53 protein-coding genes (1 of these 53 only partly in view) are annotated in these 55,830 nt (G+C 74.4%); 22 read left to right on the top strand and 31 right to left on the bottom strand.

The genetic code is table 11. From position 1 onward, the window contains the following. The coding region (locus ACIRSU_RS05565) for an acyl-CoA dehydrogenase family protein (RefSeq protein WP_403789413.1) at window positions 1–698 on the bottom strand (698 nt) is incomplete at its 3' end. Between the two features lie 98 nt (window positions 699–796). On the opposite strand from ACIRSU_RS05565, the gene ACIRSU_RS05570 reads away from it, so the two are divergent. Continuing rightward, window positions 797–1,585 carry a hypothetical protein gene (locus tag ACIRSU_RS05570; RefSeq protein WP_403789414.1) on the top strand — a complete coding sequence of 263 codons (789 nt, stop codon included), beginning with the start codon at window positions 797–799 and terminating at the stop codon, window positions 1,583–1,585. Window positions 1,586–1,642: 57 nt separating this feature from the next. Here ACIRSU_RS05570 and ACIRSU_RS05575 read toward each other — a convergent pair whose 3' ends face one another. Beyond that, window positions 1,643–2,134, bottom strand: coding sequence for a hypothetical protein (locus tag ACIRSU_RS05575; RefSeq protein ID WP_403789415.1), 492 nt, complete (start codon window positions 2,132–2,134; stop codon window positions 1,643–1,645). Window positions 2,135–2,979: 845 nt separating this feature from the next. Here ACIRSU_RS05575 and ACIRSU_RS05580 point away from each other — a divergent pair. From ACIRSU_RS05580 to ACIRSU_RS05610, 7 genes are all read left to right on the top strand, one after another. Continuing rightward, on the top strand, window positions 2,980–4,539 hold the full coding sequence (locus ACIRSU_RS05580; protein ID WP_403789416.1) for a vanadium-dependent haloperoxidase: 1,560 nt from the start codon (window positions 2,980–2,982) through the stop codon (window positions 4,537–4,539). Window positions 4,540–4,550: 11 nt separating this feature from the next. Then, complete coding sequence (locus ACIRSU_RS05585; RefSeq protein ID WP_403789417.1) at window positions 4,551–5,129, top strand: HPP family protein; 579 nt, start codon at window positions 4,551–4,553, stop codon at window positions 5,127–5,129. Window positions 5,130–5,134: 5 nt separating this feature from the next. Further along, window positions 5,135–6,064, top strand: coding sequence for a sulfurtransferase (locus ACIRSU_RS05590; RefSeq protein ID WP_403789418.1), 930 nt, complete (start codon window positions 5,135–5,137; stop codon window positions 6,062–6,064). Beyond that, on the top strand, window positions 6,057–6,482 hold the full coding sequence (locus ACIRSU_RS05595; protein WP_403789419.1) for a cupin domain-containing protein: 426 nt from the start codon (window positions 6,057–6,059) through the stop codon (window positions 6,480–6,482). The genes ACIRSU_RS05590 and ACIRSU_RS05595 overlap by 8 nt, the downstream gene beginning before the upstream one ends. 295 nt (window positions 6,483–6,777) lie before the next feature. Beyond that, window positions 6,778–7,251, top strand: coding sequence for a cobalamin B12-binding domain-containing protein (locus ACIRSU_RS05600; protein ID WP_403789420.1), 474 nt, complete (start codon window positions 6,778–6,780; stop codon window positions 7,249–7,251). Further along, window positions 7,248–10,493, top strand: coding sequence for an FAD/NAD(P)-binding protein (locus tag ACIRSU_RS05605; RefSeq protein WP_403789421.1), 3,246 nt, complete (start codon window positions 7,248–7,250; stop codon window positions 10,491–10,493). Before ACIRSU_RS05600 ends, ACIRSU_RS05605 begins: the two co-directional genes overlap by 4 nt. Continuing rightward, window positions 10,490–12,265, top strand: coding sequence for an acyl-CoA synthetase (locus ACIRSU_RS05610; protein ID WP_403789422.1), 1,776 nt, complete (start codon window positions 10,490–10,492; stop codon window positions 12,263–12,265). Before ACIRSU_RS05605 ends, ACIRSU_RS05610 begins: the two co-directional genes overlap by 4 nt. 100 nt (window positions 12,266–12,365) lie before the next feature. On the opposite strand, the gene ACIRSU_RS05615 is transcribed toward ACIRSU_RS05610, so the two are convergent. Then, window positions 12,366–12,947 (bottom strand): TetR/AcrR family transcriptional regulator, encoded by a 582-nt coding sequence (locus tag ACIRSU_RS05615; protein WP_403789423.1) that lies wholly within the window; start codon window positions 12,945–12,947, stop codon window positions 12,366–12,368. A 130-nt stretch (window positions 12,948–13,077) separates the two neighbouring features. Between ACIRSU_RS05615 and ACIRSU_RS05620 the strand changes: the two genes are divergently transcribed. Continuing rightward, the gene (locus ACIRSU_RS05620) at window positions 13,078–13,626 is read left to right on the top strand and encodes a carboxymuconolactone decarboxylase family protein (RefSeq protein WP_403789424.1); all 549 of its coding nucleotides are present in this window, start codon (window positions 13,078–13,080) and stop codon (window positions 13,624–13,626) included. Between the two features lie 148 nt (window positions 13,627–13,774). Further along, complete coding sequence (locus tag ACIRSU_RS05625; RefSeq protein WP_403789425.1) at window positions 13,775–14,863, top strand: LysR family transcriptional regulator; 1,089 nt, start codon at window positions 13,775–13,777, stop codon at window positions 14,861–14,863. A 108-nt stretch (window positions 14,864–14,971) separates the two neighbouring features. On the opposite strand, the gene ACIRSU_RS05630 is transcribed toward ACIRSU_RS05625, so the two are convergent. Then, entirely contained in the window at window positions 14,972–15,361 is a 390-nt protein-coding gene (locus ACIRSU_RS05630) for a hypothetical protein (RefSeq protein ID WP_403789426.1), read from the bottom strand. A 142-nt stretch (window positions 15,362–15,503) separates the two neighbouring features. On the opposite strand from ACIRSU_RS05630, the gene ACIRSU_RS05635 reads away from it, so the two are divergent. Further along, complete coding sequence (locus tag ACIRSU_RS05635; RefSeq protein ID WP_403789427.1) at window positions 15,504–15,944, top strand: BlaI/MecI/CopY family transcriptional regulator; 441 nt, start codon at window positions 15,504–15,506, stop codon at window positions 15,942–15,944. Window positions 15,945–15,949: 5 nt separating this feature from the next. After that, the gene (locus tag ACIRSU_RS05640; protein ID WP_403789428.1) at window positions 15,950–17,035 is read left to right on the top strand and encodes a M48 family metalloprotease; all 1,086 of its coding nucleotides are present in this window, start codon (window positions 15,950–15,952) and stop codon (window positions 17,033–17,035) included. A 9-nt stretch (window positions 17,036–17,044) separates the two neighbouring features. Here ACIRSU_RS05640 and ACIRSU_RS05645 read toward each other — a convergent pair whose 3' ends face one another. Beyond that, on the bottom strand, window positions 17,045–17,500 hold the full coding sequence (locus tag ACIRSU_RS05645; protein WP_403789429.1) for a tellurite resistance TerB family protein: 456 nt from the start codon (window positions 17,498–17,500) through the stop codon (window positions 17,045–17,047). A 105-nt stretch (window positions 17,501–17,605) separates the two neighbouring features. Here ACIRSU_RS05645 and ACIRSU_RS05650 point away from each other — a divergent pair, with 105 nt between their 5' ends. Both ACIRSU_RS05650 and ACIRSU_RS05655 read left to right on the top strand, forming a co-directional pair. After that, on the top strand, window positions 17,606–17,944 hold the full coding sequence (locus ACIRSU_RS05650; RefSeq protein ID WP_403789430.1) for an ArsR/SmtB family transcription factor: 339 nt from the start codon (window positions 17,606–17,608) through the stop codon (window positions 17,942–17,944). 165 nt (window positions 17,945–18,109) lie between these two features. Next, the gene (locus ACIRSU_RS05655; RefSeq protein WP_403789431.1) at window positions 18,110–19,570 is read left to right on the top strand and encodes an MFS transporter; all 1,461 of its coding nucleotides are present in this window, start codon (window positions 18,110–18,112) and stop codon (window positions 19,568–19,570) included. Here the strand turns inward: ACIRSU_RS05655 and ACIRSU_RS05660 are convergent. Beyond that, a complete protein-coding gene (locus ACIRSU_RS05660) occupies window positions 19,506–20,951 on the bottom strand; it encodes a glyceraldehyde-3-phosphate dehydrogenase (RefSeq protein WP_403790176.1) in 1,446 nt (481 codons plus the stop codon). The two genes, ACIRSU_RS05655 and ACIRSU_RS05660, sit on opposite strands and share 65 nt — an antisense overlap. Before the next feature lie 187 nt (window positions 20,952–21,138). On the opposite strand from ACIRSU_RS05660, the gene ACIRSU_RS05665 reads away from it, so the two are divergent. Next, window positions 21,139–21,819: an esterase/lipase family protein gene (locus ACIRSU_RS05665; protein ID WP_403789432.1), complete on the top strand. Its 681-nt coding sequence runs from the start codon at window positions 21,139–21,141 to the stop codon at window positions 21,817–21,819. 147 nt (window positions 21,820–21,966) lie between these two features. Here the strand turns inward: ACIRSU_RS05665 and lysA are convergent, their stop codons facing one another. Together lysA and ACIRSU_RS05675 are read right to left on the bottom strand one after the other, a co-directional pair. Then, complete coding sequence (lysA, locus tag ACIRSU_RS05670; RefSeq protein WP_403789433.1) at window positions 21,967–23,310, bottom strand: diaminopimelate decarboxylase; 1,344 nt, start codon at window positions 23,308–23,310, stop codon at window positions 21,967–21,969. 11 nt (window positions 23,311–23,321) lie between these two features. Beyond that, entirely contained in the window at window positions 23,322–23,657 is a 336-nt protein-coding gene (locus tag ACIRSU_RS05675) for an SAV_915 family protein (protein WP_403789434.1), read from the bottom strand. Between the two features lie 299 nt (window positions 23,658–23,956). On the opposite strand from ACIRSU_RS05675, the gene ACIRSU_RS05680 reads away from it, so the two are divergent. Beyond that, complete coding sequence (locus ACIRSU_RS05680; protein ID WP_403789435.1) at window positions 23,957–25,117, top strand: hypothetical protein; 1,161 nt, start codon at window positions 23,957–23,959, stop codon at window positions 25,115–25,117. A 241-nt stretch (window positions 25,118–25,358) separates the two neighbouring features. Here the strand turns inward: ACIRSU_RS05680 and ACIRSU_RS05685 are convergent, their stop codons facing one another. Further along, window positions 25,359–25,844, bottom strand: coding sequence for a carboxymuconolactone decarboxylase family protein (locus ACIRSU_RS05685; RefSeq protein ID WP_403789436.1), 486 nt, complete (start codon window positions 25,842–25,844; stop codon window positions 25,359–25,361). Window positions 25,845–26,117: 273 nt separating this feature from the next. Here ACIRSU_RS05685 and ACIRSU_RS05690 point away from each other — a divergent pair, with 273 nt between their 5' ends. From ACIRSU_RS05690 to ACIRSU_RS05700, 3 genes are all read left to right on the top strand, one after another. After that, the gene (locus tag ACIRSU_RS05690) at window positions 26,118–26,984 is read left to right on the top strand and encodes an RNA polymerase sigma-70 factor (protein ID WP_403790178.1); all 867 of its coding nucleotides are present in this window, start codon (window positions 26,118–26,120) and stop codon (window positions 26,982–26,984) included. 112 nt (window positions 26,985–27,096) lie between these two features. Beyond that, window positions 27,097–27,705, top strand: a complete 609-nt coding sequence (locus ACIRSU_RS05695; protein ID WP_403789437.1) for a phosphoribosylanthranilate isomerase — start codon at window positions 27,097–27,099, stop codon at window positions 27,703–27,705. A gap of 94 nt (window positions 27,706–27,799) precedes the next feature. After that, window positions 27,800–28,483 carry an alpha/beta fold hydrolase gene (locus tag ACIRSU_RS05700; protein ID WP_403789438.1) on the top strand — a complete coding sequence of 228 codons (684 nt, stop codon included), beginning with the start codon at window positions 27,800–27,802 and terminating at the stop codon, window positions 28,481–28,483. Here ACIRSU_RS05700 and ACIRSU_RS05705 read toward each other — a convergent pair. The 4 genes from ACIRSU_RS05705 to ACIRSU_RS05720 all read right to left on the bottom strand — a co-directional run bounded on the left by ACIRSU_RS05705 (window position 28,480) and on the right by ACIRSU_RS05720 (window position 32,588). After that, complete coding sequence (locus ACIRSU_RS05705) at window positions 28,480–29,016, bottom strand: helix-turn-helix transcriptional regulator (RefSeq protein WP_403789439.1); 537 nt, start codon at window positions 29,014–29,016, stop codon at window positions 28,480–28,482. The genes ACIRSU_RS05700 and ACIRSU_RS05705 overlap by 4 nt on opposite strands. Window positions 29,017–29,044: 28 nt before the next feature. Beyond that, complete coding sequence (locus ACIRSU_RS05710) at window positions 29,045–29,938, bottom strand: hypothetical protein (protein ID WP_403789440.1); 894 nt, start codon at window positions 29,936–29,938, stop codon at window positions 29,045–29,047. A gap of 10 nt (window positions 29,939–29,948) precedes the next feature. Continuing rightward, on the bottom strand, window positions 29,949–31,124 hold the full coding sequence (locus ACIRSU_RS05715; RefSeq protein WP_403789441.1) for a DUF2306 domain-containing protein: 1,176 nt from the start codon (window positions 31,122–31,124) through the stop codon (window positions 29,949–29,951). 108 nt (window positions 31,125–31,232) lie between these two features. After that, window positions 31,233–32,588, bottom strand: coding sequence for an esterase-like activity of phytase family protein (locus tag ACIRSU_RS05720; RefSeq protein WP_403789442.1), 1,356 nt, complete (start codon window positions 32,586–32,588; stop codon window positions 31,233–31,235). Between the two features lie 209 nt (window positions 32,589–32,797). On the opposite strand from ACIRSU_RS05720, the gene ACIRSU_RS05725 reads away from it, so the two are divergent. Next, entirely contained in the window at window positions 32,798–34,189 is a 1,392-nt protein-coding gene (locus ACIRSU_RS05725; protein WP_403789443.1) for a rhodanese-like domain-containing protein, read from the top strand. A 252-nt stretch (window positions 34,190–34,441) separates the two neighbouring features. After that, a complete protein-coding gene (locus ACIRSU_RS05730; protein WP_403789444.1) occupies window positions 34,442–36,757 on the top strand; it encodes a SpoIIE family protein phosphatase in 2,316 nt (771 codons plus the stop codon). Here the strand turns inward: ACIRSU_RS05730 and ACIRSU_RS05735 are convergent. Next, window positions 36,729–39,725, bottom strand: coding sequence for a HAMP domain-containing protein (locus ACIRSU_RS05735; RefSeq protein WP_403789445.1), 2,997 nt, complete (start codon window positions 39,723–39,725; stop codon window positions 36,729–36,731). The two genes, ACIRSU_RS05730 and ACIRSU_RS05735, sit on opposite strands and share 29 nt — an antisense overlap. Before the next feature lie 64 nt (window positions 39,726–39,789). Beyond that, entirely contained in the window at window positions 39,790–40,194 is a 405-nt protein-coding gene (locus ACIRSU_RS05740; RefSeq protein ID WP_403789446.1) for an ATP-binding protein, read from the bottom strand. Between the two features lie 142 nt (window positions 40,195–40,336). Between ACIRSU_RS05740 and ACIRSU_RS05745 the strand changes: the two genes are divergently transcribed. Then, complete coding sequence (locus tag ACIRSU_RS05745; RefSeq protein WP_403789447.1) at window positions 40,337–41,227, top strand: SigB/SigF/SigG family RNA polymerase sigma factor; 891 nt, start codon at window positions 40,337–40,339, stop codon at window positions 41,225–41,227. Here the strand turns inward: ACIRSU_RS05745 and ACIRSU_RS05750 are convergent. The 16 genes from ACIRSU_RS05750 to ACIRSU_RS05825 form a co-directional block, all read right to left on the bottom strand. Further along, window positions 41,163–41,651 carry an ATP-binding protein gene (locus tag ACIRSU_RS05750; RefSeq protein ID WP_403789448.1) on the bottom strand — a complete coding sequence of 163 codons (489 nt, stop codon included), beginning with the start codon at window positions 41,649–41,651 and terminating at the stop codon, window positions 41,163–41,165. The two genes, ACIRSU_RS05745 and ACIRSU_RS05750, sit on opposite strands and share 65 nt — an antisense overlap. Further along, entirely contained in the window at window positions 41,648–42,052 is a 405-nt protein-coding gene (locus ACIRSU_RS05755; protein ID WP_403789449.1) for an STAS domain-containing protein, read from the bottom strand. Before ACIRSU_RS05755 ends, ACIRSU_RS05750 begins: the two co-directional genes overlap by 4 nt. Window positions 42,053–42,231: 179 nt before the next feature. Further along, entirely contained in the window at window positions 42,232–43,266 is a 1,035-nt protein-coding gene (locus ACIRSU_RS05760) for a questin oxidase family protein (protein ID WP_403789450.1), read from the bottom strand. Window positions 43,267–43,399: 133 nt separating this feature from the next. Then, window positions 43,400–44,119 (bottom strand): discoidin domain-containing protein, encoded by a 720-nt coding sequence (locus ACIRSU_RS05765; protein WP_403789451.1) that lies wholly within the window; start codon window positions 44,117–44,119, stop codon window positions 43,400–43,402. A 449-nt stretch (window positions 44,120–44,568) separates the two neighbouring features. Beyond that, entirely contained in the window at window positions 44,569–45,132 is a 564-nt protein-coding gene (locus tag ACIRSU_RS05770; protein ID WP_403789452.1) for a phage tail protein, read from the bottom strand. 6 nt (window positions 45,133–45,138) lie between these two features. Next, entirely contained in the window at window positions 45,139–47,172 is a 2,034-nt protein-coding gene (locus tag ACIRSU_RS05775; RefSeq protein WP_403789453.1) for a putative baseplate assembly protein, read from the bottom strand. Next, window positions 47,169–47,573: a GPW/gp25 family protein gene (locus ACIRSU_RS05780; protein WP_403789454.1), complete on the bottom strand. Its 405-nt coding sequence runs from the start codon at window positions 47,571–47,573 to the stop codon at window positions 47,169–47,171. The genes ACIRSU_RS05775 and ACIRSU_RS05780 overlap by 4 nt, the downstream gene beginning before the upstream one ends. Window positions 47,574–47,593: 20 nt before the next feature. Then, complete coding sequence (locus tag ACIRSU_RS05785; RefSeq protein ID WP_403789455.1) at window positions 47,594–47,881, bottom strand: PAAR domain-containing protein; 288 nt, start codon at window positions 47,879–47,881, stop codon at window positions 47,594–47,596. A gap of 72 nt (window positions 47,882–47,953) precedes the next feature. Beyond that, window positions 47,954–49,816, bottom strand: a complete 1,863-nt coding sequence (locus ACIRSU_RS05790; RefSeq protein ID WP_403789456.1) for a VgrG-related protein — start codon at window positions 49,814–49,816, stop codon at window positions 47,954–47,956. Continuing rightward, complete coding sequence (locus ACIRSU_RS05795; RefSeq protein WP_403789457.1) at window positions 49,816–50,616, bottom strand: peptidase M23; 801 nt, start codon at window positions 50,614–50,616, stop codon at window positions 49,816–49,818. Before ACIRSU_RS05795 ends, ACIRSU_RS05790 begins: the two co-directional genes overlap by 1 nt. A gap of 5 nt (window positions 50,617–50,621) precedes the next feature. Next, the gene (locus ACIRSU_RS05800) at window positions 50,622–51,062 is read right to left on the bottom strand and encodes a phage tail protein (protein WP_389207363.1); all 441 of its coding nucleotides are present in this window, start codon (window positions 51,060–51,062) and stop codon (window positions 50,622–50,624) included. A gap of 10 nt (window positions 51,063–51,072) precedes the next feature. Next, a complete protein-coding gene (locus ACIRSU_RS05805) occupies window positions 51,073–52,587 on the bottom strand; it encodes a hypothetical protein (RefSeq protein WP_403789458.1) in 1,515 nt (504 codons plus the stop codon). 790 nt (window positions 52,588–53,377) lie between these two features. Continuing rightward, on the bottom strand, window positions 53,378–53,521 hold the full coding sequence (locus tag ACIRSU_RS05810) for a DUF6760 family protein (protein ID WP_403789459.1): 144 nt from the start codon (window positions 53,519–53,521) through the stop codon (window positions 53,378–53,380). Continuing rightward, window positions 53,518–53,967, bottom strand: coding sequence for a hypothetical protein (locus ACIRSU_RS05815; RefSeq protein ID WP_403789460.1), 450 nt, complete (start codon window positions 53,965–53,967; stop codon window positions 53,518–53,520). The genes ACIRSU_RS05810 and ACIRSU_RS05815 overlap by 4 nt, the downstream gene beginning before the upstream one ends. Next, window positions 53,967–54,410 carry a phage tail protein gene (locus ACIRSU_RS05820; protein WP_403789461.1) on the bottom strand — a complete coding sequence of 148 codons (444 nt, stop codon included), beginning with the start codon at window positions 54,408–54,410 and terminating at the stop codon, window positions 53,967–53,969. The genes ACIRSU_RS05815 and ACIRSU_RS05820 overlap by 1 nt, the downstream gene beginning before the upstream one ends. A gap of 13 nt (window positions 54,411–54,423) precedes the next feature. After that, on the bottom strand, window positions 54,424–55,830 hold the 3' portion of the coding sequence (locus tag ACIRSU_RS05825) for a phage tail sheath family protein (RefSeq protein ID WP_403789462.1). Its footprint extends 180 nt past the window's final position; only the last 1,407 of its 1,587 coding nucleotides appear in the window; its start codon lies off the right edge, out of view; the stop codon is at window positions 54,424–54,426.

A 55,830-nucleotide genomic window follows, 5' to 3' on the forward strand; every position in this document is an offset into this window, starting at 1 on the left:
CCCTCGGCGCCGATCATGCGGTCGGCGGGGATGCGGACGTTGTCGAGGTAGACCTCGCGGGTGGGGGAGCCCTTGATGCCGAGCTTCTTCTCCGGCGCGCCGAAGGACACGCCCTCGTCGGACTTCTCCACGACGAAGGCGGAGATGCCCTTGGAGCGCTTGTCGGGGTCGGTGACGGCCATGACGGTGTAGTACTCCGACACGCCGGCGTTGGTGATCCACCGCTTCACGCCGTTGAGGATCCAGTGGTCGCCGTCGCGCACGGCGCGGGTCTTCATGCCGGCCGCGTCGGAGCCCGCGTCGGGCTCGGACAGGCAGTAGGAGAACATCGCGTCGCCCTTGGCGAGCGGGGCCAGGTACTTGTGCTTGAGCTCCTCCGAGCCCGACAGGATCACCGGCAGCGAGCCGAGCTTGTTCACGGCCGGGATCAGGGAGGAGGAGACGCAGGCGCGGGCGACCTCCTCGATCACCAGCACGGTCGCCAGCGCGTCGGCACCCGCACCGCCGTAGGTCTCGGGGACGTGCACGGCGTGCAGGTCGGCCGCGACCAGCGCGTCCAGGGCCTCCTGGGGGAACCGGGCCTCCTCGTCCACCGCGGCGGCGAACGGCGTGATCTTCGCCTCCGCCAGCGAACGGACCGTCTCCCGGAGCATCTCGTGCTCCTCCGACAGGCGATACAGGTCGAAGTCCTTGGCCATGGTTCTGGGCTCCCCTAGCAATGCTTGTGGCAGTTTGGCACTGAGTACCCTCAGCAAAACACACTCAGTGCCATGATGCTAGTGGCTAGGGTGCTGACATGGGCCACAGGGGGAACGCCGAGGAGCCCGGCCGGCTCCAGATCCATGACATCGAGGAGACCGGACCGGACGGGACGCGCTGCGTCGCGCGCTGCGTGGCGGGAGTGGTGCGCCCGGGGGACCGCTTCGACGGCGGGGATCTCACCGTCGAACGCCTCGACCGACCGCTGCGGCCCCACCTGGAGTTCGTCGACCCGCCGCACGCCGTACGCGTCTGGCTCACCGGGCCGGGGGTGAGGAGCCTCCGTCCCCGTCTCGTGATCGCCACCGCGGGGCCGCGCCGCTACGGGTACGTCGGCCCGCGCGAGCTCTGGCACGCCGCCGCGGACGGCCCGGCTGGGCTGGCCATCGCGACCGCCGCCGACCTGCGGGCCTGGACCGCCGAGCAGACCGCGGCCGATCTGGCCGAGCCCTTCACCTACGTCGTCGACCGGGACGGCCTGCTGCGGCTCGCGCCCCGGCGCTCCGAGCACGTCGCCTGCGCCGGACGCGGCGAGGTCCTGGCGGCGGGGGAGATCAGCTGGGCGCGGGACGCGGCCGGGGACTGGAGCGCCGTCGAGGTCAGCAACCTGTCGACCGGGTACGCCCCCGACCCCGAGTGCTGGCCCTCGGTGGCCGCGGCGCTCGACGCGGCCGGGCTCGCGCACCCAGGGCGCCTCACGCACGCGGTGGTCTTCCGGCGCTGCGCCGAGCCCGCCTGCGCGGCGCTCAATCTCGTACGCGACGAGGAGTACGCGTGCGCGGTGTGCGCGGCGCCGCTGCCCCGGGACTGGAACGCCGCGGCCTGACATCCGTCAGGTCGCGGCGCGCGGACGTGCGGGGGAGTGCGGCGGAGGGTGGGCGGGTCAGGGCGTGGGGCGGGGCTGGGTCGTGACCACGACCGCGGCGGCGAGCAGGACCAGGTTCTTCGCCACGAACTCGCCGATCATCGTCAGGAGCAGCGGGTTGGCGTGGTCGAAGGCGGCGTGCGGGGTGAGGACGAGGACCGAGAAGGTGCCGAGGAGGTGGCCGGCCAGGAGCGGGAACAGGGCCGCGCGGGCGCGGGCCGATATCAGCCAGACGCCGAAGAGGACCTCGATCCAGCCGAGCGCCGGGACGAACCAGCCGCCCGTGTCGAACGGGATCACGTCGACGACCAGCTGCGCGGCCGGGCTCCGGCCGATCACCTTCAGGACGCCGAACCAGACGAAGACCCCGCCCAGGCCCCAGCGCAGCCCGAGCAGGCCGTAGCGGTGCAGGCGCGGGGCCAGCCGGTCGAAGAGGCCGGCGCCGGCGGCGGGCCGCAGGGCGGGCGGGACGGGCGTACGGGACGGGCGCGGGGGTGAGGAAACGGTCATGGCGGCCACTCCAAACGGATCGGTGCGGATCGGACGAGGGGTGCGGCCCGGACGCGCGCCCGGGCGGAGCGGTCCGGCGGCCGGCGGCCCGCGGCGTCCGCCCGAAACGGGGCGGCCGGGGTGGCCGGGGTGACCGGGTGACACGGTGGCGCTGCGGCGGTACGCCGGCGCGGCGCCGGGGTCGTACGTGTGACCTGCACGCCGGCGCGGCGCAGGGCCGGCGTTCGCACGCCTTGTGCGCCGGTGCGGCGCAGGGTCGTACGTACGGCGGGTGCGCCGGCGCCGGGCCTGCACGTACGGCCTGCACGCCGGTGTGGCGCCGGGGCCGTGCGTACAACCTGTACGCCGGGCCGGCGTCGCACGACCTTTGCGCCGCTACAGCGACAGGCCGTACGTACGGCCTGTACGCCGGTGTGGCGCCGGGTTTGCACGTACGACCCGTCGCCGGTGCCGTGTCGCCGGGCCGTACAACGCCCCGTACGCCGGTGCCGCGTCGGGCCCGTGCGGGCGGCCCGCACGGCACGTGACGCACGTACCCGCGTCCGGGGGTCGGTCACGGCACGGCCCCCGGCGCGTGCCGCCGCTCCGGGGGCCGGGACCGGGTGCCGTCCCCTCACGGCACGGCGTACCCACTCGCCGGGAGACCGGCAGCGCCTGGTTGCGCATCACGCTAGCCACTCGCCCGTGGCCACGGCGATGCCCATCGCTTCCTTGCATGCCTCCGATGAAGGAAGCCGATAGCCGTTGCCCCACGCGATCAAATCTCGCCAGCCTGGGGACAGTTCGAGCTTCTGTTTGATCCGCGATCCACTCCTGCCCCGCACCGCACGCGAAGGAAACCAGGGATGTCTCAGCGACCCGTGTCCCCCGCCCCGACCACCCCCGCGGCCGCCGCGCCGCTCACCCGGCGGCGGGTGCTCACCGCCTCCGCCGCCGCGGCCGGCGCCTTCGCGCTCGTCACCGCCGGCGGCGGCGCGGCCTGGGCGTCCACCCCGCTCACCCGGTTCGAGGCGGAGACCCGCACCGGCCGCCGCGCCCCCGGCGTCGTCGCCGAGCCGAGCGTCGTGGTCCGCTGGAACCAGGCCACCATGGACGCCATACTCGGCCGCTACCACACCGCCGGAAACCGCTTCGGCCCCGCGACCGTCAACGCCCGCGCGCTCGCCGTCGTCCACAACTGCATCTACGACGCCTGGGCCTGTTACGACCGCGTCGCCTCCGGCACCCGCTTCGGCGGCGCCCTGCGCCGCCCCCGCGGCGAGCGCACCCTCGACAACAAGAACGAGGCCGTCAGCTACGCCGCCCACCTCGCGCTGCTCGACCTCTACCCCGAGTACAAGGTCGCCATCGACTCGATGCTGAGCAGCCTCGGCTACGACCCCGAGCTCACCGGCCCGCGCCGCTACAGCCCCGCCTGGATCGGCCGGCGCACCGCGCAGGCCGTCCTCGACTACCGGCATGCCGACGGCGCCAACCAGCTCGGCACCCCCGCGTACTCCGACACCACCGGCTACCAGCCGAAGAACCCGCCGCAGACCGCCGGCGCCTTCGACCCGTCGATCGTCGTCGCGCCCGAGCACTGGAGCCCGCTGATCGTCGGCGGCAAGACCCAGAAGTACCTCACGCCGCAGTTCGCGGTGATGCAGCCGTTCGCGCTCAGCAGCCCCGACCAGTTCACGGTCGCCGCGCCGCCCGCGTACCCCTCCGTCCGGATGACCGCCGCCATCGAGGAAGCCCTCGACATCAGCGCCGGTCTGACGGACGAGCAGAAGTGCATCGCCGAGTTCTGGCTCAACGACGACGTCACCCCGCCCGGCGCCCAGCAGATGTGGGGCCGCTTCGTCTCGGCCCGCGACGGCTACGGCATCGACGAGGACGCCAAGCTGTTCTTCGGCCTCAACATGGCCGAGTGCGACGCCGCCATCGGCTCCTGGGCGGTCAAGGCGCAGTACGACTTCGCGCGCCCCTCCACCCTGGTCCCGTACGACCGGCGCGGCCGGCGGATCAGCGCCTGGGGCGGCCCCGGCAAGGGCACCGTCACCCTCGACGGCGTCGACTGGCAGGCGTACGTCGCCGTGCCGCCGTTCCCCGCGACCGTCTCGGGCCACAGCACCTTCTCCGGCGCCGCCGCCGAGTTCCTGCGCCGCTTCACCGGCACCGACGCCTTCGGCGACTCCTTCCGCTTCCGGGCCGGCACCTCGACCGTCGAGCCCGGCCTCACCCCGCACGACGACGTCGTGCTCACCTGGCCCACCTTCACCGAGGCCGCCCACCAGGCCGGCATCTCCCGGGTGTACGGCGGCATGCACTGGAGCTTCGACAACGAGCCCGGGATCGAGATGGGCCACCAGATCGGCCAGGTCGTGCACCGCAAGGCCATGTGTTACTTCAACGGCGCGCACTGAGGAGACAAGCCGTGAGCAACCAGACCACCCAGCCCCCGTCTCCGGCGCAGAACCCGCCGCAGGCCGGTGCGTCGCAAGCCGGTTCGCCGCAGGCCGCCGCGCGCAAGGGCGGCAGCGGCGCCCCGCCCTTCCCCGGCGCCAAGCCGGCGCTGCTCGGCACGCTCGCCACCATCGTGTCCCTGGTCGTCCTCGTGGCGCTCGGCCAGGCCACCGGCCAGCTGCTCTTCATCGCCCCGCTCGCCGCCACCGCGATGATCATCTGCAGCACCCCGGCACTGCCGCCCGCCCAGCCCCGCAACGTCGTCCTCGGCCAGCTCGGCTCCGCCGTCATCGGCCTCGTCGCCGCCGCCTTCGTCGGCCACAACCTGTGGGTCGCGGCCGTCGCCGCCGGCCTCTCCGTCGGACTGATGCTGCTGCTGCGCGCGATCCACGCCCCGGCCGCCGCCACCGCCGCCGTCGTGGTGCTCCAGCACCCGGCCGTCGTCCCCTTCCTCGTCCTCCTTGCGATCGGCAGCGTGCTCTGTGTCCTGGTCGGCCTGATCGCCTCCAAGGCCGGCGTGATCGCCACATACCCGACGTACTGGTGGTGAACCCGATGAACCGCGACTCCCTGCTCGTCAGCACCGACCGGATACAGGCCCACCTCGCGAACCCGGCGGACCGGCTGCCCGGCCTGGTCCTCGTCGAGATCACCGACGGCGGCAACGACGGCGGCGGCCGGGCCGGCCGGATCCCCGGAGCCGTACGCCTCGACTGGAGCGGCGACCTCCAGGACCCGGTACGCCGGGACCTCGTCGGCCCCGAGGCCTTCGCCGCCCTCCTCGGCCGGCACGGCATCTCGCCCGACGACACCCTCGTCTTCTACAGCGGCAACAACAACTGGTGGGCGGCGGCGGGCTATTGGCAGTTCCGCCTGTACGGGCACCGGGAACTGCGCCTCCTCGACGGCGGGCGCGCCCGCTGGGAGGCGATCGGCGGGGAGCTCACCACGGAGGCGCCCCGGCGGCCCGCGACCGAGTACCCCGTGCCGGCCGGCGCCGACGAGTCCGTCCGGGCCCGCCGCGACGACCTGCTCGACCACATCGGGCGGCGCACGCTGCTCGACGTACGGTCGATCGAGGAGTACCTCGGGCACACCAACACCCCGCCCGGCGTCCCCGACGACATCGGCGTCCGCTGCGGCCACGCGCTGTCCGCCGAGCACATCCCCTGGCACACCGCCGTCCACGCCGACGGCACCTTCCGCGACGACGACGAGCTCAGGGCCGCGTACGGCGGGCTGCGCACGGACGTCGCCACCGTCGTCTACTGCCGGGTCGGCTGGCGCTCCGCACACAGCTGGTTCGTGCTGCACGAGCTGCTCGGCATGAAGGACGTGCGCAACTACGACGGCGCGTGGCGGGAGTTCGGCTCCCTGATCGGCGCGCCCATCGTCAAGGGCCCGCAGCCGTGGGGCCCCGACCCCATCCCGTCCGTCGTTCCCCAGCGCGCCGCCGCCGCATCGGAGGTCACCGCCCGTGCCTGACGTCACCATCTACCGCGATGTCCTGCGCGACGGCTTCGAGCAGACCGAGCTGCCCTGGGTGCCGTGGACCGAACCCGGGCGCGAGGGCGTCGAGTTCGTCGTCCTGTGGGGCCCCGGCCACGCGGGCGAGGAGGACTCCGCGTCCCTCCTGCTCCGCTTCCCGCCGGGCGCGCACGGCGACTTCCACGAGCACCTGGGCCACGAGCTGATGCTCGTCCTCGACGGCACCCTCGACCACAGCGACGGGCGCCGCTTCCACCGCGGCGACCTCGTCATCGAGGAGCCCGGCACCCGCCACCAGATGTCCAGCGCCACCGGCTGCACCGTCCTCGCCGTCCGCGCCCGCCCGGCCGCCGCGCGCACGCCCGTCGCGGGCGAGATCACCACAGGCGTGGGCGCGGGCGCGCCCGCCGCCTGACGCCCGGGGCCCGGCCTCCTGCCGGGCCCCACCCCCCCGGCCCGTACCGCCTTCCGTGCGGGTGGACGAGTTCCAGGCGCGCGCCCCTCCACCGCGCCCCCTCTTCGGCGCCCCTTCTTTCCGCGTCTCGTGCGCGCACCGCCGCCGGCCGTCGCCCGGCCCCCTCACCGGCCGCGCCACCGTCCGCCCCGCCGGCCCGCGACCGACCGTCGCACCCTTCCCGCGCCACCGCCCCCGGGCGGCTCCCCCCTTGTCGCATCCGTATACGCATCCGCACCGTCACTGGAGACACGCCATGCAACGCATGCACAGTCCCGAGCCCTCCCGCCGGGTCCTGCTCACCACCGGTTCGTCCGACGCGCACACGTGGAATCTGGTGCACCTCCAGCTGTTCCTGGAGGAGCACGGGCACTCGGTGCTCAACCTGGGGCCGTGCGTGCCCGAGCGGCTGCTCGTCGACACCGCGCGGATGACCAGCCCCGACCTCGTCGTGCTGTCGTCCGTCAACGGACACGGGCACCAGGACGGACTGCGGGCCGCCCGCGCGCTGCGCGCGGACGAGGACACGCGGGGGATCCCGATGGTGATCGGCGGACTCCTCGGCATCTCGCCGGACGGGGCCGAGGAGCGGCGCGCGGAACTGCTGGCCGCCGGGTACGACGAGGTGTACGCGGATGGCACGGCGCCCACCGCGCTGCTCACGCACCTCGGGCGGCTCGGCGAACGGGCCGGGGCGAGAGGCGCGTGTACCGGGCGGGCCGCGGCATGACCCTTTCCGGACTGCCTCCGCTCCCGCACTCGTCCCCGCAACCGCTCTCCCAGGCTCCGCCCGGCGACCTCGGCGCGTTCGTCCAGGAGTCCGCCGCGGCCGGTGAGCTCGTCGTGCAGCCCCGGATGGGCATGGTGTCCCCGGAGGGCATGGCCGCCGGTGTCGCGGCCGTCGCCGCGCTCCCGGAGCGGACCGTCGCGACGCTCACCATCGACAGCTACACCCGCGTCGGCGACCACGCCGCCGCCACCGCCGCCCTGCGCACGGGCCGGCCGCTCAACGGCTTCCCGATCGTCAGCCACGGCCCGAAGACCGCCGCCCGGGTGGCCGCGGCCGCCGGGCGCCGCACGCCGGTGCAGGTCCGGCACGGCTCGGCCGACCCGATGGCCATCTTCCGGACGATGGCGGCCGCCGGGCTCACCGCCAGCGAGGGCGGCCCCGTCTCGTACTGCCTGCCCTACGGCCGCACCCCGCTCGCCGAAGCCGTCGCCGCCTGGCGGGACTCCGTGCAGTTCCTCACCGAGGAGAGCCGGGCCAACGGCCGCCGGGCGCACCTGGAGTCCTTCGGCGGCTGTCTGCTCGGCCAGCTGTGCCCGCCGTCGATGCTGGTCGCGGTCTCCGTCCTGGAGTGCCTCTTCTTCGCGGCGAACGGCGCGACCAGCGTGTCGCTGTCGTACGCCCAGCAGACCCACGCCGCCCAGGACGCGGGCGCCCTCGCCGCGCTGCGGCTGCTCGCCGACGAGCTGCTCCCGGCCGGCGTCGACCGGCACATCGTGCTCTACACGTACATGGGCGTCTATCCGCGCACCGTCCCCGGCGCCCGGCTGCTGCTGCGCCGCAGCGCCGAACTCGCCGTGCACGGCGGGGCGCAGCGGCTGATCGTGAAGACCGAGACGGAGGCGCACCGCATCCCGACGGTCGCGGAGAACCTGACGGCGCTGAGCGTGGCCGCCGACGCGGCCCGCGCGGCGCGCGCCCGGCTGCGGGCCGCGGGCCCGCAGGCCGGGGACACCGAGGAGATCCTCGGCGAGGCCCGGGCCCTGGTCGGCGCGGTCCTGGCGCTCTCGGACGACCTGGGGGCGGCGATCCGCAAGGCCTTCGACCGGGGGCTGCTCGACGTGCCGTTCTGTCTGCACCCGGACAACCGGGGCGACGCCCGTTCCGCGGTCGCCCCGGACGGGCGGCTCCAGTGGACCGATCTGGGGGCGCTGCCGCTGCTCACCACCAGCCGGAGGACCACCCCGATGACCTCGCGCCAGCTGTCCGGGATGCTCGGCCGGGTCGCCCGCGAGCACGACCTGGCCGCGGAGAGCGCCCCGCCGCCCGAGCCCGCGCCGCTCAGGACACCGAAGTGCCTGGCCGACCCGGTCGCCGAGCCGCTGCGGATCGCGTTCGTCGGCATGGGCCCGCGCGGCCTGTCCGTCCTGGAGCGGCTCGCCGCCCGGTGCGCCGAACGGCCGCCCGCGCGCCGGATGGAGGTGTACGCGATCGATCCGTACGAGGCGGGGGCCGGACGGATCTGGCGCACCGACCAGTCGCCGTGGTTCCTGATGAACACCGCGGCGCAGGAGGTCACCATGTTCTCCGGCCCGGCGGACGAGGGACCGCACCGGCCGGGCGCGGGGCCCTCGCTCGGCGAGTGGTGGGCGGAGCACGACCCCGCGCACGCCGAGCCGCAGGGGTACGCGCCGCGGGTGGTGTACGGGCAGTACCTGTCGTACGTGATGGAGCGCGTCGAGGAGACCCTGCCGCCGTGCCTCACGGTGCACCGGGTCCCGGCGAAGGTGATCTGCGCCGAGCGGAGCGCGGCCGACGAGTCGTACCGGCTGCGGCTCGACCGCGGCGACGTGCTCACCGTGGACCGGATCGTGCTCGCCACCGGGCATCCGGTCAACGAGCCGGACCGGCAGCAGCGGGAGTGGCTGCGCTTCGCCCGTACGCACACGACCGCGGCCCGGCCGTTGCGGTACGTGACGGGCGGCTCGGCCAACGCGATGCCGCTCGCGGACATCCCGGCCGGCGCCCGGGTGGGCGTCATCGGGATGGGCCTGACCTTCTACGACGTCGTCGCGGAGCTGACTCTGGGGCGCGGCGGCGCGTTCACCGAGGGCGGGGACGGGCTGCTCTACCTGCCGAGCGGGAAGGAGCCGCGGATCCTCGCGGGCTCGCGCGCCGGTGTGCCGCTGCTGACCCGCGGGATCAACCAGAAGGGGCCCGAACACCGTTACTGGCCCGTCCTGTTCACGCCCGCGCGGATGGCCCGGCTGCGCGCCGAACACGCTCCGCTCGACTTCGAGCGGACGGTGCTGCCCTGGCTGCTCGCCGAGGTGAACGTGGTGCTCCTGGCGACCCGGATCCGGCAGGTCCACGGGCCGGACGCGGCCGCCGAGTTCACCGGCCGGGCGGAGGAGGCGCTGGCGCTCGCGCCCGACCTCGACCTGCTGCGGGGGCTGGCCGCGGGCTACCGGGTGGATCCGCGGCCGCTGACCGAACTGACCTCGCTGGCCCGGCCGTTCGAGGGTCGCAGGTTCGGCTCGCCGGCCGAGTTCCAGAAGGTGCTCACCGAGTGGCTGCGCGCAGATCTGGGCGACGCCCGGCTCGGGAACGCGGACGGGCCGGTGAAGGCGGCGGCGGACGTGCTGCGGGACGTCCGGCAGACCATCCGCGACCTGGTGGACTTCGGCGGGCTCACCCCCGCGTCGCACCGCTGGTTCGTCGGCGCGTTCAGTCCGGTGGCCGCGATGGTGTCGACCGGTCCGCCGCTCGCCCGCTCCGAGCAGTTCCTGGCTCTGCTCGCCGCCGGGGTGCTCGAACCGGTGGGCCCCGGCGCCCGGTTCGGCACCGACCCGGTCGAGGGCCGGTTCACGGTGGAGTCGGCGCAGGTGGAGAACTCCTGGACGGCGCTCGACGTGCTGCTCGACGCCCGGCAGCCGACGACCGACGTGACCGCGGACCGCGATCCGCTGATCCGGGGCATGGTCGCCGACGGGATGATCCGGCCGTTCACGAACACGGCCGACGGGACGGGCGAGTTCATGACCGGCGGGATCGACTGCACGGACTCCCCGTTCCATGTGGTCGGCGCGGACGGCGCGCCGGACACCTCCGTCCATGTGATCGGCATCCCCAGCGAGCACACCCGCTGGTTCACCCAGGTCGGCAGCGGCCGGCCCGGCACCTGGGGCTCCTTCACCCGGGACGCCGACGCCATCGCCGGGGCGCTGGCCGGAGCGGCGGGATGACGGGCCACGAGACGAGCGCGGGAGGCGCGATGATCGCGGGAGGTGCGGTGCCGGCGGCAGGTGCGGTGCCGGAGCGGCGGCCGGCCGGGTACGCGGAGCACCGGCGGACCGCCGCCCACGAGGAGTACCGGGCCGCGCGGGATCTGCTGCTCCGGCTGCGCGGCGACCGGGAGGCGGCCACGGCCGCGTTCCGGTGGCCGCGGGCCGGGCACTTCAACTGGGCCCTGGAGTGGTTCGACGTGGTCGCCGAGGGCAATGAGCGCACTGCCCTGGAGATCCTCGGCCACCCGGCCACGGACGGCACGGTCCCGGTCGCCGACCGGGTCACCTTCGCCGAACTCGCGGCCCGGTCCGACGAGTTGGCGGCCGGTCTGGCGGCGGCGGGGGTGGCGCGGGGCGACCGGGTGCTGATCCTGCTCGGCACCCGGGTGGAGCTGTGGGAGACCCTGCTCGGCTGCATCAAGCTGGGCGCGGTCGTGGTCCCCGGCTACCAGGACCTCACCCGGGACGAGGCCGCCGACCGGATCGGCCGCGGCGCCATCCGGCACGTCGTCTGCGCACCCGAACTCATCGACATGCTGGACGAGTTGGCGGTTCCGGGGGTGCGGATGGCGCCCGGGGCCGGACAGCGGCCGGGCTGGCTCCCGTACCCCGACACCCGCGACGCGGCCCGGCGCCGCCCGTACCTCCCGGACGGCCCGAGCCGCGCCGCCGATCCCTCGTTCTGCTACTTCACCTCGGGCACCACCTCGCTGCCGAAGCTGGTCGAGCACTCCCACGCCGGATACGGGGTCGGGCACCTGTCCAGCCTGTACTGGAGCGGGCTGCGCCCGGGCGACCGGCACCTCAACCTGTCGGCGCCGGGCTGGGCCAAGCACTCCTGGTCCAGCTTCTTCGTCCCGTGGACGGCCGGCGCCACGGTCGTCGCCCCGCCCGACGGCGGCATCCCGGCGGCGCTGCTGCCCGGGGTGCTCGCCGTTCAGCGGATCAGCAGCCTGTGCGCGCCGCCGAGCGCGTGGCGGGCGATGCTGCCGTACGTGACCGGGGGCCGGGGCGCGCCGCGGCTGCGGGAGGCGACGGCGGCCGGCGAGCCGCTGACGGCCGAGGTGACGGACCGGATCGAGCAGGCGTGGGGCGTGCGGGTCCGGGACGGCTACGGCCAGACCGAGGCCACCGCCCTGATCGGCCGGGCCCCGGAAACCCCGGCCGCCGACTCCCCGCTCGGCCATCCGCTGCCCGGCTACCGGATCGTGCTGCGCGACCCGGAGACCGGGGAGCTCGGCGAATCCGGCGAGGTGTGCGTGGACCTGACGGAGCGTCCGCCCGGTCTGATGCGCGGCTACGCCGACCGGCCGGACCGCACGAAGGCGGCCTTCGCCGGCGGTCTCTACCGGACGGGGGACCGGGGCGAGCGGTGCGCCGACGGGTCGATCCGGCTGCTCGGCCGGATGGACGAGGTCTTCAAGTCGTACGGGCACCGCGTCTCCCCGATGGAGATCGAGGCGGTCCTGCGCACCCATCCGGCGGTCGCCGACGCGGCGGTGATCCCCTGCCCGGACGAGCGCGGCGGCCTCGCCCCGTACGCCGTGGTGGAGGCCGCCCGTGCCTATGAACCGAGCCTGCTCGCCCAGGAGTTGATCGACCTCGCGACCCGCCGGCTCGCCCCGGTCTTCGTGCCGCGCGGGGTCGACCTGGTGCCGAGCCTGCCCCGGACCCGCTCGGGCAAGGTGCGGCGCGGCGCGCTGCGCCCGGGCGGCGGGGCGGTCGCCTGAGGCGGCTCGGCGGACCATGGGAGCGGGCCCGGCCGACGGCATGTCGGCCGGGCCCGCTCGTACGTACGGCCTCTGCGGTACGGCGATGGTGCCGGACGCTTCAGGCAGCCGTCACCGGGTCGCGTTCGGCGCACTGGAGCAGCACCGTCGCCACCGCGCGGGCGCGCACGGCCGCCTCCGTGGTGCCCTCGCGCAGGGCCGTGACGATGGCGCCGTCGCCGAGCAGGGCGAGCTGGCGGGCGAGGGTCTCGTGGTCGCGGTAGCCGCCCTCGGTGAGGAGGCTGTCGAGGCGGGCGATGACCTTCTCCTTGTGCTCGGCCGCCACATGGTGGGCCGGGCTCTCCGGATCGGCCGTCTCAACCATGGTGTTGATGAAGGCGCAGCCGCGGAAGTCCGCGGCGGCGAAGCGCTCGGCGAGTCCGTCGAAGAGGGCGAGCGGCAGTTCCTCGGGTCTGCGCTCGCTCGCCTCGATCCGGCCGTCGAGCCAGGCCCGCCACATGCCGTCGCGGCGCCGCAGCACCTCGACGACCACGTCGTCCTTGCTGGGGAAGTGCCGGTAGAAGGAGGCGCGGCCCACTCCGGACTCGGACAGGATGCGCTCGATCCCGACGGCCCGGATGCCCTCTTCGTAGAAAAGACGTTCCGCGGCGCTGAGGAGCCGTTCCTTCGCGTTCGTGGCCATACCGAACGGTACCACTCGGTGCCGAAATGCTGAATGGAGTGACGCCTTCCCGTTGCGTGGGACGGAACCGATCGGTACCGTCTTGATGGTACCGATCAGTTCCATGTTGATCCGGCTCAAGGAGAGCGTCATGCCCCGCCTCACCCAGCTGACCGTCGAGACCGCCGACGAGGAGCAGCGCGAGCTGCTCGAAGGCACCCTCAAGCAGCTCGGCAAGCTGCCCAACCTGTACGCCGCCCTCGCCAACGGCCCGGCCGCCCTGCGCGGTTACCTCGCCATGCGCGACGCCCTGGTCGGCGGCAGCTTCAGCGCCCGGCAGCGCGAGCAGCTCGCGCTCTACATCGCGCAGCGCAACGACTGCACGTACTGCGTCTCCGCGCACACCCTGCGCGGCGGCAAGGTCGGCCTGAGCGAGCAGGAACTGCTCGCCACCCGCCGGGGTCAGGACGCCGGCGACCCGCACATGGACCAGGTCCTGCGCATCACCGGCGCCATCATGGAGAGCGGCGGCCGCGTCACCGACGCCGCCCTCGCCGACGCCCGCGCCGCCGGCGTCACGGACGCCGAACTGGCCGAGATCGTCGGCCACGTGGCGCTCAACGTGCTGTCGAACTTCTTCAATCACGTTGCGCAGCCGGATCTGGACTTTCCGTTGGTCCCGGCCCAGCTCGCCGAGTAGAGTCCTCCGCGGCCGAGCAGGGGTGCCGGAAGCGACGCAGCGTCCGGCACCCCTGTGGTGCTACGACCGACTGGGGCGATCGATTCGGGCGGTGTGACCTGCCGTCCAGTGCCATCTGCCGCCGGGGGGCGGCAAGGGGGTTGAACACGTGGACATCGACGCAAGAACCCTGAGAACCTTCCGTGAGGTGACCCTCACCGGGTCCTTCACACAGGCGGCCCGCCGCCTCGGGTACTCGCAGTCCAGCGTCACGGCGCAGATGCGCGCCCTGGAACGGCAGGTGGGGGAGCCCGTCTTCGAACGGCTTCCCAGCGGCGTACGGCTCACCCGCACCGGCATCGTCCTGTGCGACTACGCCCGCCAGATCCTCACGCTCGTCGGGGAGTTGGAGGTCACCCTGCGGCGGCCCGCCGCCAACCCGCCGCGGATGACCGTCGGCATCGTGCCCGCGCTCGCCTACGGCCAGCAGCTCGCCCGCCTCACCCACATCGGCCGCCGGCTGCTCTCCGGCGTCCAGCTCGCCCTGCGCGTCATGGGCACCGGCGAGATCCACGACGCCTTCCGGGCCGGCACCATCGACGGCGCCCTCGTGCTCACCGTCGCCGACGCCGACGACCCCTCCGGCGCGACCGGGATCGCGGCCGAGCAGCCGCGCGCCGAACGCCCCGACGACCTCACCGAAACCCGGCTCCAGGACGTCGAGTTCGTGCCCGTCACCGGTGGCTCGCGGCTCGGCGGCACCTCCGTCGGCCGTCAGGTCGTCATCGCCGACCCCGACTGTCCCTCGCAGCGCTGGCTGCCGGAATTCCTCAGGCTGCGCTCCGACGTGCCGCCCGAGATCCACGAACTCGGCTCCATGGCCGGGGTCCGCGCCGCCGCCCAGTCCGGGCTCGGCTGCGCGATGCTCCCGATGGCCCTGGCCTCCTCTCCGAACGAGGCCACCGGACTGCGCCCGCTGCCCGGCGTCCCCCGGATGCGCTGGAACGCCTGCATGATCTCGGCGCGCACCGACGACCGGCCGGCGCTCGACTGGGAGAACCTGGCCGAGACCCTGCGCCAGGCCACCGCCCTGGCCTGCCTCGTCCCACGGCTCGACACCGAGTGCACGGCCCCCGCGGCTCCCGCGGCCTCCGGAGCCCCTTCGGCCGCGGTGACTCCCGTGACCTCCGTGGCCCCCGTGACCCCTGTGGCCCCCGCGGCTCCCGTCGTGGCGGCGAACCCGCGCCTCGCGGGCTGACCGCCCCCCCTGAACCGGTGCCACGGCACATCCGTGACCTCCCCGGACCCACACCCCCGACCGGGCCCCGAGGCGGCGGACGCGCCGTGGCACCTTTCCGCTCACCGTTCAGTGCCGGATGATGCCGGTGCTCTCGCCGCGCAGCACCGGCTCCCCGTCCTGGTTGCTGATCTCGATGTCGAGCTCCAGGCCCGTCCCCGCGCGGACCTCGCTCAACGCCCGGACGGTCACCTCAGCCGTGATCGTGTCGCCCGACCAGACCGGCCGCAGGAACTCCCAGGCCATCCGGCGCGCGATGAAGTCGAGCCGTCCGCCGATCTTCGTGGCGAGCGAGGCGGTGAGGAGCCCGTGGGCCATCACCCGCCCCTGGTCGGGCAGATGGTGCCGGCCGTGGTCCCCGCTGAGCTCGGCGAAGGCGGCGACGTCCGCGTCCGTGATGGTCCGCCGCTCGCGCAGCACCTGACCGACCTTCAGGCCGACGGCGTGTGACTCTGACACTTCGCTCCTCCAGGTGGGCGTCGGACATGCGGCCGTCAGTCTCGCAGCGCCCCTGTGAGCACCGCAACCAAGCGCTTGCTCAGCCGAGGTCCGGCGCGCGGCCGGTGAGTACGATGGGGGCCGGACGGGAGAGGACGGCGGCGTGACGGATCGAAGCGGCTCGGACGGGACGGAGTCCGCCCCGCGCAGGCGCGGCCAGGGCGAACTGGAGGCTCAGGTCCTCGCCGTACTGAAGAACGCACCCGGCCCCGTGCCCGTCGTCTGGGTCCAGGAGGGCCTCGGCGGCGACCTCGCCTACACCACCGTCATCACCATCCTCACCCGGCTGCACGGCAAGGGCGCCGTCGCCCGCGAACGCGCCGGACGCTCCTTCGTCTGGACCGCCGTCGCCGACGAGGCCGGACTCGCCGCGCTGCGCATGCGCAAGGTCCTGGACGCCGAGGCCGACCGCAAGGCCGTCCTCGCCAGCTTCGTCACCGCCCTCCCGCCCCACGACGAGCGACTGCTGCGGGAACTCCTCGCCGACGATGCCGAAGCGGCGGCCGAAGCGAGAACGGACGGCCGGAGGGAGGGCGGAGACTAGCGGTCATGGGAGTCTTCGTCTTCCTTCCGCTGCTGCTCCCGCTCAGCGCCTGGCCCGTCGCCCGGCTCGCCGAGCACCGGCTGCACCCGCGCGCCGCCACCCGGCTGCTCACGGGCTTCGCCGTCGTGCTCGCGCTCTGCAGCACCCTCTGCCTCGCCCTGCTCATGGTCGTCGGCACCGCGCAGCTCCCCGGCAACCCGCTGCCCGACGGCTGGTCCGACCCGGAGGTACGGGCCGCGGTCCCGTACGACGGGATCGCCGGGCGTGCCGCCATCCCGGCCCTCGGCGCCGTCGTGCTCGCGTGTCTGCACGCCGTCGCCCGCCACCTGCTGGTGCGCCGCCGCGCCGAGCGGGCCCTCGCCGGGCTGCCGGGCGCGCGGTCGGTCGCGGTGCTGCCCGACCCCGCCCCGTACGCCTACGCCCTGCCCGGCCGACGCCGACACCGACTCGGCGGCAGCCATGGCCGGCGAGACCGGTGCGACCGGCGTGACCGGGTCGTGGACCGGCGAGGCCGGTGCGGCCGGGTCGTGGACCCGTGCGACCGGTGCGACCGGGTCGTGGACCGGGTCGTGGTCAGCACCGGGATGCTGGCCGCGCTCGGCCCCGCCGAACGGCGGGCGCTCTTCGCGCACGAGCGGGCCCATCTGACCGGCCGTCACCACCGCCATCTGCTCGCGGTGGAACTCGCCGCCCGTGCCAACCCGTTCCTGCGCCCGCTGCGCACCGCCGTCTCCTACACCGCCGAGCGCTGGGCCGACGAGGAAGCGGCCGGCGCCGTCGGCAGCCGTCGCACGGTCGCCCGCGCGATCGGCCGGGCGGCGCTGATCGCGGCGCCCGCACCGGCCGCCGCCACCCTGGCCCACGTCTCCGGCGGGAGCACGGGCGGGGGAGCGGGCCCGGTGCCGCGCCGGGTCGCCGCCCTGCTCGGCCCCGAGCCCGCCGAACCCGGCCTCGCCTGGCCGCCGCTGTCCACGGCGGTGGGCCTCGCGGTGTGGGGCGCGGCGGCGGGCGCGACCGTCTCGGCGCTCTCCTCGGCGAACTCGGCCGTCACGCTCCTCCTCGTCCTGCACGCGGCCACACCGCTCGTTTAGCCCCGGCTCCTACAGGTCGAACTCGTGCGGCGGCAGGTCGAGCGCGAAGCACGCCTCGCGCACCACGCCCTGCTCGGTCTTGTCGAAGTCGCCGTCGGCGCCGCCGATGACGATGCCGATCTGGACGACGGCGCGGGCCTCGGCCGGCTTCTTCTTCGCCTTGGCGATCTCCTGGAGCACGCTGACCTTGCCGAAGTCGAAGTCGGCGGCCAGCTTGTCCAGATTGGCGTCGAAGCGGCGCTGCAGATCCGCCGCGTCGAAGTTCTGCAACACCTCGTTGGTCGCGATGAGCTGGGCGACCCGGCGGCGCTCGGAGGCGTCGACGGTGCCGTCGGCCGCCGCGACGAGCGCGCACATCGCCATGCTCGCGTCGCGGAAGGCGCCGCTCTTCAGGTCGTTCTTGGTCGCGAGCAGCTGGGTCTGCATCGATGCCGCGGATTCCTTGATGCGGTCCCACAGGGCCATGTCGATGTACTCCTGACGTCGTCGATCAACTTCTACGTGCCTGTAGAACGTAGCAGGGTGACGGGGAGTTCCCCGGTCTTCCGCGCCGCTGCCTACGATGAGGAGGTGCCGGAACCCCAAACGCATGAGCGGACCCCCGGGGCCCGTGAACTCGCGGCCGCCGCCGCCGTCTTCGCGCTGCTCGCCGACCCCACCCGCCTCCAGCTCGTGTGGCTGCTCACCAAGGGCGAGGCCGACGTGACCGCCCTGACCGAGGCGTGCGGCGCCGCCCGCCCCGCCGTCAGCCAGCATCTGGCCAAACTGCGGATCGGCGGCCTCGTCCAGTCCTGCAAGGACGGCCGGCGGGTCGTGTACGCGATGCCCGACGGGCACCTCAAGCGGCTCGTCGTCGAGGCGATCAACCGCGCCGACCACGAGGTGAGCGGCGAGCCCTGGCACGACTGAGCCGACGGACTCCCGGACCTGGACCCGGACCCGGACCCGGGCCCGGGTCCAGGCGCAGGCTCAGGTCCAGGCTCAGGCACAGGCTCAGGCACAGGTCGCCCCCGGCGCCCAGGGCTCTCGCGTCAACATGTGCGCAACCATGCACGCATCCGCTACCGTGGAAGCGTGCTCTCCGTGCTGCGCACCCCCGCCTTCCGGCGCCTGTTCGCGGCCCAGGTCGTCGCCCTCGTCGGCACGGGCCTCGCCACCGTCGCCCTGTCGCTGCTCGCGTACGACCTCGCGGGCGCGGACGCCTCCGCCGTGCTCGGCACCGCGCTCGCGCTGAAGATGGTCGCGTACGTGGCCTTCGCCCCGCTCGCCGGAGTCCTCGCCGCCCGGCTGCCCCGGCGCACCCTGCTCGTCTCGCTCGACCTGCTGCGCGCGGGCATCGCCCTCTCGCTGCCGTTCGTCACCGAGGTCTGGCAGATCTACGGCCTCGTGCTGCTGCTCCAGGCCGCCTCCGCCACCTTCACGCCCGCCTTCCAGGCCACCGTCCCCGACGTGCTGCCCGGCGAACGCGCCTACACCGAGGCCCTCTCGCTCTCCCGGCTCGCCTACGACCTGGAGAGCCTCGCCTCACCGGCCCTCGCCGCCGCGCTGCTCGCCCTCGTCCCGTACCCCTGGCTGTTCAGCGGCACCTCCGCGGGCTTCCTCGCCTCCGCGCTGCTCGTCCTCACCCTGCGCCTGCCGAAGCCCGCCCGCGGACCCGGGGAACGGCGCGGCTCCCGGGTGCTGCTCGGCGCCCGGCTGATGTTCGCCACCCCACGGCTGCGCGCCCTGCTCGCCCTCGATCTCGCGGTGGCCGCGGCCGGCGCCCTGGTCCTGGTCGGCACGGTCACCCTGGTCCGGGTCACGCTCGGCCGCCCGGCGGGCGACGTGCCGCTCGCGCTCGGCGCGTACGGCGCGGGCTCGATGGGCGTCGCGCTCCTGCTCCCCCGGCTGCTCGACCGGCTCGACGAGCGGCGCGTGATGCTGACCGGGGCGTTCGCCCTGCCCGTCGTGCTCGGCGCCCTCGCCCTCGCGCTCACCCCGGGGCGCGGCGCCGCGGCCTGGGCCGGGCTGCTCGGCGCGTGGGTGCTCGCCGGGGCGGCGACCTCGGCGGTGCTCACCCCGAGCGGCCGGCTGCTGCGCCGCTCGGCCGACCCGGCGGACCTCCCGGCCGCCTTCGCCGCCCGTTTCTCGCTCTCGCACGCCTGCTGGCTGCTCACGTATCCGCTGGCCGGCCGGCTCGTCTCGCGCGGCGCCGGCCCGGTCCTCCCGGCGGCGGTCCTCGGCGGCCTCGCGCTGCTCGCCGCGCTCGCCGCCGCCCGGCTCTGGCCCCGTACGGACCCGGCGGCGCTGCCGCACGCCCACCCCGAACTGCCCGCCGGCCATCCGCACCTCGCCGGGGCGGGGGCACACGCGCCCGCGCACGCACACGTCTTCCACATCGACGCGCTCCACCACCGGTGGCCGGAAACGCCGGACGGCGGCGGGGCAGGGCCCCACCGCCGTCCGGTCGGTGTCCTCAGGTCCGGGCGGTTCAGACCGCCGGGGCCGGGAAGGTCGGGTACTCGACGCCCGAGACGTGCTGGACGACCCGGATGACCTGGCACGAGTAGCCGAACTCGTTGTCGTACCACAGGTACAGGATCGCGTTGTCGCCGTCGACCTTGGTCGCGCCGGCGTCCACGATCGACGCGTGGCGCGAGCCGACGAAGTCCATGGAGACCGCGTCGGGAGCCGTGGTGAAGTCGATCTGGCGCTTCAGCGGCGAGTGCAGCGAGACGTCGCGGAGGTACTCGAGGACCTCGTCGCGGGTGGTCTCGCGGCCCAGGCGCAGGCTCAGGATGGCGATCGAGACGTCCGGGACGGGGACGCGGATCGAGCTGCCGGTGATCGGCGCCTTCAGGTCGGGCAGCGCCTTGGCCACGGCGGAGGCGGCACCCGTCTCCGTGATGACCATGTTGAGCGGCGCCGAGCGGCCGCGACGGTCGGCCTTGTGGTAGTTGTCCAGCAGGTTCTGGTCGTTCGTGAACGAGTGGACGGTCTCCACGTGACCGCGCAGCACGCCGTACTCGTCGTCCATGGCCTTGAGCGGCGGGACGATCGCGTTGGTGGTGCAGGAGGCGCAGGACAGGACGCGCTCGTCCGGCTTGATCGTGTCGTGGTTGACACCGTGCACGATGTTCGGGACGTCGCCCTTGCCCGGGGCGGTCAGGACGACCTTGTCGATGCCCGGACGCAGGTGCTTCGACAGGCCCTCGCGGTCGCGCCACTTGCCGGTGTTGTCGATCAGGATGGCGTTGTCGATGCCGTACGCCGTGTAGTCGACCTCGGACGGGTCGTTGGCGTAGATCACGCGGATCGTGTTGCCGTTGGCGACGATCGAGCTGTTCGCCTCGTCGACCGTGATCGTGCCCTGGAACTGGCCGTGGATCGAGTCGCGGCGCAGCAGCGAGGCGCGCTTCACCAGGTCCTGGTCGCCGCCGCCGCGGACGACGATGGCGCGCAGGCGCAGGCCGTTGCCGGAGCCGGCCTTCTCGATGAGCAGGCGGGCGACGAGCCGGCCGATGCGGCCGAAGCCGTACAGGACGACGTCACGGCCCTCGCCGCGCTCGATCTTGTTGGCACCGGTGGCGCCCGCGACGGCCTGGGCGGTGAAGTCCGCCACCGAGAGGCCGCGGTCGTCCGTCTTGTAGTCGGCGGCCAGCATGCCGATGTCGATCTGGGAGGGGCCCAGGTCGAGGGTGGTGAGCGCCTGCAGGAACGGCATGGTCTCGGTGACCGACAGCTCCTCGCCGTCGATCTGGCGGGCGAATCGGTGGGTCTTGAGAATGCTCACCACCGACTTGTTCACCAGGGAGCGGCTGTGCAGGAGGACGGTGACGTCCTGCTCCCGGTGCAGCTTCCCGATGATCGGAATCATGGACTCCGCGATCTCCTCGCGGTTCTTCCAGTTTGTGAACGAGTCCTCGTTGACAGTCACAGAAAGCATCTCTCGATCGAGCTAGGCAGTGCTCAAATGCTAACCCGTCCCCTCTGATGGGCGGCAGGGGGGTCCCATGTGGTCCTGGACACGGGGGTGTGACGTGGGAGTTTCCGGCGGTAACATCCCGGGGTTGAGCGTCTGACACTCCGTCATCCGTCAAATCGGCCGCCTTGGAGGCCCGTCGATGCGCCGCTCAGCCACCGCTCTCCTCGCCCTGCTGATCGCGTGGACCGCCCTGCTCGCCGGGCCCGGCACCGCCCCGGCGCGGGCCGCCACCGGCCACCGGCCCGTGATCCTCGTCCACGGCTACAACGCCGACCCCGGCGTCTGGGGAAGCCTCGACGCGCGGCTCCGGGCCGCCGGATACGGCGACGACGAGATCTTCCGCTGGGGCTACGACACCCACCAGTCCGTCAACGAGGTCCTCGCCGGGCGCTTCGCCGCGTACGTGGACGACGTGCGCCGCCGCACCGGCGCCGACCGGGTCGACATCGTCGCCCACTCCTTCGGCAGCCTGCCCACCCGCTGGTACGTGAAGTACGGCGGCGGCACCACCACCGTCGCCCACTGGATCTCCCTCGCCGGACCCGACCACGGCACCACCGTCGCCTGGGCCTGCGCCCCGTGGGACCAGGCGTGCCGGGACATGACCCCCGGCAGCTGGGTGCAGAAGCGGCTCGCCGAGGGCGACGAGACGCCCGGCCCCGTCGCCTACACCACCTTCTGGTCGAACTGCGAGGTGATCAACCCCGACGACAGCGTCCCGCTGGCCGGCGCCGACAACCGCCCGGCCGGCTGCCTGAAGCACAACGACCTGCTCACGGACGACGGGGTCGGGCGGGGAGTCCTGGAGTCCCTGGCCTGACGGCCCGGGCCCCGGCCGCGCCGCCCTCCGACTGGGCGGCAAGGCCGAGGTTCTGACAGACGGACAGACGGACAGGCGGACGGACAGACGGAGAAACGGACAGACGGGCTGGACGGGCTGACGGGCTGTCGGACAGAGAGGCTGACGTCAGATGCCGACGTCGCGCGCCCGCATGTCCTCCAGCGTCTCCCTCCTGACCAGCAGCCGACTGCTGCCCGCCGACACCGCCACCACCGGCGGGCGGCCCACCAGGTTGTACGAGGAGGCCATCGACAGGTGGTACGCGCCGGCGGCCGGGAGGGCCAGCAGGTCGCCGGGGTGGATGTCGGCCGGGAGCGTGACGTCCTCGGCGAGGACGTCGCCGGCCTCGCAGTGGCGGCCGACGACGGTCGCGCGCAGGGCGGCCGCGGCCGAGTGGCGGCCGATCAGCCGGGGCGCGTACCGCACCCCGTACAGCGCCGGCCGGGGGTTGTCGCTCATGCCGCCGTCGACGGCGACGAAGACGCGCTCGGGGGTGGTCTTCACGGCCAGGACGCGGTAGACGGCGATTCCGGCGGGGCCGGTGATCGCCCGGCCGGGTTCGACGAGCAGGCGGGGGACGGGCAGGCCGGCGTGCGCGCAGCTCTCGACGAGCTCGGCGCGGATCCGGCGCGCGAGGACGGTGAGGTCGAGTGCGGGGTCGCCGGGCCGGTAGGGGATGCCGTGGCCGCCGCCGAGGTCGAGCTCGGGCAGCACGACGCCGTGCGCGTCGCGGGTGCGGGCCATCAGACCCACCAGCCGCCGCACCGCCACCAGATAGGGCTTGACGTCGGTGATCTGCGAACCGAGGTGGCAGTGCAGCCCGGTGAGCCGCAGCCGCGGCTGGTCGAGGATGCGGGCGACGGCGTGCTGGGCGTGTCCGTCGCGCAGCGAGAGCCCGAACTTCTGCTCGTCGGAGCCGGTGCGGATCTTGGCGTGACCGCCCGCGCTGATCCCCGGAGTGACCCGCAGCATCACCTTCTGCTCGCCGCGCGGGCCGACGGCGGCGGCGATCCGGGCGATCTCGGCCGGGCTGTCGATGACGATCCGGCCGACGCCGAGGCGCAGCGCGGCCCGCAGGTCCTCGGGGGACTTGGCGTTGCCGTGCAGCAGGATCCGCTCGGGCGGGAAGCCGGTGGTGACGGCGAGCTCCAGCTCACCGGCCGAGCACACGTCGAGGCCCAGGCCCTCCTCGTCGATCCAGTGCGCGAGGCCGCGGCACAGGAACGCCTTGGCGGCGTAGTGGACGTCGGCGTCCGGGAAGGCGTCGCGGTAGGCGCGGCAGCGGGCGCGGACCTCGTCCTCGTCGAGGACGTAGACCGGCGTGCCGTGGCTCTCGGCGATCTCGTCGAGCGCGACCCCGCCGACCAGGAGCCGCCCGCGCGGGCGCAGGGCGGTCGAGGCGGGCCAGACGGACGGCCCGTCGCCGCCGGGACGGGGCGCGGCGAGCGACGGCAGTGCGGTGACGGTCATTCCGGTCCCCCTCACCGGGCCGCGACGGGCAGGTGGGGGAGCGGCAGCCGGGAGCGGTCCGGCGCCGGGGCGGTCAGCGCCGGGTCGACGGTCAGCGCCTCGACGCCCAGCGGCCGGACCAGGGCCCGCAGCGCGGGCTCGGCGAGCGGGGTCCATGCGTGGCCGGCGCCGAGGACGGCCCGCAACCGCTCGGGCGTGGTGAACGCGACCGCCGTACGGCCGCCGAGAGGGGTACGGAAGAGCCGGGCCGCGCAGCCGCGGGCGACCGGCCGGACGGGCACGCAGAGCCGTCCGGCCGGCACCCGTTCGGAAGGCTCGGGATCGTCTCCGTACAGGACGTGGGTCATGGTGGTCCTCCCCTGGAATCCCCTGGTGTCCCCTGAAATCCCTCGGTATCCCCTGGGATCCCTTGGAACGCGCGGCCCGGCGCCCTTCGCGCCGGGACTCCGCTCTCGACACCATGCCCCCGTCCCCGGCACTCCGGGACCCGCGCTGACGAGCCTCTGACGCGGCCTTGACGCGATCCCGGCGAGGGCCGCGCCCCTCACGGGACCCGCCCCTCCCGCCCCTGCGCGCGGCGCCCGTTCCCGCCCGGATTCCCAGGATCGCCCCGAACCGCGTCGCCGGACCTGGCACGCTTGCCGTCGTGACGTACGTCGTGACCGTGGAAACGTGCATACCGGACGGCGCCCCCGAGCTCGACGACCTCGGGCAGGTCGGAGCCGCCGTCCTCCTGGAACGCGGCTTCGGCTCCGTGGCCGGCGCCGAAGGACCCGGCGGCGTGGAGGTGGACGTCTTCGACATGGCCGTCGGCGCCCACCCCGGCGGCGCCGTCCTCACCGTGAGCGTCGCCGCGCCGAGCCTGGAGGTCGCCGAGGAGGCCGTGGGCGCCGTGACCCAGGAGGTCCTCGACCGCGCCGAACCGCTGGCCGGCTGGCTGGTGGTCAGCAGCGAGGTCAGGCTCCACACAGAGCGCGCCCGGGAGAGCCTCGCCGCCGCCGACGGGCCCGACGCCCCGCCCAGCGACCCCGCCCTCCGCCGGGCCCGGCACACCGCCCGCCCCGGCACACCGGGAGCCCCCGGCGCTCCGGGCTTCCCTGTCGCCGGGAGCGCCGGGGACGACTGGATCCCCGACGACGACGTCATCGAGGAGAACCCCGACCCCGAGGCCGAACTCCGGGCCATGGCGCCCCGGCTGCGCGCCTTCGACCCCGCCGTCTTCGGCACCGCCCCCGAGACCGCCGCCCTCGCGGCCGGTGCCCTCGTGCACGCCGCCGAGGTGCTCATCGACGAGCTCTACGACGACGTGCAGGCCCTCGCCGAGGAGGACACCGACGTCGCCGCCTGCCAGGGCCACCTCTGGCACCTGGACCGGCTGCCCGCCCGGCACGCGGCCCGCTACGACGAACTCTTCGCCCGCCGCTTCCTGGTGACCGCCGTCGCCCTCACCACCCGCTTCACCGACGGCAGTTTCCGCCGCCTCGGCTGCCCCGCCGAGGAGATGGTCACCCGCCTCCTGCTCGAACAGGCCCGCGTCGCCCTCGACCTGTACGGCCTCCTCGACGAGGCCGTCACCGCCGCCCTGGAGCGCTTCGCGGACCGGGTGCACGAGGACGGGGACCGCCGGCAGGCGGGTGGGTTCGGCAGCTGGTTCACCCCGTTCGACGCCGACCGGTACGTGCACCCGTACGCCGTCGACGCCTACCCCGACGGAGGCCCGGGCCCGGGCCCCGGTCCTGATTCCGGCCCGGGCGAGCCGGCCGGAGGCCGTACCGAGGAGTGCTCGGAGGAGACCGAGGGCGCCTGACCGGGCGGCCGTGGCCGAGGCGGTGCCTGTGGCCTGCCCGTGCCCGTGCCCGTGCCCGTGCCCGTGCCCGTGCCGTGCCCGTGCCCGTGCCCGTGCCGTGCCCGTGCCCGTGCCGTGCCCGTGCCCGTGCCCGTGCCGTGCCCGTGCCCGTGCCGTGCCCGTGCCCGTGCCGTGCCCGTGCTGTGCCCATGCCGTGCCCGTGGCTGCGGTCGTGACCACGGCCGCGACCGCAGCCGACGGGTCAGTTCGACAGGTCGCCGAACATGCCCGGCTCGTACGCACCGCCCTGCTGGCGCGCGATCACGCCCAGCCGGTTCGCCGCGTTGACCTGGGCGACCAGCGACACCAGGGCCGCCGTCTGGTCGTCGTCGTAGTGCTTGCGCACCTCGGCCCAGGTCTCGTCCGAGACGCCCGCGCCGGCGTCCGCGAGCCGGGTGCCCTCCTCGGCCAGCGCGAGCGCGGCCCGCTCCGCCTCGGTGAACACCGAGGACTCGCGCCAGGCCGCCACCAGACCGAGCCGCACCGGGCTCTCGCCGGCCGCCGCCGCGTCCTTGACGTGCAGGTCAAGGCAGAAGCCGCAGCCGTTGATCTGGCTGATCCGCACCGACACCAGCTCCTGCGTGGTCTTCGGCAGCGTCGACTGCACGATCACCAGGCTGGCGTTGCCGAAGCGCTTGGCGAACCGGCCGCCGACCTCGTTGGCCATGATGTTGAAACGGGGTTCCATCGATCGTCCTCACTCGTCCCGACAGGGGCGTGCGCCCTGTCCGACCACGAGACGCCGCCGCCCCGGATCCCGTGACACGGCCCGCCGAGTGACCTGCGCCACTGCTTCCCGGTGTCACAAAGCGGCACCCGGCGGCGTCCTGTGCGCGTGACACCGACAGAAGCGAACGCACAAGAACGGAACGGGCAGGAGCGGAAGGGGCAGGAGGGGAAGGGGCAGGAGCGGCCGGTGACGCACGAGCACGACGCGCACGAGGGCGTCCCCGGCGGCCGGATGGACGCCGCGACCGACGCCTTCGTCACCCACCGCAACCTCCTCTTCACCGTCGCCTACGAGATGCTCGGCTCGGCCGCCGACGCCGAGGACGTCCTCCAGGAGACCTGGCTCAAATGGGTGGGCGTCGACCTCGACGCCGTACGCGAGCGGCGCGCGTACCTCGTCAGGATCGCCACCCGGCTCGCGCTCACCCGGCTGCGCACCCTCGCCCGCCGCAAGGAGTCGTACGTCGGCCCCTGGCTGCCCGAGCCGCTGCTCACCGCGCCCGACGTCGCCGAGGACGTCGAACTCGCCGACAGCGTCTCCATGGCGATGCTCCTCGTCCTGGAGACGCTGCTGCCGACCGAACGCGCGGTGTTCGTGCTCCGGGAGGTGTTCGGGCTCGAGTACGACGAGATCGCCGAGGCCGTCGACAAGACCCCGGCCGCCGTCCGGCAGATCGCCCACCGGGCCCGCGCCCATGTCGCCGCCCGCCGCCCGCGCGGCGCGGTCTCCGCGGCCGAGACCCGGAGCGCCCTCGACGCCTTCCGGCAGGCCGTCGAGACCGGCGACCTCCAGAGCCTGTTCGACCTGATCGCACCGGACGTGGTCCTGCTGACCGACGGCGGCGGAGTCGTGCGGGCCGCGCTGGAGCCCGTCGTCGGCGCCGAGCGGGTGGTCGCCGTGCTCGCCCGGATCGCCGCGCTCGCCACCCTCAGGCCCGCCCAGATCAACGGCTGTCCGGCGCTGGTCGTGCACGTCGACGGCGAGCCCGACACCGTGCTGGCGATCCGCGTCGACGACGGCCTGGTCACCGGCCTGTACGCGGTGCGCAACCCCGAGAAGCTCTCGCGGATCGGCGAGGAGGCACCCCTCGGCCGCTGACTCCCGCCCGCCGGGCCCCGGCCGCCGGGCCCCGGCCGCCGGGCCCCGGCCGCCGGGGCCCGGCGGGTAGGCTCGGCGGGGCCGCCGGGCCGTAGAGGGCAGAGGAGAGACAGTGTTCGTCAAGGTGTGCGGGCTCGCCACGACCGCCGACATCGACGTGGCCGTCGAGGCCGGCGCCGACGCGATCGGACTCGTGATCAGCGGGACCAGCGTCCGCGGCCTGGAGCGGGAGCACGCCGCGCGGCTCGCCGCGCACGCGCCGGCCGGTGTGCTGTCCGTCCTCGTCGTCAACGACACGCCCGCCGTCGAGGCCGCCGGGCTCGCCCGGGAACTGGGCGTCGGCGCCCTTCAGCTGCACGGCGGCCACTACGGCGCGGAGGACTTCGCGGCCGCCGCCCGGGTCTTCCCGCGGCTGTGGCGGGCCACCTCCCTGAAGGAGCGGCCGGACACCCGCGTCGGCGCCCACGGCGAGGAGGTGCTGCTGCTCGACTCGCCCCGCGCCGGTTCCGGGGCGCGCTGGGACCTGTCGCTGCTCGACGGGGCACGTCCCGAAGGGACGTGGCTGCTCGCCGGCGGCCTCGACCCCGAGAACGTCGCCGAGGCGATCGCCCAGGGCCGCCCGTGGGGCGTCGACGTGTCCAGCGGCGTCGAGTCGGCGCCCGGCGTGAAGGACCACGACCGGATCCGCGCGTTCGTCGCCGCGGCGAAGGCCGCCGCCTGATCCCGCTCCCGGCCTGCTCGGAGCCGTTGTCAGACCCGGCCGATAGCGTGCGGGGCGTAGGGAAAGATCCGCACTCGCTCCGGGGGTAACGACCGTGGACATCCTGCTCATCGCCGGCCTGTGGCTCGACGGCTCGGCCTGGGACGACGTCGTGCCCGAGCTCGCCGCGCTCGGTCACCGTCCCGTGCCGCTCACCCTCCCCGGCCAGGGCGACGGCGCCGCCTCCGCCACACTCGACGACCAGCTCGCGGCCGTGCTCGCCGCCGTCGACGCGGCCGACGGCCAGGTCCTGGTGGTGGGGCACTCCGCCGCGTCGAGCCTGGCCTGGCTGGCCGCCGACGCGCGCCCGGAGAAGGTGGCCAAGGTCGCCCTGATCGGTGGCTTCCCCGCCCCCGACGGCCGGGCCTACGCGCCGTTCTTCCCGATCGAGGACGGCGCCATGCCGTTCCCGGGCTGGGGCCCGTTCGAGGGACCGGACGCCGCCGACCTCGACCAGGAGACCCGGGACCGTCTCGCGGCCGCCGCGCTCCCCGTCCCCGAGGCGGTCGCCACGGGAGTGGTGCGCCTGACCGACGAGCGCCGCTTCGACGTGCCCGTCGTGGTCGTCTGCCCCGAGTTCACGCCCGCCCAGGCCAAGGAGTGGACAGCCGGAGGCGAGAGCCCGGAGCTGGCCCGGGCCGCGCACGTCGAGTACGTCGACATCGACTCGGGCCACTGGCCGATGACGACCCGCCCCCGCGAACTGGCCCGCGTCCTCGCCGAGGCGGCGACGGTCTAGGAGCCGGCCTCGCCGGGCTCGGGCTCCCGGTCCGCCACCCAGCGCCAGAAGTCGACCATCATCCGCTCGTAGCGGATGCCGAACTCCAGGGCCTCGCGCTGGCCGCGGGTGAGCAGTTCGCCCACCGACGCGGCCAGCGACTCGTACTCGTCCAGGGTGCGGGTGTGCTCGGTGATCTGGACCGGGGCGTGGACGCCGGGGCTCGCGCCGAACCAGAGCTTCAGGATGCCGCGTTCGCGCGCCTCGACCGGGACGAACGCGGGATCGTCCAGCCAGCCGCGCAGCGCCCGCGCGCCCTCCTCCGTCACCCGCAGGAGTCGCCGGTTCCGTCCGCCCTCGCGCCGCACCTCGGTGAGCAGGCCCGCCTCCAGGAGCCGGTCGCACTGCGCGTACACCTGCGCGTGCGGCACGGACCAGAACGGCGCGACCGTGCGGGCGGCCTCGACCTTCACGTCGTACGGGCTGGCCTCGCCCAGCTTGTCGATGATGCCGAGCACCAGGAAGGAGGGCGTGGTCAACCGAACGTCAGGCATGCCGCGACCGTACACGCAGCGGCGGGACCTACGATCGGTCGGCGACGGCTGCGGCCGCCCGGTGGCGGGTCCAGAGCAACTGCCCGGAGACGCCCGTCGCGAGCAGCCCGGCGATCAGGCCGATCAGACAGGCCGTGGCCCCGGACGACCAGTCGACGTCGCCCGCGTGCACGGCGAGCAGCACCGCGACCGCGAGCGAGACGACCGGGACGGCGAGCAGGGCCGGGCGGATGCGCGCCAGGTCGTCCTCGGCGAGCGAGCCGAGCACGCCGACGCCGAGCGCCAGCGCCCACACGCCGAGGCCCTGCGCGTCGGCGCGGTTCACCTGCCACGGCACCAGCGGGCCCCAGAAGCCCGGCGCCACGAGCAGTCCCGCGCCGACCCCGGTCCAGCCCGCGCCGAGCAGCGCGAGCGGCGGCTTCGTCCAGCCGGGCAGCGGGGCGGTCAGCGCGGCGGACCGGGGCACCGGAGCGGGCCCGCGGTACTGGAGCGCCAGGCACACCACCGCGCCGAGCGCGAGCAGCGCGAGCGTCGCCACCCAGCCCAGGCTGAACATGACGATCAGGATCGGCCCGCCGGTCACCACCCGCAGAGCGCCGCCGTTCACCAGCGACACCGTGAACAGGCCGACGAGGACGACCGCGAGCGGCCACACCAGGGTGCGGACCTCCTCCCAGGTGCCGGCCCGGCCGATGGTCAGCAGCGCGGGCGCCGTGCCGAGCATCGCCGCCCCGAGCAGCCCGGGGCTCAGCGCCTCGGGCGAGGTCCAGGGGCCGGCCGCGTGACCGGTGACACTGGCGATGACGAGCAGGGCGCCGACGCCGATGCCGATCAGGGCCACGACCGAGCTCAACACGACCACACCCGCGGCGAGTTCGCGCCCACCGCCTGTCGTCGCCTGCTGGTCCGTGCGTCCGCTCATGAGGGCTCCTCTACGGATGGGTCAGGGGGGTGCGAGCAGGTGAGCCCGGGACGGGGCGCCGCCTGCGGGCCGCCTCCCGGCCGTACAGCACGCGCAGGCTGACCACGGCGTGGGCGCCGAACGCCAGGAAGCCACAGCCGATGCCTGCCCCCGCCACCAGTGCCGTCAGCGCGTCGAGACCCAGCGAGCGCTCGCACACCGCCGCCGTGCCCGCGGAGAAGGCGGGCGCCAGGAGCAGCGCGAGCAGGTGCGTGCGCCACTCCTCGCGCGCCCACACCGCGCCCCGCCGCCCCGCGCGCAGGGCGCGCAGCTGCAGGACGGCGACCACGGCGACGTACGGGACGAGATACGCGAGCAGCAGCCGGCGCCCCTCGGTGCCGTGGTCGAGGAAGCCGTACGCGAGCCGCACCAGACCGGCCGCGCCCGCCGCGTACCCGACGGCGAGCACGGGCCACGGGCTCCAACTTCCGGAGACGAGCGGGTGGTTGTCGCGCCGGTCCAGGGCCCGGGAGGCGAGCAGCGCGCCGAAGACGACGAACAGGCCGAGGTGCATGATCGCCACACGGTTCACGTCCTGGAGCGGGAGGCCCGGGTAGAGCACGGGCAGCGCGCCCCACTCGAGCCGCAGCAGCGGCGCGGTCATCAGATAGCCGTAGCCGAGCAGCATCCACCGCTGGTGCAGCTCCGGCAGCCCGGTGACGGCGGTGAGGACGCCGAAGGTGACGCCGAAGACCGTGCCGACCAGGATCGTCGCGAGCACGATCCAGAACGCCGCTCCGCTGAACGCCTCTTCGGGCCGGGTCCGGGCCAGATAGAGCGCGGCGCCGGCCATCGACACGTAGACGACGGCCGCGTACGCGATGCCGAGGGCGCGGTGCAGCCGGATCCGCCGCCGGACCGCCGTGAGCAGCTGCGCCGGGCCGAGCAGCATGAGCAGCCCGCCGAGCACCGAGTGCAGGATCAGCGGGAGCAGACTGCGGGTGTACGGGCCCGTCCGGTCGCGGACGGCGGCGGCGACGTACTCGGGCGAGACCGACCGGCCCAGCAGCCATTCGCCGAACGCGGGTGCGCCGGGCCGCGCGTACGGCCAGAGCTCGGTCATCGCGATCGGCGCGTAGGCGAGGCAGGTCACCGTGACGGCGACGGCGGCGACCCGGCCCCACCGCACCCCGGTGGCTCGTGGCATGACGACTCCCTCGATAGTCCTTTCTGGACTATCGAGGAAGGTAAAGGCAACCCCCGCCCCGGTCAATGCCACGAACGGCCAGGACCGGAACGGGGGTTGGGGGTGGCGTCAGCGCAGCGGGCGGTCCAGGCGCACCCGCACCAGCTCGGTCTCGACGCCGCTGTCGACCAGCCGGCCGTCCGCGTCGAAGGCGCCGCTGCCGTCTGTCATCCCGAAGTCGTTGTCATTCAGCAGCACCAGCGTCCGGGAGCCCTCCACCGCGATGCCCTCGATCTTGCCGGGAACGCCGTCGAGCGCGCCCAGGTCGACCACCAGGCGCTTGGCCGGCACCGGCACGCCGGCGGCCGCCGGATCGGCCAGCTGCTCCAGGGACGGCGTGGTGCCGGCCGCGTCCCAGGCGGAACCCAGGATGTCCGAACCGCGCCGCAGCCGGATCTCGTAGAGACGCGCCGCCTTGTCGGTGCGCTCCTCGACCATCAGCCGGTCGCCGCCGAGCGCGACGAGCGCGGAGATCTTCAGCTCCGAGGTCTTGGTCTGGCCGGGCTCGACCGTTCCGACCGGGTCGAAGCGGTACGCGTACTCGGCCGTGACCCCGCCCTCGCGCGGCGAGAAGCGGAGCAGGCGGGTGGTCCGCGACTCCTCGCCGCTCGCCTTGTCCGGGTTGAGCAGCGGGCTCTGCAGCGCGAGCACCAGGTCGCCGTCGGGCAGCAGGGCCAGGCCCTCGAAGCCGCGGTTGACCTTCCGCTTGAGGTAGACCGACGGCAGCGCCTCCACCACCGGGTAGTCGGCCCCGGTCAGACCCAGCCCCTGCGGCACGTACCGGGCGAGCACCCGGCCGCGCGGCGAGACGTGCACCAGCGAGGGACCGTACTCGTCGGCCAGCCAGAAGCTGCCGTCCCGGTCCCGCACCAGGCCCTCGGTGTCCAGACCGTTCGGGTCGTACGCGAGCGGGGTGGCGGCGGCGTAGTCGTAGGGGGCCTCGTCGCGGCCCGGCTGGTTCGGCAGTCCGGTCACGGCGCGGCCGGAGGCGGTGGTGAGCGGGATCGCCTCCAGAACCTCGACGCGGTCGCCGACGGCGCGGATCCGCACGATGGCCGGGTCGAAGCCGGGCACCGGGAAGGTGCGCCGCTTCTCCTTGTCGACGGCGATCTGGCCGTTCGGCCCGCGGTCGGTGACGGTCCAGAACTCGCCGGGCCGCTCCGCCGGGTAGAGGTCGCTGCCGATGCCGCCCAGGTCGATCCCGCGGTCGTCGGCGACGCTGCCGGGCAGCAGCCGGTTGCTGAACGCGGCCAGCGGGATGTCGGGCAGCGTGGCGGTGGACACCACCCGGGGCCCGTCGGACTCGTGGGCCGGCGCGCCCTGGGCCGGCCAGGCGACGGCGGTCAGGGCGAGCGCGGCGGACAGCGGCAGTACGACGGCGGCCGGGCGCCGGAGCGCACGGGACACGCGAGAGGCGTTGGTCATGGCCGGATCGTGATCGTCGCGGATGAGGCACGGGTGGCGGCCGGGGGAGGGGCGGGTGAACCGGGAGTGGCGGACGGATCCGAACCCGCATGGAAATACCCTGGGGGGTATTTGACGCAGTCGGCGAGCCGGGGCTACGGTCGAGAGCAAAGATACCCCAGGGGGTATTCCAGAAATGCTCCTCGGGCCCGACGCAACGGAGATCCGCCGTGTTCTTCAGCCAGTACTACCTCGACTGCCTCTCCCAGGCCTCGTACCTGATCGCGGACGAGACCACCGGTCAGGCCGTGGTCGTCGACCCACGCCGGGACGTCTCCGAGTACCTCGCCGACGCCCGCGCGCGCGGCTTCACCGTCGTCGGCGTGATCAACACCCACTTCCACGCCGACTTCGTCGCCGGCCACCTGGAGATGGCCGACGAGACCGGCGCCTGGATCGGCTACGGGCGGCGCGCCGAAACCGAGTACCCCATCCGCAAGCTGGCGGAAGGCGAGCGCATCGCGCTCGGCGACGTCGTCCTGGAGGTCATGGAGACGCCCGGCCACACGCCCGAGTCGATCAGCGTCCTCGTGTACGAGCACGCCGCCGACCCCGTCCCGTACGGCGTGCTCACCGGCGACGCCCTCTTCGTCGGCGACGTCGGCCGCCCCGACCTGCTCGCCTCCTCCGGCGTCACCGCCGAGGAACTCGGCGCGATGCTCCACCACAGCGTCCAGCACAAGCTCATGGGCCTGCCCGACGAGGTCCGCATCTTCCCCGCGCACGGCGCCGGCTCGGCCTGCGGCAAGAACCTGTCCACCGAGAAGCAGTCGACCATCGGCGCGCAGCGCGCCACCAACTACGCCTGCGCGCCCATGAGTCGCGAGGAGTTCGTCGCCCTCGTCACCGCCGGCCAGTCCACCGCGCCCGGCTACTTCGCGTACGACGCCGAGCTCAACCGCAGGGACCGTGCCCGCTACGACCTGACGGCCGCCCGGCCGCTGGCGCTCGCCGACTTCGCCGGGCTGCGCGAGCGCGGCGCGGTCGTCGTCGACGCCCGCGATCCACAGGACTTCGCCGCCGGTCACTTCCGCGGCGCGCTCAACGTACCCGCCGACGGGCGCTTCGCCGAGCAGGCCGGCACCGTCCTCGACCCGGCTGCGGAGCTGGTCGTCATGGCTCCGCAGAACCGCGAGGAGGAGATCGTCACCCGGCTCGCCCGCATCGGCTTCGACCGCGTCGCGGGCTACCTCCGGAGCCCCGACGACGCCCTTGCGGCACTCGCCGACCAGGTCACCCCTGCCGGCCGCGTCACCGTCGCGCAGCTGCGGGCCGCGCTCGAAGGCGAGGCACCGCCGGTGGTCGTGGACGTCCGCGGCGAGGACGAACGCGAGGCGAACGGCGTCGTCCCCGGCGCGGTTCACATCGCGCTCGCCGAACTCCCCGGGCGGCTCACCGAACTCCCCACCGACCGTCCACTCGTCGTGCACTGCGCCGGCGGCCACCGCTCGTCCATCGCCGCCGGCCTGCTGCGCCACCACGGCTTCACGGACGTCTCCGACCTCCTGGGCGGATACACGGCGTGGGCCCTCGCGGAGGACGGCGCCGCGGCCGCGGGCTGAGGGAAGCGGCCCGCGCGTCGGCGACGCGGTCGTGGCGCGCGCAGGCCCACGGGGTGGGGGCGCCGCCGAGCGCGCCGTCCCGCAGGGCGGGACGACTGCCCGCACGGGGGGTGGAGGCGCCGCGTGGGCGCCGTCCCGTGTGCCCGCCGTCCCGGCCACTAGGCCTTCGCCCTGGGGCCCCAGCGGGGCGATTGGCCGCATCGGCGGAGCGTAGACTCCGAAGGGGTACGAGCGCCCGTTCCGGAGGTCGATGTGACCGGTTCCGTCGGCGTTTTCGCCGGGCTGGCCGCCGAGAACCGGCGGTTGCGGAGCGAGGCTGCCCGGCGGCATCTGATCGACCTCGCGACCGGGGTGCTCGCCGCCCAGCTGGGGCTTTCCACCCTCGACGCGGCCGAGCACCTGACCGCCCTCGCCAGTGCGACGGGGCTGTCGGTGGGAGATCTCGCCGCGGACGTCGTGAACGGCGTCGCGGGGCCGGGCGATCCGTGGGTCACGCCGGCCGAGGCGCCGCCCGCTCTCGCGCGGCGGCTGCGCCGTACGGCCGCGGCCGCGGAGGTGGCGGACGACGTGCGGGATGCCGCGCGGACGCTTCTGGAGAGCGGCCTGGCCCCGCTGGGCGCCGACAGTCTGTGGCTGTGGCGCTGTTCCGAGGCCGGCGGCCTGCGGCTCGTCGGGCATGCCGGGGTCGGCGCGACGGAGGCCACGGCCTGGCAGTGGATCCCGCCGGCCACCCCGGAGCCCTTCCGCGCGGCCCTCGCCGACGGCGTCCCGGCCTGGCTGGAGGCAGACCCCGCGGACCTGGACCTCGACCTCACCCCGCTGCCGGGCGCCGCCCGGGCCGTGCTGCCGCTGCGGCGGCGCGGCGCGGCCGTCGGGGTGGCGCTGGTCGGGTGGCCGGGGCCGGAGCGGTTCGACGCCGGGCTGCGGCGAGCGGTCGGCGGCCTGATGGAGGTGGCGGTGGCGGTGCTCGACCGGCCGGAGGGGGCCGGGGCGGACGCACCGGTGCTGGTCGACGTCCTGGACGCACTCGCGCACCCGGGGGTGCTCGTACGGGCCGATCCGATGACGGGGGCGCTGCTCGCGGAGTACGCCAACGAGGCGGCGGCCGCGGCGGTCGGCGGGTCGGTGCCCGCGGACGACCGGTCGCTGGCGCGGTTGTTCCCGCACGCCCACGGCGAGCTGGCCCGGCTGGTACAGCGGGCCCGCCGCACCCGGCACCCGCAGCACGCCGCCCATCTGCCGCCCGGCGGCGCGCCCGGCCCGCCCGGCCCGCTCCTCGACGTACGGGTGGTGCCGGCGGGGCGCGAGCGGGCGGTCGTGGTGTGGCACACCGACGGCGATCCGGGGATCGCGACCGGCCGGGCCGTGGCCCGGCTGCAGAGCGTCGCGACCTTCCAGGACAGTCTGACCGGCGGCGAGACGGTCTGGTCGGAGCAGGCGTACGGCATCTTCGGCATGGCGCGCGACGAGGCACCGCTGCCGCTGCTCGCGCTGCGCGGCCGGCTCCACCGCGAGGACGGCGACGCGCTCACCGCGCTCCTGCGCACGCTCACGGACCACCGCTCCGGCGCCCAGAGCGTGTTGCGGATCGTGCTGCCGGACGGGTCGGTGCGCCATGTGCGGGTGGCGGCCGAGCCGCTGCTCGAGGGCGACACGGTCACCGGCTTCGTCGGCGTCTACCAGGACGTCTCGGCGACCCGACGCACCGAGCTCGCCCTCACCGCCACCTTCGACCACCTCACGGCCGTCCGTGACCAGGCCGAAATCCGGCACCAGCTCGCCCTCCAGCTCCAGCAGGCCATCGTCCCCGAGGCCACCGCACTGCGCGAGCTGCCCGGCGGCCTCACCGTCGCGGCCCGCTACCGGCCGGCGGCGGAGGAGTACCAGGTCGGCGGCGACTGGTACGACGTGCAGCCGCTGCCCACCGGCAAGGTGCTCGTCGCCGTCGGCGACATCGCCGGGCACGGCATCGACTCCGTGACCGGCATGGTCGCCCTGCGCAACGCCCAGCGCGCCCTCGCCTTCACCGGCCGCCCGCCCGGACAGCTGATGGGCTGGCTCAACGAGGTCACCCTGCGCACCGGCGGCGGTCCCACCGCGACGGCCGTGTGCGGGCTGTACGACCCCGAGGACGGCGAACTCGTCTGGTCCAGCGCCGGCCACCTGCCGCCGCTCCTCGTCCGCGACGGCCGGGCCCGGCTGCTCGAACCGCCGCAGGACATCCTGCTCGGCGCGGTGCCCTCGTACGAGTACGAGGAACAGCACACCGCCCTGCGCCCCGGCGACACCCTGCTGCTCTACACCGACGGCCTGATCGAGCGCCGCCACGACGGTGTCGGGGCCGGGCTCGGGCGGCTCGTCACGGCCGCGGGGCGGCTGGCCGCCGACGGTGGGAGCCTGGACCTGCTCGTGGACGGGCTGCTCGGCACGGCGATGGGGGACACCGACGACGACACCAGTGTCGTCGCGATCCAGGTGCGCGGCCCGGACGACCGTCCACCGGCCGGCGAGCTTCTCAACTCCCCAGGCAGTGACGGACTCAACTCCCCAGGCAGTGACGGACCTTGACCATCAGCTCCGCCTCGTCCACCGGCTTCGCGAGATAGTCGTCCGCGCCCGCCTCCAGGGCCCGCGCCCGGTCGCCCGGCATCGCCTTCGCCGTCACCACGATGACCGGCAGCCCGGTGCGGTCGGGCAGCCGCCGGATCTCCTCGATGGTCTGGTAGCCGTCCATGCCGGCCATCATCACGTCCATGAGGACCAGCCGGACGTCCTCGTGTCCGGCGGCGAGCAGGTCGACGGCCCGCCGGCCGCCCTCGGCGGTGAGCACGCGCAGGCCGTGCGCCTCCAGGACCTGGGTGAGCGCGAAGACGTTGCGCCGGTCGTCGTCGACCACGAGGACGGTGGCGCCGCCGGACCGGTCGAGGACGGGATCGGGCGCCGCGTCGGTGGTCTCCGCCTCCGCCGTGGTCCGCGTCTCCGCCGGTGGCCGTGGCGCCGCGGGCTCCGGCAGATGGAAGGTGAAGCTGCTGCCCTCGCCCTCGGTGCTCTCCACCTCGATCGTGCCCCCGAGCAGCGTCGCCACCTCCCGGCTGATCGACAGGCCGAGCCCGGTCCCGCCGTACTCGCGGGCGGTCGTCCCGTCGCCCTGCTGGAACGCGTCGAAGATGTGCCGCAGCCGGTCCGGCGCGATACCGACCCCGGTGTCCGTGACCCGGAACGCGAGCACCGGCCGTCCCTCGCGCAGCGCCGCGTCCCGCAGCGTCGCCGGGATCTCGTCGGGCGGTGTGTGCCCGACGGTCAGGGCGACCCGTCCCCGCTCGGTGAACTTCAGCGCGTTGGAGAGCAGGTTGCGCAGCACCTGCCGCAGCCGCGCCTCGTCGGTGGTCAGGTACGCGGGTACGTCGGGCGCGACGGTCACGGTGAAGTCGAGGCCCCGCTCGTCGGCGACCGGTCCGAAGGTCGTCTCCAGGTACTCCAGGAGCTGCGACAGCGCGAACGGCTCGCGCCGCACCTCCATCTTGCCCGCCTCCACCTTGGACAGGTCCAGGATGTCGTTGATGAGCTGGAGCAGGTCGGAGCCGGCCGAGTGGATGACCTCCGCGTAGTCGACCTGCTTCTCCGTCAGGTTGCCCTCCGTGTTCTGGGAGAGCAGCCGGGCCAGGATCAGCAGGCTGTTGAGCGGGGTGCGCAGCTCGTGGCTCATGTTGGCGAGGAACTCGGACTTGTACATCGAGGCGCGCGACAACTGCTGGGCCCGGGCCTCCAGTTCCTGCCGGGCCTGCTCGATGACCCGGTTCTTCGACTCGATGTCCTTGTTCCGCTCGGCGAGCAGCGCCGCCTTCTCCTGCAACTCGGCGTTGGACCGCTGGAGTTCCTGCTGCCGTGCCTGCAACTCCTGGGTGCGGGAGCGTAGTTCGTCGGCGAGGCTGCGGGACTGGGCGAGCAGTTCGTCGGTGCGCAGATTGGCCACCAGGGAGCTGAGCGCGGCGCCGGCGCTCGCCACGAAGCGGTCGAGGAAGTCGCGCTGGAGTGCGCCGAAGGGGTGCAGGGAGGCGAGCTCGACCGCGCCGAGCAACTGGTCCTCGACCACGATCGGCAGCACGACGAGGGCCGCGGGCTCGGCGGCTCCGACGGCCGAGGACACCGTCGCGTACCCCTCGGGCACCGGGTCGACGAGCAGGGTGCGCCGGTCCCGGGCGGCCTGCCCGACCAGGCCCTCGCCGAGCCGGTAACGGCGCCTGCGGCCGGACCGGGCGGTGTCCGCGTCGGCGACCGGCAGCCCGTACGCGGCGGCCATGGCGAGCACCGGTCCCGACGCCTCCGCGTCCTCGCGCTCGCCGCCGGTCTCGTGCTCCTCGACGACGAAGAAGGCGCCGTACTGCGCCGAGACCAGCGGCGGCACCTCCGTCATGATCAGCTCGGCGATCTCGTCGAGCCCGCGGGTGCCCTGCAGCAGCGCGGTGATCCGGGCGAGGTTGGTCTTCAGCCAGTCCTGTTCCTCGTTGGCCCGGGTCGTCTCCCGGAGCGACTCGACCATGGCGTTGATGTTGTCGCGCAGCTCGCCGACCTCGCCGGGCGCCTCGACGGTGATCGAGCGGGTCAGGTCGCCCTCGGCGACCGCGCTGGTCACCTCGGCGATGGCCCGCACCTGCCGGGTCAGGTTTCCGGCGAGCTCGTTGACGTTCTCGGTGAGCCGCATCCAGGTGCCGGAGACGCCCTCCACCTCGGCCTGACCGCCCAGTTTGCCCTCCGTGCCCACCTCGCGGGCCACCCGGGTCACCTCGGCGGCGAACGACGACAGCTGGTCGACCATCGTGTTGATGGTGGTCTTGAGCTCCAGGATCTCGCCGCGCGCCGCCACGTCGATCCGGCTGGTCAGATCGCCCTGCGCCACCGCCGTGGTGACCTGGGCGATGTTGCGGACCTGGTTGGTCAGGTTGTCCGCCATCGAGTTCACGTTGTCGGTGAGGTCCTTCCAGGTGCCCGACACCCCGCGCACCCGCGCCTGGCCGCCCAGCTTGCCCTCGGTGCCGACCTCGCGGGCCACCCGGGTGACCTCCTCGGCGAAGGAGGACAGCCGGTCGACCATCGTGTTGATGGTCTCCTTCAGCTCCAGGATCTCGCCGCGCGCGTCCACCCGGATCTTCTGCGTGAGGTCGCCGCGGGCGACCGCGGTGGCGACCTTGGCGATCGAGCGCACCTGCGAGGTCAGGTTGTCCGCCATCGTGTTCACGCCGGTGGTGAGCTCCTGCCACACCCCGCGCGCCCGTGGCTCGTGCACCCGCCCGCCCAGCAGACCCTGACCGCCGACCTCGCCGGCCACCCGGGTGACCTCGGAGGTGAGCAGGGTGAGCCGGTCGACCATGTCGTTGTAGACGGTCGCGATCTCGGCCGGGAGTCCGTACGCGCCCTCCGGCAGCCGGACCGACAGATCCCCGTCCCGTACGGCGGTGAGCCCCGCGAGCAGGCGCCGCAGCGCGTCCGGGCCGGGCGGCGGAGCCCCGGGGTCGGGGGGTGGCGTGCGTTCTGTCATGAAGGACCTCGTGGGCGGGACCTCATCAGGGTCTCCCTTCGCGTCCACTCTAGGACCGGCCCGTTCAGCCGGCCTGCGGGAGTATGTCCAGCTCGAACCACACCGTCTTGCCCTCGCGACCCCTGGGCACCGACCCCCACTGCCTGGCGAGCCGCTCCAGGAGATAGAGCCCGTGCCCGGAGGGGCGGTCGGCCCGGTGCGGGCCACGCGACCGGGGCCGCCGCGGGCTGGTGTCGCTCACCTGCACCCACAGCGCCCGCGCCGTGCGGTCGAGCCGCAGCTCGTACGGGGCGCCGCCGTGCCTGCGGGCGTTGCCGACCAGCTCGGACACGAGCAGCAGGGCGTCCGCCACGGGCTGCCGGTCCGGCGCGCCGGCGGGCCCGAACCAGGCGTCCAGGGCCCGCCGGGTGTGGTCGCGGCACTCCGCGACGACTCCGGGCCCGTCCTTCAGGTCGTAGCGCAGGGTCATAAGCGGCGACTTTCCGCCCGCTGGGAGGGGTAAACCGCACGATGTCCAAGCAAAACGCATCAAACTGTGTCAAAGGTGGCAGGGCGGGAATCCTTTCCACAGGACGTTCCTCACGGGACGCTCGTACCGTCGAAGGAGCGATATGGCTACCGCGACGGTCGGCCGGGACGCGTCCACGCGACGCGCCGCGCTGGCCGGCCTCCCCGAGATCGACCGCCCGACCCGGGTGTCCACGGACGACGCGCTGACACTCTCCGCCGCGCTCCTCACCAGGCTGCGCGAGCTGGAGCCGGGTACGCCCGAGCACGCGTACGTCCGCAACACTCTCGTGGAGCTCAACCTCAGCCTCGTCCGCTTCGCCGCCCGGCGCTTCCGGCACCGGCCCGAGGACATCGAGGACATCGTCCAGGTCGGCACGATCGGCCTGATCAAGGCCATCGACCGGTTCGCGCCGGAGCGGGGCATCGAGTTCTCCGCCTTCGCGCTGCCGACGGTCGTGGGCGAGATGAAACGATTCTTCCGGGACACCAGCTGGGCAGTACGGGTGCCACGCCGGCTCCAGGAGCTCCGCATCGACCTCGCCAGGACGGCAGACGCCCTGGAACAGAGCCTCGGCCACCGTCCGACCCGCGCCGAACTCGCCGAGCACCTGAAGGTGAGCGAGGCCGAGGTCGCCGAGGGCGAACTCGCCGCCCGCGGCTACACCGCCCGCTCCCTGGAGGGCGCCCTCGACGAGGACAGCGAGACCCCGCGCACCTATCTGCGGCTGCTCGCCGCCCCCGACGCCTCGTACGAGCTGATCGAGAACCTCGCCTCGCTGCGGCCGCTCATCGCCCGGCTCGGCGAGCGCGACCGGCGCATCCTCTCGCTGCGTTTCGGCGAGGAACTGACCCAGGCGGAGATCGGCGAACGCCTCGGCCTCTCCCAGATGCACATCTCCCGGCTGCTCGCCCGCATCCTGGACGAGCTCAAGGCCGGTCTCCTCGAGGACCGTACGGCGGTACGCGCCACGGCGGCGGCGTCGGACGGCTGACCTCCAGCCACACCACCTTCCCCGGCGAGCCGTTCGGCTTGTCCACCCACCCCCAGGCACCGGCCAGCCGGTCGAGCACCATCAGACCGTGGCCGCCCGGCAGCCCGGGGGAGCGGGGTGCGTGCGGACGAGGATGCTCCGGGCTGGGGTCGGACACCTCCACCCGCAGCCGGCTGCCGGCCCCCGAGTGCCGCAGCACCAGTTCCTCGGGTCCGCCCGCGTGCAGACAGGCGTTCGTCACCACCTCCGACACGAGGAGCAGCACGTCCTCCGCGCGCTCCTGCCCCTCCGGCGTCGCCGCGGGCAGCCAGCCCCACTCGGCGAGCGCCGCCGCCGTGAAGTCCCTGCACCGCGTCACCGCCCCGCGCGCGCCTTCGAGGACCAGCCGCCTGACCTGGTCCTCGGCGGGCCGGGGCGTCGTCATGACCCCTCCGCCGCAGACGCGTCGGCGAGCGCGGCGGCGGTGTTCTCGTACACCCGGAACACCGACCGCGCGCCCGTGATCTCGAACATCCGGTCCACCGGCGGCCCGAGCCCCGCCAGATCGAGCCGCCCGCCCCCGTCCAGCAGCCGCAACCGGGCCCTGAGCAGCAAGTTCAGTCCGGTCGAGTCACAGAACCGCAGCTCCGCACAGTCGACCACGACCCGCTGCGTCCCGCTCTGCCCTGCCAGGGCCTCCTTCAGCGGCGCCGCCGTGTCGTGGTCCAGCTCCCCCCTCAGCTCGAGCACCACGGTCCGCCCGTCCGGCCCGTCCTCGTCCCGCGGCGGATCGAGCACCCGCACGGCCAGCCGCCCCGCGTAGCCGTCGTCGGCCATGGCTCCCATGAGCAGGGCCTCCCTTCGTCCCTCCGCGTCCCCTCTGCAGGAATCCCCATCGTCGGCCGAGGGCGGGGACGGCGCGATCCTGGAATGGGTCTGCCTTTTCGGCGGCTGCCCCGTATGGAGCCGCTTATGCGACGGACAGCGCGCGGGCACCCGCTGGTTCAGTGGCTCAGTTCAGTGGCTCAGTTCAGTGGCTCGCTGAGCTCGATCGCGCGCAGGGCCGCCGCGAGGGCCTGTTCGTCGCCGACGTCGAGGGCCGTGTCCGTGAGCTTGATGACGTGCTCGTCGCCGTGGGCGAGGGCGCGGGCGAAGACGTCTTCGGGGGTGAGGGAGCCGGGCGGGGTCGGGGTGACGGCGGTGGTGGGGGCGTACATGGCGGTGACCGCGGCCGAGGCGGTCCAGGCGGCGGCGAGGCTCGGGGCCCAGAGGGCGCGGGGGAGGGCGGGGAGGGTGCGGAGGACGGCGTTGGGGGCCGTGGCCGCGTGGACCAGCATGGTCTCCTCGCCGTGGCCGTGGGTGGCGTAGCGGTGGGTCGCGGCCCGGACGAGTTCGGTGAGGTGCTCGTACGCCGCGTCCGGGCCGGTCACCGACGGTGCCCAGACCGGGAGGCGGCGGACCCGGGCCAGCCGGTCGGGGAAGCCGCCGGTCTGCTCGGCGACGAGCGGCACCGCGTCGAGGGCGTCGGCCGCGCGGACGGCGCCGGGGAGCGGGGTGAGGCCGGTGACGGGGCGGTGGCGGGCGGCCCAGTAGCCGAGACCGTGCGCGAGTTCGGTGAGTCGCGGCGCGGTGGGGGCGGCGGGCCCGGCGGCGAGGAGGGTGCGGACGGCGTGGCCGACCCGGATCACCGGGTGCGTCGAGCCGCCGTACATGCCGGGCAGCAGCCGCGGCCACCACTCGGCGAGCACGTCGCGCCAGGGCCGGTCGGCGAGTTCGCGCCCGAAGTGGGCGATCCAGTCGGCGGCGCGGCGCGGATCGCCCAGCGCCGCCCGCCAGTTGGCGGCCGTGACCGCTTCGACGGCGGACGGGAAGTCCTCGAGGCGCGGCGCGTACAGGTCCAGCCAGCGGTGCACCGCCCGCGCCTGCCCGTGCGAGGCGAGCGCCTCGACGGCCATCGGCGCGTGGTTGGTGAGCCGGCCGAGCCGCTCGGGGCCGTGCGCGTGGAGTCGCTGGAGGGCTTCGTCGAGCGTTCCGGTGGTGTCCGATCCTGTCGTCGTCATGACCGTGACCGTATGAGAGGGCCCCGGGCGCGCGGAACGGGCGAAGGGCCTAGGTCCGGCGCCCGGCGGCCGGCCTAGGTCCCCGGGCGCCGGAGGCGCGCGACGCTCGTACCGGTCGTACCGGTCGTGCCGCTCAGCCGCGGTGGCCGTAGAACTCGACCTCGGCCACCGCCAGTCGGTGCCCGTGGGCCGTCCCGTACCAGCTCTCCGGGGTGATCCGGACCTTCGTGACCTTCGAGCCGCGCAGGTCGAAGGTCTGCTGGCCCGGCTGGTCGGCGAGGGTCACCTCGTGGGTCGACGTGTCGCCGTCCGCCGTGACCAGTTCCACGCGGAGGCGGGCCGGGCGGGCCTGGGTCAGGAACTCGTCCTTCTTCGCCGACGCGCCCCCGAACACCAGGAGCTTGGTCATCTTGACGCCCGGCGCCCCGAACTCCGCCTCCAGGGTCGCGCCGGGCCGCTCCGGGGCCCAGTAGCGGTTGTTGAAGCCGTCGAAGGCCGCGCTCGCCGGATGGTCCTTCAGCGCGCTGGACGCCCGGACGGTCGTGGGCACCAGCGACTCCGGCGTGCCCGTCTCGTCCCGGGCCAGGCCCAGCAGGCTCCGGACGTGCGGCAGGCCGAACCAGACGGCGCAGGCCAGGGCGAGCAGCGTCAGCGGGAGCGCGACCCGCGGCCGGCGCCAGGCCGGTCGCGGGCGGGTCCCCGCGACCGGCGCCTGCCGGGGCCTGCGGCGCAGCAGCCGGCGCCACCACGGCGGCCGGGGCGCGGGCGGCGGCCCCGGGTCGAGGAGCAGCGCACACCGTACGCAGAGCGTGCGGCCGGCCGCGTTCTCGGTGCCGCAGTTGGGGCACCGCACGGTCGCCGCCGGGGGCGGTACGGGATCCGGCCGGCGCTCCGGCTCCGGCGGCGGGCCCGGTATGTCGGGCCCGGTCTCCTCGCCGGGCCGCCGGAGCCCGGCCCCGGCCGCCGAAGGAGTGCCGGCCGGAGAAGTGCCGGCCGGAGAAAGGCCGGCCGGAGGAGTGCCGGTCGGAGATGGGCCGGTTGGAGGAGTGCCGGTCGGAGGGGGCTGGGTTGAACGGGGTTCGGCCGGGCGGGGCTCCGTCCGTGGCGGTACGGGCGGGGGCGGGGGTACGGGCGGGGGCGCGGGCGTCCGGCGTACGGGCTCCGGCGGCGCGGCCTGCTCCTCCCGCCCCCCGGCCCCGCCCTCGTTCCTGTCCGCGTCCCAGTCCAGGAACGCGCCGCAGGAGGAACAGAAGGGCGTCCCCGCCGCGTTCCGCTGCCCGCACGTCGGGCACACCATTCCGCTCATCTCGCACCCCCGGCCGGCAGTTCGAGCAGCTCCAGCGTGAACCCGACGTGCGCCGGGATCTCGGCCCGGATCAGCTCCTCCAGGCGCGCCCGGCTCACCCGCCCCTGGTCCGGCACGGTCAGCCGGACCGTCACCCAGGGCTGTCGGGCGCCCGGCAGGGCGGTGCCGGGGGTGGTGGACCAGATCGTGCCGCCGCTCTCCGTGATCTCCGGCTCCGCACCGCCCGTCTGCACACGCAGCGCCTCCGCGAGCCCGGGCAGCGTCCCGCGCGCCCGGTGCCGGGACACCGCGCCGCGCACCGCGGCCCGCCGCCGGTCGACCGGAGTGGCGTGCGGGTCGGGTTCGACGGCGACCCAGGCCGCCAGCCACTCCAGGAAGTCCTCCGGCGCGGTGCGCGGATCGAGGTGCGCCGGCAGGTTGTCGAGGCTGAGCAGCACCGGGGCGAGGACGTCGTCGAGCGCCGCCAGGAACCGGGCCAGGAAGTCGTGCTCCAGATAGACCGCGGGCAGCAGGTCCATCAGCGGGTGCGGGCTCGGCAGCCCGGGGACGGCGGTACGCACGGCGGTTCAGACCTCCCGGACTCTCAGCTGGTGCTCGTACGAGAAGACGAGGGCGTGCCGGTCGAGCGCGATCCGCCCGTCCGGCACCTCGGTGCGCTGCCCGGTCAGCGGGTCGGCGCGGTAGAGCCGCACGTCGTCGACCAGGTCGACGCCCGGGACCCGCTGGAGCACCGCGTGCGCCTCGCCCGTCTGCACCGGCCGCCCGAACGGCCAGCCCTCGCCGGACGGCCCGCCGGTCAGCGGGTTGAAGTAGCCGTTGAGCGCCGTCAGGGCCGCCTCCCGGACCCGCTCGGCGGCGGCGCCGCGGCTCGCCTGCACGGTCGCGACGAAGGTGACGCCCTGGTAGTACGGCGGCTCGACGACCAGTCGCGCCCCGATCGGCCGGCGGGCGTCCAGGTGCTGCGCGATGCGTTCCAGGGTGCGTGGCGGCGGGATCAGCTCGTCGAACGCGATCCGCCCGTGCGCGTCGCCGCGCCCCGACGGCACGAGGAGCAGCCGCACCCCGGCCTCGCCGTCCTCGGGGACGCAGTGCACCCGGGCCGCGTCCGGCGCGACCTCGCGGGCGAGCAGCTCGTAATCCCTCGGCACGACGGCCCGTTGGAGCGTACGGAGGGTCAGCGGGCCTCTGATCCGGGCGCTCTCCACGCTCTCGCCGTCGACGCCGCCGACGGCCGGGCGCCGGTTCTCCACCCGCGCCACCAGCGGCACCGTGCCGCGCAGCACGCGCAGCGTGGAGCGGGCCACGTTGCCGCGCACCCCGCCGCCCGTTCGGTACGAACGAACCTGGACCAACGAGCCCTTGGCCGGTACCGCGCCGAAGTGCCGTACCGAGCCGTCCCGTTCGCGGACCGCCGGGCCGAACTCGACGCGGCCCGTGCCCTCGTCGAGCGTGAAGTGGCGATCCTCCGGCCCGGAATGGGCGAAGTCGTCGACGCAGGTCCACGGCGCGGCGGGCGCGGCGCCCGCGTCGAGGGCTTCCGGCTCGGTGACCTCCAGGGCGAACTCGCCCGGCACGACGGGCGGTCGGGCGACCGTGAACGACTGCCCCGCCACGCCCTCCGCCGTGCCCAGGATCTCGTCGGTGATCCGCTCGGCGTGCTCGGCGCCGACGGTCGCCCCGATGGTGAAGGCCGTGACACCCCGGACCACCGGCGGCGCCACGTACGTCGGCTGGTCCGGCGCCGCCTCGACGAGCCGGCAGCGCAGCCAGCCGCCGGTGCGCCGGACGACGCTCGCCGGGGCGTGTGTCTCGGGCAGGTGCAGGATCAGCTCGCCGGCCCGGTTGAAGCCGCCGGTGTCGTCCTTCTCCACCTCGCAGGCCGCCCAGCGCCGCCCGTCCCATGCCTCCCACACCAGCGGCGGGCGCAGCGGGTCGACGCCCACGCCGTGCACGGAGCAGTCGAGCCGAAGGACCACGACGCCGGCCGGGACGGCCGCCGACAGGCCCACGTACAGCGCGTCGCCGGGGACGGGGGTGGGCGAGAAGCAGGGCACCTCGCGGCCGAGCGCCAGCTCCTCGGTGCGGTCCACGGCCGTACGGTCACCCGCTCCGGCGCCCGCTCCGGCACCGGCCGCCTGGCGCGGATCCACGGCGCCGGCCGGGGATCCGGTCGCGGCCGCCGGCCAGGTCGCGAGCGCCGCGTATCCGCACGGCATGATCGTGAGGTCCCGGGTGGTGGTGAAGACGACCGCCGGCTCGGTCTCGGTGCGGACCGTCGCCACCTCCGTACCGGCCCGGACGACCACCGGCTCGGGCTGCGGCGCCGAGAGCCGGAACGTCACGTCCGTGCCGGCGGCCGTCGGCGGGTGCAGCCGCACGCCGATGAGGTCGAGGAAGGTCAGATAGCTCTTCTCCGGCACCCGGTTCACCCGGTAGACGAGCTGGTCGACCATGGTCGCGAACGCCTCGATCAGCGTGACCCCGGGATCCGACACGTTGTGGTCGGTCCACTCCGGGCAGCGCCGCTGGACGTGCCGCTTGGCCTCGTCCACCAGGCCCTGGAAGCGCCGGTCGTCCAGGTTCGGGCTCGGCAGCGTCATCCGCGGTCCTCCTCCGGGATCACATAGAACGGGAAGACGAGGTTCCGGGGGTCGTTGGCGCCGCGCACCGTGTAGCCGATGTCGATGTAGAGCACCCCGTTGTCGGCCTCGTCGAAGCGGACCGCGACCTCGGTCACCTCGATCCGCGGCTCCCACCGCTCAAGCGCGAGCCGCACCTCGTAGGCGAGCTGCCCGGCCGTACCGGCGTCGGCCGGCGCGAACACGTAGTCGTTGACGGCGCAGCCGAACTCGGGCCGCATCGGGCGCTCCCCGGGCGAGGTCGCCAGGATCAGCCGGATCGACTCCTCCAGCTCGCGCTCACCCCGTACGAGGGCGATCGAACCGGTCGCGTCGGTGCGCGGCGGGAACGCCCAGCCCGCGCCGATGAACTCCTGTCCCATCCCGGAACCCCCAGCCTTCCTCAGCCGCCGATCAGGACCGTCGGGCACCCGCTCACCACGGGCGCGCCGCAGCCCGCCAGGTCGCCGACCCGGGCCGCCGGCGCGCCGCCGATCAGCACGCTGGCGCTGCCGGGACCGGCGAGGGCGGACGGCGGGTGCGGCGGCGGGCTGGGGAAGGAGCAGACGTGCGGGGTGCCGACCGTGGCGGCGGGTGCGCCGCCGATGAGCACGGTCGGCACTCCCGGCGGGCCGATCACCCCGGGATGGCCGGTGGGGTCGCCGACCCGTGCGGCGGGAGCTGGTGCCATGACCGTTCTCACTTCCTGTGCGTGCGAAGCCGATGTTCCGAGGCACCGATGTCCCGATGCACCGGTGTTCCGTCAATTGATCTTCACGAGGGCGGCGTTGAGGGAGAGCGACATCCCGCCCTTCACCTCCGTGCGCTGCGTGCCGTCGACCGAGACCGACATCCCGTGCACGTCCACCGCGCCGGCCGACGACACCTCGACCCTGCCCTGCCCGCCGTCGACCTTCACACCTCCCGAACGGGCCGTCAGGGTCACGCTGTCGCCCTTGAGTTCGACCGCACCGCGCTCCGCGTCGAGGGTCACGCCACCGCTCGCCGTCACCTGCACCTTGTCCTTCGCGGTGATCTTCACGCTGCCGTCGCTGCTGACGGCGATCGTCGTGCCCGTGCGGTCCAGGTCGATGGTGAGCTTGCCGTCGCCGGTCGTCAGACGCACGCCCTTGGGGCCGTTCGCGGTGTCGAGCAGTTCGAGCCGGTTGCCCTCGCGGGAGGTCAGGGCCTTGCGCTCGACCGCGCCCGAGGTCTTGTCCACCGGGCTGCTCCGCTGCGGCCGGTCCTTCCCGTTGTAGAGCCCGGCCAGGACGTACGGACGGTCGAGCCGCCCGTGCTCGAAGCCGACCACCACCTCGTCGCCGACCTCGGGGATCAGCGGCTCGCCGCCGCTGGTGCCGGCGGCCTGCGCCGTGCGCGCCCAGTCGCTCGCGTACTCGTCCGACAGCCACGGGAAGCGCACCTTCACCCGGCCCGAGCCGTCCGGGTCCTGGGTGTCGGTCACGGTCGCGTTCACCAGCCCGGCTGTGCCGGGGGCCGTCCCCGAGCCGGAGCTCCGGCCCGGGCCGCCGCCGGTCAGTCCGAACAGCGACCGCTCCTGCTGGCCGGAGACCGTCAGCCAGGTCTCGTACCCGCGGTGCGGATCGAAGACGTGCCGGGAGGAGGTGACGGTGTACCGGCCCTCGAACGGCGCCCCGACCGCGTTCAACGCCACCGCCGAGCCCGCCCGAACCTCCGGGTTCCCCCGGATCACCGCCTCCAGCTCGGCGAACGAGCCCGCGATCCGCTCCGCCAGCGCCTTCGCCGCCCGGTCGACCCGCTCCTGCGTGCCGTACCCGCCGTCCGTGACCACGTGCCGCGCCGTCCCGAACGGCTGCGTCACCTGCGCCGCCGTCACCCCGAGCCTCAGCGTCGACGAGTTCCCCGCCGGCGCCCGCCCGACCAGAGCCCGCTTGCCGGTCACGTCCCAGCCGCGCACCTCCACCTCGGACACCTGCTCGGCCGCCGACACCGACGCCCGGCAGCGCAGCAGGTTCGCCCCCAGCTCCAGGACCAGCGGCTCGCGCTCGGCGCGGGCGGACGCGTCGGGCGCACCGGTCGCCTCGGTGGGCTTCACGATGTGCAGCTGCCCTTCCCGTACGTAGGCCTGGGCGCCCGCCTCCTCCGCGAGCGCGCGCACGAACTCCCAGTCGCTCACGTTGGGTTGGGCCACATGGTCGAGCACCGGCCCGGCCACGTCCATCGTGCCCGTCTTCAGGCCGGCCCGCCGGGCCACCTGGGCGCAGATGTCGGACAGTGTCATGTTCTGGTAGCTCGCCACCCGCACCCCGCGCAGCAGCCGGTACGTCTCGTCGAGACCGCGGACGACGGTGAACGTGCCCGAGTCGTCCAGCTCCAGTTCGAGCGCCGTCACCACCCCGGTCAGCAGCGGCCGCGGCGCCCCGCCGCCCCCGCCGCGGGCCGAGAGGCGCGCCTCCGCGCCGACCTCGATCCCCGCCTGCTTGAGCAGCGTCCGGTCCGGGTCGCGGAAGCGCAGCACGAACAGGTCGGGCAGCGTCCGGCTGTCGTCGACGTACCCCTCCACGAGCTGGTTCGCGAGCCGCGCGGGCAACGGCGTGCCCCCGAACTCCACCACCAGCGCCGACGCGACCCCCTGCCCCGCCATCAGCGCACCCTCCCCGAGTCGCTCTCCTGCTCCTGGAGGCGCCCCAGCTCGTCGAGGGCCGGAAGCAGCAACTGCCGCCCCGTCGCGAGCCGCAGCGGGTCGTCGATCCCGTTCGCCTCCGCGATCACCCGCCAGGCCGCCGGATTCCCGTACTCCCGCTGCGCGAGCGACGGCAGCGAGTCACCGGCCGCCACCCGGTGGGTACGGCGCGCCGCGAGCGCGCCCGAGGTCGGGTTCTGCCCCGGCGTCTCCCCGCTGATCTCCTCGACCGTCACCTGGCAGACGGCCCGGATCGGCACCCCGGACGTCGTGAACAGCGTGTACTTCGCCTGTACTTGGCTGACATAGCCGGGGAAGCCGGTGAGCCCGCCCCAGTGGAACACCACCCAGGGCGGTGAGGAGCGCTGCTGCTGGCGGCTCTCGCTCGTCGGCACACAGCACGCGAAGAGCTGCTCCACCGCCGTCACCACGCGGGTGTCCTGCGTGTCGGCCGCGTCGAAGAACATCTCCACCGTCAACTTGCTGGGCTGCGGCCCCTGGTACTCGGGCGGACCCGCGCTCTTCGCACCCTTCGCCGGTGTCCGCTTCCAGGCCGCCGCCTTGGTGAGGCTCAACTCCTTGGGATTGAACTGGAATTCGATCCGGCCGCACGGCGCGCCCGGCGTCAGACCGCCGCCCGTCGGCGGCGTGCGCAGCTCCAGGTACGCGTGTTCCAGCTTCGGCCGCGCGGAGCCGGCCGCCCGGCCGGCCGAGGCCACCCCGGCGGTACCGGCCGCGCTGAAGGCGATGGGTGCGCTCATCGGGCTCAGCCCTCCATCACATAGCCGTGGTGGGCGATCTCGATCGTCTCGATCGCCACCTTGGGCGACTCCGGGGAGAAGGACGGCCCCGTCCAGCGCACCGGCACCACCTCGAGAAGGCCCCACCGGGCGACCTTCCGGCCGTCCCCGGTCCTGGCCTCGATGTGCGCGGTCTTGCGGGTGAAGCCGGTGGTCATGCTCGCGAACCAGCGGGCCACCTTCTCGGTCTCCCGGGTGAGCGGCCGGGACAGCTTCACGTTCGAGTACTTGAGGCGGGTGGGCAGTTGCCACACGTGCCCGTTGTTGCCGCCTTCCTCGCGCGTCTCCAGGACGACCTCGCAGCCGAGACCCTCACAGGTGTTGAACGAACCGAGCTCGATCTCGTCGATGGTGACGACGAAGCAGACGCTGACGGCGGGGTCGTCGCCGCGGTCGGGAGTGGTCATGACCGTTACGTCACCTCTTCTCGATCAGAAAGCCGGCCCGCTCGCGCTCCAGGCGCAGATCGGCCTTGAGGAGGCGGGCGAGCGGGGGGTAGAGCGCGCGGACGAACTCGTCGGTGACGGGCGGGGTCTGCTGGTGGGCCGGGGAGCCGTGACCAGGGGCCTCGGCGTGCGCCGCCGTCGAGGCTGTCGTCGCCGTGGGTGCGGCGGCGGGTGCGGGCTCCTCCGGCGTGGGTGCCGGTTGGGAGGCGGGCTCCGGCGGCGGGGGCGGAGGCTCCTCGGTGGCGGTCTCGCGCTGAACGGGGAGGCGGTGCACGAGGGGGACGCCGGTGTACGAGGGGAGGGCCGGCGGCGTCGGAGCCGACGCCGGACCGGGGGCCGCGCCAGGGGGCGTGAACACCACGCTCCCGTCGGCCATCCGCTGCGCGACCCCGGCGGCGACCGCCACGGCGCCGGCGTCGAACACGGGCGCCCGGCCGGGCACGGCCAGGCGGGAGACCGGGAGGGGCGCGGGGAGGGATGAGGGGAGGAGGGGAGCGGGGAGGGGCGCGAGATGGGGAGTCGACAGGGGAGCGGGCAGCGGAGACGCCGCGGACAGGGGGCCGGGGGACGGCGTGCGGGACGGTGCGGTCTGCGGCCCGGCCTGCGGTCCGGTCTGCGGCGCGGTGCTCCGTTGTACGTGCGCGGCGCGGAGGTCGGCCTGCGACGCGGTGTGCCGCGCGGTGCGCTGGACGGCTGCGGGGCCGCCGTCCGCCGTCACCCAGCGCACGGGCACGGCGGTGGGTTCGGCCACGGGCAGCGGGGCGGTGGAGGGCGCCGACGGGTCGGCCGCGGTGCGCTGGACGGAGGCTGCCGGTGGAGTGCTCTCGACAGTACGGAGGGTCAGCGGGCGCTCGCCGAGGAGCGGGGCCACGGGGTCAGGGCCGGGGTCGGGGGAGGGGGAGGGGGAGGGGGAGGGGTGGTGGACCTCGGAGACCGGGGTTTCCTGGACGGTCTGGATGTCCTGCGCCGGCTGGATGTCCTGGATGTCCTGTGTGGGCTGGACGGTCTGGAGGTCCTGCGCGCGTTCGACCGAGGTCGGCGGCGGGGCTTCGGTCCGCTGCACCGGCGGCGTGACCGGTGCGGCGCCCGGGGCAGCCGGAAGCTGGATCGGCACAGGACCCGGTGCCGGGCCTTCGGCTGAGGGGGACGCGGGAGCGGCCTCGCTCCGGACCGTGGGCGGCAGCGCGGGGAGCGGCGCGCCGAGTCCGGGGGTCCGCTGGACCGGCCGCACCGGCGGTGCCGGCCGCGCTGCCTCGGCGCGGGCGGTCGGCGGAAGCCCGGGCAGGGGCGCGCCGAGCCCCGGGGTGCGCTGAACGGACGGCACGGAGGGCGGCGTGCCGGCCGCGTTCGCCGCGGGCGTCGACCGCTGGACCTGCGGCAGCGGGGACGGGCCGGCTTCTGGAGCGGACGGCTGCGCGGGCGTCTGCGCGGGCGTCTGCGCGGGCGGCTCGACGAGGGGCTCACGCTCACCCAGGAGGCCCCGCACCGGCGGTTCGTCCTGGGGCGGGGCCTCGGGCGGCGGAGCGTCCGCCTCCGCACGTACCTCAGGAGTCGTCTCCTTCGCGGCGTCCGAGCGCTGGACGACCGGTTCCGGAACCGAAGAGGGGCTTTCTCGCTGCTCCACTGCCGAGGGCGGCTGGGACGGCTGGGACGACTGGGGCGCCGGGGCGCTCTCCGCCGCTCGCTGGACGGCACCGGGCGGCAGCGCCGACGGCGGCGAGCCCTCACCTCGTACAGGCGTCAGCGGCACGGCAGCGGGCGGCGTCGCGTCCAACGGCGCTATCACTGACCGCTGCGCCACCGTCCGCGGCCCCGACGGGCCCGGCACGCCCTCCGCCCGTACCGAAGCACCCGGAGACACCGGTGCGGCCGAAGCGGGTTCGGGAGGCTCCGTCGCCGGCTGCTGCGTCAGTTGCGCTGTCACGGTCGACGGCCCCGGCCCGCTGAACCCCCGTACCGGCGTCGTGACCCCGTGCACCAGCCCGCTCGGTGCCTCCGCGCTGACCGCGTGGCCCAGCGGGACCGTGAACGCGGTCGGCTGCCGGGTGGGCAGGGCGGCCTCGAAGGCGGTCGGATCGGTGACGAGGGACGGTGGCGTCAACGTACGCTGGAGCGGCGGGAGTTCGGGGATGTCGAAGCGGTCCTCGCGGGGCGCGGCGGCCGGTTCCGGCGGCGGCGCTGCCGCGTCGCTCCGCCGTGACCGATCCCCGTCACCGCTTCCGCCTCCGCTTCCGCGCAGCCAGGACAACAGACCCATCGGTGCCCTTACCTCCCCCTCATCCTCCGTTGAGGCGGGCCACTTGGGCGACGAACCTCAGACGTTCCGGGTGCTCCAGGTCGAGGAGCTGATCGAGCGGCCAGTGGAAGTGGTAGGCGAGGTACGCGACCTCCTCGTACAGGCGGTCGGCCGCGTACGTCACGATTCCCCCAGGCGGCCACCGGCGAGGTCCACCGCGAACTCCTCCTGACAGGACGGGCAGGTCACGGCGGCCCGGGTGTGGCCCTCGGCGTTGATGCGCCGGTAGAAGTCCTGGAGGAAGGCGAGGTCCGAGGCGAACAGGTCCTCGATGACGCCCGGGTGGATGTCGTCGACCGTGCCGATCCTGGTCACGACACGGGAGATGAGGACCACGGACAGGTAGGCGGAGTTCTCCCGGACCCGGTCGTCGCGGAGCGGTACGAGTTCGTCGCGGGCGGTCGCCAGGCGCATCACGCCGTCCCGGTGCACGGTGCCCGCGTCGTCGACGTACCCGCGCGGCAGCCGGAAGGCGAACTCGGTCCGCATGCCGCCGCCTTCGGCCTCGCCTGCGGAGGAGAGGCCCGGAGCGGCGGCGCGCGGCGGTGCGCTCGGCGCCGTACGACGCATCACTCGACTTCCATGCTCTCGTACGTGATCACCAGCTTCTCGGTGAGTACCGAGGTGTCGCCGGCCTTGAGGGTGCCGATCTCCAGGGACTTCGGCCAGGCGTTGATGAGCTTGTAGCGCTTGATCGGGATGCCCTCGTAGTCGTACACGATGATGGCGCCGTGGCGGCGGGCGCCGGCCATCTTGCCGAAGCGGGACTCCTTGACCCAGCTTTCGAAGCTGTTGTCCTCGGTGAGGCCGCGGCTGACCGTGACCTCGCCCGCCTTGGGGCGGCCGGGCAGCTTCTTGATGGCGTACTTGCCGTCGGCGGTGTTCTGCTTCAGCTCGATGACGTCCTGCTCCATCTTCAGACCACTGACCTCGGTGATCTGCTTGATGACGACGCTGTCGAACTCCAGGCCGAAGGAATGGCCGACTGAACTGTCGAGATCGGGAAGGGGCACGGCGTACTACTCCTCACTCGTCGACGGCACCAGAGCCGCTGGTCAGCTGGGAGAGGCGGAAGACGACGAACTCGGCGGGCTTGACCGGTGCCACACCGATCTCGCAGATGACCTGGCCCAGGTCCACGCTCTCCGGCGGGTTCGTCTCGCGGTCGCACTTGACGTAGAACGCCTCGTCCGGGGTGAGGCCGAACAGGGCTCCCTTGCGCCACTCGTTGACGAGGAACGCCGCCACCGTCCGGCGGATCCGGGCCCACAGCGCGTCGTCGTTGGGCTCGAAGACGACCCACTGGGTGCCGGCGAGGATCGACTCCTCCAGGTAGTTGAAGAGCCGGCGGACGTTGAGGTAGCGCCAGGCCGGGTCGGAGGCGAGCGTCCGGGCGCCCCATACGCGGATGCCGCGGCCGGGGAAGGCGCGGATGCAGTTGAGGCCGGCCGGGTTGAGCCGGTCGTGCTCGCCCTTGGTGAGCTGGGTCGCGAGGGCGACGGCCTCGCGGACCACCTCGTTCGCCGGGGCCTTGTGCACGCCGCGCTGGTTGTCGTTGCGGGCCCAGACACCGGCGATGTGGCCGCTCGGCGGGACGAGCGAGATCCGGCCCGTCGAGGGGTCGGCCACCCCGATCCACGGGTAGTAGAGCGTCGCGTACTTGGAGTCGTAGTTCGCCCGCTCGGTGCGCCAGGTGTGGATCTCCTGGGGGCTGAGGCCGGGCGGCGGGTCGAGCACCGCGACCCGGTCGCCCATCAGCTCGCAGTGGGTGATCAGGCCCTGCTGGACGGCGATCACCCCGTCGAGGTCGATGAGCCCGCGCTCGTACGCGCTCATGAGGTCGGGCACGGCCACCATCGTGACGTCCTCGACCGCCTCCAGGCCGCCGAGGCCGGAGCGGCGGTCGGCGTCGCCCACGTACACGTCGGGCGTCAGCGACCCGGTCGGCACCGCCACCGGCGCGCCCGCGGGCGCGGGCACGGCGAGGGTGACGGTCTGCGTCGCCGGGCGGGCGGGGGCGGCGCCGGTGCCGGGCTCGGCGATCTCGATGAGCGCGGAGCCGGCGTTGACGCGGGTGACGACGTTCTCCTTGCTGCGCTTGGTGGTGACCGACGGATACGTCTCGACGACCTCGTCGTCCCGCCGCACGATCAGCCGGAAGGCGTCGGAGGGCGGGTCCTCGCCCTCGACGTCCGCGATCTCGACGCTGATCCGGCCGGTGACGCCGGGGCGGGCGGTGATGGCGTACGGTCCGACGGTGACGGCGGCGGGCTGCCCGGCCGCCGCCGCGGCGGCCCCCTGGGCGGCTCCGGCTCCGGCTCCGGCACCGATCTCGGCCCCGGTCCCGGTCCCGTCTTCGATGCGTACGACGTAGCAGATCCCGCCGCCGTTGGCGAAGAAGCCGTAGACGGAGCGGGCCAGGTACGTTCCTTC

The organism is Streptomyces sp. NPDC101160 (assembly GCF_044768205.1).
Lineage (GTDB): Bacteria > Actinomycetota > Actinomycetes > Streptomycetales > Streptomycetaceae > Streptomyces.

Bases quoted from the DNA above. Each gene is read 5' to 3' on its own strand.
- ACIRSU_RS05735 (WP_403789445.1), bottom strand. From the start codon at position 39,725: ATGACAGAACGCACGCCACCCCCCGACCCCGGGGCTCCGCCGCCCGGC.
- ACIRSU_RS05720 (WP_403789442.1), bottom strand. From the start codon at position 32,588: ATGACCAACGCCTCTCGCGTGTCCCGTGCGCTCCGGCGCCCGGCCGCC.
- ACIRSU_RS05780 (WP_403789454.1), bottom strand. From the start codon at position 47,573: ATGGGACAGGAGTTCATCGGCGCGGGCTGGGCGTTCCCGCCGCGCACC.
- ACIRSU_RS05640 (WP_403789428.1), top strand. From the start codon at position 15,950: ATGGGAGTCTTCGTCTTCCTTCCGCTGCTGCTCCCGCTCAGCGCCTGG.
- ACIRSU_RS05685 (WP_403789436.1), bottom strand. From the start codon at position 25,844: ATGGAACCCCGTTTCAACATCATGGCCAACGAGGTCGGCGGCCGGTTC.
- ACIRSU_RS05605 (WP_403789421.1), top strand. From the start codon at position 7,248: ATGACCCTTTCCGGACTGCCTCCGCTCCCGCACTCGTCCCCGCAACCG.
- ACIRSU_RS05580 (WP_403789416.1), top strand. From the start codon at position 2,980: ATGTCTCAGCGACCCGTGTCCCCCGCCCCGACCACCCCCGCGGCCGCC.
- ACIRSU_RS05705 (WP_403789439.1), bottom strand. From the start codon at position 29,016: ATGCCTGACGTTCGGTTGACCACGCCCTCCTTCCTGGTGCTCGGCATC.
- ACIRSU_RS05575 (WP_403789415.1), bottom strand. From the start codon at position 2,134: ATGACCGTTTCCTCACCCCCGCGCCCGTCCCGTACGCCCGTCCCGCCC.
- ACIRSU_RS05815 (WP_403789460.1), bottom strand. From the start codon at position 53,967: ATGCGTCGTACGGCGCCGAGCGCACCGCCGCGCGCCGCCGCTCCGGGC.
- ACIRSU_RS05750 (WP_403789448.1), bottom strand. From the start codon at position 41,651: ATGACGACGCCCCGGCCCGCCGAGGACCAGGTCAGGCGGCTGGTCCTC.
- ACIRSU_RS05665 (WP_403789432.1), top strand. From the start codon at position 21,139: ATGCGCCGCTCAGCCACCGCTCTCCTCGCCCTGCTGATCGCGTGGACC.
- ACIRSU_RS05590 (WP_403789418.1), top strand. From the start codon at position 5,135: ATGAACCGCGACTCCCTGCTCGTCAGCACCGACCGGATACAGGCCCAC.
- ACIRSU_RS05710 (WP_403789440.1), bottom strand. From the start codon at position 29,938: ATGAGCGGACGCACGGACCAGCAGGCGACGACAGGCGGTGGGCGCGAA.
- ACIRSU_RS05715 (WP_403789441.1), bottom strand. From the start codon at position 31,124: ATGCCACGAGCCACCGGGGTGCGGTGGGGCCGGGTCGCCGCCGTCGCC.
- ACIRSU_RS05740 (WP_403789446.1), bottom strand. From the start codon at position 40,194: ATGACCCTGCGCTACGACCTGAAGGACGGGCCCGGAGTCGTCGCGGAG.
- ACIRSU_RS05600 (WP_403789420.1), top strand. From the start codon at position 6,778: ATGCAACGCATGCACAGTCCCGAGCCCTCCCGCCGGGTCCTGCTCACC.
- ACIRSU_RS05800 (WP_389207363.1), bottom strand. From the start codon at position 51,062: ATGACCACTCCCGACCGCGGCGACGACCCCGCCGTCAGCGTCTGCTTC.
- ACIRSU_RS05795 (WP_403789457.1), bottom strand. From the start codon at position 50,616: ATGAGCGCACCCATCGCCTTCAGCGCGGCCGGTACCGCCGGGGTGGCC.
- ACIRSU_RS05615 (WP_403789423.1), bottom strand. From the start codon at position 12,947: ATGGCCACGAACGCGAAGGAACGGCTCCTCAGCGCCGCGGAACGTCTT.
- ACIRSU_RS05690 (WP_403790178.1), top strand. From the start codon at position 26,118: ATGGACGCCGCGACCGACGCCTTCGTCACCCACCGCAACCTCCTCTTC.
- ACIRSU_RS05755 (WP_403789449.1), bottom strand. From the start codon at position 42,052: ATGGGAGCCATGGCCGACGACGGCTACGCGGGGCGGCTGGCCGTGCGG.
- ACIRSU_RS05760 (WP_403789450.1), bottom strand. From the start codon at position 43,266: ATGACGACGACAGGATCGGACACCACCGGAACGCTCGACGAAGCCCTC.
- ACIRSU_RS05785 (WP_403789455.1), bottom strand. From the start codon at position 47,881: ATGGCACCAGCTCCCGCCGCACGGGTCGGCGACCCCACCGGCCATCCC.
- ACIRSU_RS05610 (WP_403789422.1), top strand. From the start codon at position 10,490: ATGACGGGCCACGAGACGAGCGCGGGAGGCGCGATGATCGCGGGAGGT.
- lysA (WP_403789433.1), bottom strand. From the start codon at position 23,310: ATGACCGTCACCGCACTGCCGTCGCTCGCCGCGCCCCGTCCCGGCGGC.
- ACIRSU_RS05745 (WP_403789447.1), top strand. From the start codon at position 40,337: ATGGCTACCGCGACGGTCGGCCGGGACGCGTCCACGCGACGCGCCGCG.
- ACIRSU_RS05570 (WP_403789414.1), top strand. From the start codon at position 797: ATGGGCCACAGGGGGAACGCCGAGGAGCCCGGCCGGCTCCAGATCCAT.
- ACIRSU_RS05645 (WP_403789429.1), bottom strand. From the start codon at position 17,500: ATGGCCCTGTGGGACCGCATCAAGGAATCCGCGGCATCGATGCAGACC.
- ACIRSU_RS05620 (WP_403789424.1), top strand. From the start codon at position 13,078: ATGCCCCGCCTCACCCAGCTGACCGTCGAGACCGCCGACGAGGAGCAG.
- ACIRSU_RS05675 (WP_403789434.1), bottom strand. From the start codon at position 23,657: ATGACCCACGTCCTGTACGGAGACGATCCCGAGCCTTCCGAACGGGTG.
- ACIRSU_RS05775 (WP_403789453.1), bottom strand. From the start codon at position 47,172: ATGACGCTGCCGAGCCCGAACCTGGACGACCGGCGCTTCCAGGGCCTG.
- ACIRSU_RS05790 (WP_403789456.1), bottom strand. From the start codon at position 49,816: ATGGCGGGGCAGGGGGTCGCGTCGGCGCTGGTGGTGGAGTTCGGGGGC.